This window comes from Arthrobacter sp. AK01 (assembly GCF_021109375.1).
Classification (GTDB): Bacteria; Actinomycetota; Actinomycetes; order Actinomycetales; family Micrococcaceae; genus Arthrobacter.
Genome location: NZ_JAJOHP010000027.1, coordinates 1 through 56,284, shown reverse-complemented (window position 1 = coordinate 56,284; position 56,284 = coordinate 1). Strand labels below are relative to the sequence as shown.

General features: G+C 62.0%; 61 protein-coding genes, 1 tRNA gene and 1 other RNA gene (1 of these 63 cut by a window edge). 33 read left to right on the top strand and 30 right to left on the bottom strand.

Features of this window, described 5'->3' with window-relative positions; genetic code table 11:
• From LN996_RS11535 to LN996_RS11515, 5 genes are all read left to right on the top strand, one after another.
• Positions 1–181 carry the 3' end of a hypothetical protein gene (locus LN996_RS11535; RefSeq protein WP_157731655.1) on the top strand. The gene continues 215 nt to the left of window position 1, outside the view, so the window shows 181 of its 396 coding nt (coding positions 216–396); its start codon lies beyond the left edge, outside the window; the stop codon is at positions 179–181.
• 180 nt (positions 182–361) lie between these two features.
• Positions 362–751: a hypothetical protein gene (locus LN996_RS11530; RefSeq protein WP_231340519.1), complete on the top strand. Its 390-nt coding sequence runs from the start codon at positions 362–364 to the stop codon at positions 749–751.
• A gap of 183 nt (positions 752–934) precedes the next feature.
• On the top strand, positions 935–1,327 hold the full coding sequence (locus LN996_RS11525; protein ID WP_231340518.1) for a hypothetical protein: 393 nt from the start codon (positions 935–937) through the stop codon (positions 1,325–1,327).
• 128 nt (positions 1,328–1,455) lie between these two features.
• Positions 1,456–2,376 carry a hypothetical protein gene (locus tag LN996_RS11520; RefSeq protein WP_231340517.1) on the top strand — a complete coding sequence of 307 codons (921 nt, stop codon included), beginning with the start codon at positions 1,456–1,458 and terminating at the stop codon, positions 2,374–2,376.
• A gap of 224 nt (positions 2,377–2,600) precedes the next feature.
• Positions 2,601–4,016 (top strand): stealth family protein, encoded by a 1,416-nt coding sequence (locus LN996_RS11515; RefSeq protein WP_374202222.1) that lies wholly within the window; start codon positions 2,601–2,603, stop codon positions 4,014–4,016.
• Here the strand turns inward: LN996_RS11515 and LN996_RS11510 are convergent.
• From LN996_RS11510 to LN996_RS11495, 4 genes are all read right to left on the bottom strand, one after another.
• Entirely contained in the window at positions 3,994–4,977 is a 984-nt protein-coding gene (locus tag LN996_RS11510; RefSeq protein ID WP_231340516.1) for a phosphodiesterase, read from the bottom strand. The two genes, LN996_RS11515 and LN996_RS11510, sit on opposite strands and share 23 nt — an antisense overlap.
• 141 nt (positions 4,978–5,118) lie before the next feature.
• On the bottom strand, positions 5,119–5,601 hold the full coding sequence (locus LN996_RS11505) for a glutathione peroxidase (protein WP_231340515.1): 483 nt from the start codon (positions 5,599–5,601) through the stop codon (positions 5,119–5,121).
• A gap of 119 nt (positions 5,602–5,720) precedes the next feature.
• A complete protein-coding gene (locus LN996_RS11500; protein WP_231340514.1) occupies positions 5,721–7,283 on the bottom strand; it encodes a M23 family metallopeptidase in 1,563 nt (520 codons plus the stop codon).
• Positions 7,284–7,686: 403 nt separating this feature from the next.
• On the bottom strand, positions 7,687–8,253 hold the full coding sequence (locus LN996_RS11495) for a recombinase family protein (protein WP_374110838.1): 567 nt from the start codon (positions 8,251–8,253) through the stop codon (positions 7,687–7,689).
• Between the two features lie 71 nt (positions 8,254–8,324).
• Between LN996_RS11495 and LN996_RS11490 the strand changes: the two genes are divergently transcribed.
• Complete coding sequence (locus tag LN996_RS11490; protein WP_231340512.1) at positions 8,325–9,008, top strand: hypothetical protein; 684 nt, start codon at positions 8,325–8,327, stop codon at positions 9,006–9,008.
• Between the two features lie 623 nt (positions 9,009–9,631).
• Here LN996_RS11490 and LN996_RS11485 read toward each other — a convergent pair.
• From LN996_RS11485 to LN996_RS11455, 7 genes are all read right to left on the bottom strand, one after another.
• Positions 9,632–9,979 carry a hypothetical protein gene (locus LN996_RS11485; protein WP_231340511.1) on the bottom strand — a complete coding sequence of 116 codons (348 nt, stop codon included), beginning with the start codon at positions 9,977–9,979 and terminating at the stop codon, positions 9,632–9,634.
• A gap of 132 nt (positions 9,980–10,111) precedes the next feature.
• Entirely contained in the window at positions 10,112–10,534 is a 423-nt protein-coding gene (locus LN996_RS11480) for a hypothetical protein (RefSeq protein ID WP_231340510.1), read from the bottom strand.
• A 118-nt stretch (positions 10,535–10,652) separates the two neighbouring features.
• Positions 10,653–11,285: a hypothetical protein gene (locus tag LN996_RS11475; protein ID WP_231340509.1), complete on the bottom strand. Its 633-nt coding sequence runs from the start codon at positions 11,283–11,285 to the stop codon at positions 10,653–10,655.
• A 90-nt stretch (positions 11,286–11,375) separates the two neighbouring features.
• Positions 11,376–11,603 carry a hypothetical protein gene (locus tag LN996_RS11470; RefSeq protein ID WP_231340508.1) on the bottom strand — a complete coding sequence of 76 codons (228 nt, stop codon included), beginning with the start codon at positions 11,601–11,603 and terminating at the stop codon, positions 11,376–11,378.
• Positions 11,604–11,843 (bottom strand): hypothetical protein, encoded by a 240-nt coding sequence (locus LN996_RS11465; protein ID WP_231340507.1) that lies wholly within the window; start codon positions 11,841–11,843, stop codon positions 11,604–11,606. It lies immediately after the preceding gene.
• A 204-nt stretch (positions 11,844–12,047) separates the two neighbouring features.
• Positions 12,048–12,626, bottom strand: a complete 579-nt coding sequence (locus LN996_RS11460) for a hypothetical protein (RefSeq protein ID WP_231340506.1) — start codon at positions 12,624–12,626, stop codon at positions 12,048–12,050.
• Between the two features lie 76 nt (positions 12,627–12,702).
• Positions 12,703–13,161, bottom strand: a complete 459-nt coding sequence (locus LN996_RS11455) for a DUF4262 domain-containing protein (RefSeq protein WP_231340505.1) — start codon at positions 13,159–13,161, stop codon at positions 12,703–12,705.
• A 148-nt stretch (positions 13,162–13,309) separates the two neighbouring features.
• Between LN996_RS11455 and LN996_RS11450 the strand changes: the two genes are divergently transcribed.
• Entirely contained in the window at positions 13,310–13,702 is a 393-nt protein-coding gene (locus LN996_RS11450) for an ankyrin repeat domain-containing protein (protein WP_231340504.1), read from the top strand.
• Between the two features lie 30 nt (positions 13,703–13,732).
• On the top strand, positions 13,733–14,260 hold the full coding sequence (locus tag LN996_RS11445) for a hypothetical protein (RefSeq protein ID WP_231340503.1): 528 nt from the start codon (positions 13,733–13,735) through the stop codon (positions 14,258–14,260).
• 155 nt (positions 14,261–14,415) lie between these two features.
• Here LN996_RS11445 and LN996_RS11440 read toward each other — a convergent pair whose 3' ends face one another.
• Entirely contained in the window at positions 14,416–14,766 is a 351-nt protein-coding gene (locus LN996_RS11440; RefSeq protein ID WP_256492137.1) for an N-acetyltransferase, read from the bottom strand.
• Here LN996_RS11440 and LN996_RS23875 point away from each other — a divergent pair.
• Both LN996_RS23875 and LN996_RS11435 read left to right on the top strand, forming a co-directional pair.
• Complete coding sequence (locus LN996_RS23875; protein ID WP_374110837.1) at positions 14,692–14,991, top strand: ribonuclease domain-containing protein; 300 nt, start codon at positions 14,692–14,694, stop codon at positions 14,989–14,991. The two genes, LN996_RS11440 and LN996_RS23875, sit on opposite strands and share 75 nt — an antisense overlap.
• 11 nt (positions 14,992–15,002) lie before the next feature.
• Positions 15,003–15,503, top strand: a complete 501-nt coding sequence (locus tag LN996_RS11435) for a barstar family protein (RefSeq protein WP_308102718.1) — start codon at positions 15,003–15,005, stop codon at positions 15,501–15,503.
• A gap of 369 nt (positions 15,504–15,872) precedes the next feature.
• Here LN996_RS11435 and LN996_RS11430 read toward each other — a convergent pair whose 3' ends face one another.
• On the bottom strand, positions 15,873–16,109 hold the full coding sequence (locus LN996_RS11430) for a hypothetical protein (protein ID WP_231340501.1): 237 nt from the start codon (positions 16,107–16,109) through the stop codon (positions 15,873–15,875).
• A gap of 42 nt (positions 16,110–16,151) precedes the next feature.
• On the opposite strand from LN996_RS11430, the gene LN996_RS11425 reads away from it, so the two are divergent.
• On the top strand, positions 16,152–16,490 hold the full coding sequence (locus LN996_RS11425; RefSeq protein ID WP_231340500.1) for a hypothetical protein: 339 nt from the start codon (positions 16,152–16,154) through the stop codon (positions 16,488–16,490).
• 870 nt (positions 16,491–17,360) lie between these two features.
• On the opposite strand, the gene LN996_RS11420 is transcribed toward LN996_RS11425, so the two are convergent.
• Entirely contained in the window at positions 17,361–17,906 is a 546-nt protein-coding gene (locus LN996_RS11420) for a hypothetical protein (RefSeq protein ID WP_231340499.1), read from the bottom strand.
• A 207-nt stretch (positions 17,907–18,113) separates the two neighbouring features.
• Between LN996_RS11420 and LN996_RS11415 the strand changes: the two genes are divergently transcribed.
• Both LN996_RS11415 and LN996_RS11410 read left to right on the top strand, forming a co-directional pair.
• On the top strand, positions 18,114–18,653 hold the full coding sequence (locus LN996_RS11415; RefSeq protein WP_231340498.1) for a hypothetical protein: 540 nt from the start codon (positions 18,114–18,116) through the stop codon (positions 18,651–18,653).
• A gap of 225 nt (positions 18,654–18,878) precedes the next feature.
• Positions 18,879–19,439: a suppressor of fused domain protein gene (locus LN996_RS11410; RefSeq protein WP_159705597.1), complete on the top strand. Its 561-nt coding sequence runs from the start codon at positions 18,879–18,881 to the stop codon at positions 19,437–19,439.
• 55 nt (positions 19,440–19,494) lie between these two features.
• On the opposite strand, the gene LN996_RS11405 is transcribed toward LN996_RS11410, so the two are convergent.
• From LN996_RS11405 to LN996_RS11380, 6 genes are all read right to left on the bottom strand, one after another.
• Positions 19,495–20,010 (bottom strand): DUF4265 domain-containing protein, encoded by a 516-nt coding sequence (locus LN996_RS11405; RefSeq protein WP_231340497.1) that lies wholly within the window; start codon positions 20,008–20,010, stop codon positions 19,495–19,497.
• A 170-nt stretch (positions 20,011–20,180) separates the two neighbouring features.
• Positions 20,181–20,522 (bottom strand): hypothetical protein, encoded by a 342-nt coding sequence (locus LN996_RS11400; protein WP_231340496.1) that lies wholly within the window; start codon positions 20,520–20,522, stop codon positions 20,181–20,183.
• A gap of 199 nt (positions 20,523–20,721) precedes the next feature.
• Positions 20,722–21,285 (bottom strand): hypothetical protein, encoded by a 564-nt coding sequence (locus tag LN996_RS11395; protein WP_231340495.1) that lies wholly within the window; start codon positions 21,283–21,285, stop codon positions 20,722–20,724.
• A 51-nt stretch (positions 21,286–21,336) separates the two neighbouring features.
• Positions 21,337–21,522: a hypothetical protein gene (locus tag LN996_RS11390; RefSeq protein ID WP_231340494.1), complete on the bottom strand. Its 186-nt coding sequence runs from the start codon at positions 21,520–21,522 to the stop codon at positions 21,337–21,339.
• A gap of 559 nt (positions 21,523–22,081) precedes the next feature.
• Positions 22,082–22,546, bottom strand: a complete 465-nt coding sequence (locus tag LN996_RS11385; RefSeq protein ID WP_231340493.1) for an immunity 26/phosphotriesterase HocA family protein — start codon at positions 22,544–22,546, stop codon at positions 22,082–22,084.
• 70 nt (positions 22,547–22,616) lie between these two features.
• On the bottom strand, positions 22,617–23,225 hold the full coding sequence (locus tag LN996_RS11380; RefSeq protein ID WP_231340492.1) for a DUF2185 domain-containing protein: 609 nt from the start codon (positions 23,223–23,225) through the stop codon (positions 22,617–22,619).
• Positions 23,226–23,655: 430 nt separating this feature from the next.
• Between LN996_RS11380 and LN996_RS11375 the strand changes: the two genes are divergently transcribed.
• Positions 23,656–26,376: a carboxypeptidase regulatory-like domain-containing protein gene (locus LN996_RS11375; protein WP_231340491.1), complete on the top strand. Its 2,721-nt coding sequence runs from the start codon at positions 23,656–23,658 to the stop codon at positions 26,374–26,376.
• 101 nt (positions 26,377–26,477) lie between these two features.
• Here LN996_RS11375 and LN996_RS11370 read toward each other — a convergent pair whose 3' ends face one another.
• The gene (locus LN996_RS11370) at positions 26,478–26,855 is read right to left on the bottom strand and encodes a MarR family winged helix-turn-helix transcriptional regulator (protein WP_159705631.1); all 378 of its coding nucleotides are present in this window, start codon (positions 26,853–26,855) and stop codon (positions 26,478–26,480) included.
• Positions 26,856–26,969: 114 nt separating this feature from the next.
• Between LN996_RS11370 and LN996_RS11365 the strand changes: the two genes are divergently transcribed.
• Positions 26,970–28,412 (top strand): MFS transporter, encoded by a 1,443-nt coding sequence (locus LN996_RS11365; RefSeq protein WP_231340490.1) that lies wholly within the window; start codon positions 26,970–26,972, stop codon positions 28,410–28,412.
• Positions 28,413–28,509: 97 nt separating this feature from the next.
• A complete protein-coding gene (locus tag LN996_RS11360) occupies positions 28,510–29,433 on the top strand; it encodes an oxygenase MpaB family protein (protein ID WP_231340489.1) in 924 nt (307 codons plus the stop codon).
• A gap of 114 nt (positions 29,434–29,547) precedes the next feature.
• Here the strand turns inward: LN996_RS11360 and LN996_RS11355 are convergent, their stop codons facing one another.
• A complete protein-coding gene (locus LN996_RS11355) occupies positions 29,548–33,009 on the bottom strand; it encodes a bifunctional proline dehydrogenase/L-glutamate gamma-semialdehyde dehydrogenase (RefSeq protein WP_231340488.1) in 3,462 nt (1,153 codons plus the stop codon).
• Positions 33,010–33,132: 123 nt separating this feature from the next.
• On the opposite strand from LN996_RS11355, the gene LN996_RS11350 reads away from it, so the two are divergent.
• A complete protein-coding gene (locus LN996_RS11350) occupies positions 33,133–34,062 on the top strand; it encodes a LysR family transcriptional regulator (RefSeq protein WP_231340529.1) in 930 nt (309 codons plus the stop codon).
• Positions 34,063–34,126: 64 nt separating this feature from the next.
• Here the strand turns inward: LN996_RS11350 and LN996_RS11345 are convergent.
• Positions 34,127–34,211, bottom strand: a tRNA-Ser gene (locus LN996_RS11345).
• A 464-nt stretch (positions 34,212–34,675) separates the two neighbouring features.
• Here LN996_RS11345 and ffs point away from each other — a divergent pair.
• The 4 genes from ffs (at position 34,676) to LN996_RS11325 (ending at position 39,407) form a co-directional block, all read left to right on the top strand.
• An RNA gene (gene ffs / locus LN996_RS11340) (signal recognition particle sRNA small type) lies at positions 34,676–34,772 on the top strand.
• A gap of 34 nt (positions 34,773–34,806) precedes the next feature.
• Entirely contained in the window at positions 34,807–38,133 is a 3,327-nt protein-coding gene (locus LN996_RS11335) for a DNA polymerase III subunit gamma and tau (RefSeq protein WP_231340487.1), read from the top strand.
• Positions 38,134–38,166: 33 nt separating this feature from the next.
• On the top strand, positions 38,167–38,766 hold the full coding sequence (gene recR / locus LN996_RS11330; RefSeq protein WP_144650148.1) for a recombination mediator RecR: 600 nt from the start codon (positions 38,167–38,169) through the stop codon (positions 38,764–38,766).
• A gap of 35 nt (positions 38,767–38,801) precedes the next feature.
• A complete protein-coding gene (locus tag LN996_RS11325; protein ID WP_231340486.1) occupies positions 38,802–39,407 on the top strand; it encodes a dihydrofolate reductase family protein in 606 nt (201 codons plus the stop codon).
• Here LN996_RS11325 and LN996_RS11320 read toward each other — a convergent pair.
• A complete protein-coding gene (locus tag LN996_RS11320; protein WP_231340485.1) occupies positions 39,388–40,482 on the bottom strand; it encodes a hypothetical protein in 1,095 nt (364 codons plus the stop codon). The two genes, LN996_RS11325 and LN996_RS11320, sit on opposite strands and share 20 nt — an antisense overlap.
• A gap of 115 nt (positions 40,483–40,597) precedes the next feature.
• Here LN996_RS11320 and LN996_RS11315 point away from each other — a divergent pair, with 115 nt between their 5' ends.
• Positions 40,598–41,125, top strand: coding sequence for a DUF427 domain-containing protein (locus tag LN996_RS11315; protein ID WP_231340484.1), 528 nt, complete (start codon positions 40,598–40,600; stop codon positions 41,123–41,125).
• Positions 41,126–41,269: 144 nt separating this feature from the next.
• Positions 41,270–42,616 carry an aspartate kinase gene (locus LN996_RS11310; protein ID WP_159705651.1) on the top strand — a complete coding sequence of 449 codons (1,347 nt, stop codon included), beginning with the start codon at positions 41,270–41,272 and terminating at the stop codon, positions 42,614–42,616.
• A 69-nt stretch (positions 42,617–42,685) separates the two neighbouring features.
• Here LN996_RS11310 and LN996_RS11305 read toward each other — a convergent pair whose 3' ends face one another.
• Positions 42,686–43,282 (bottom strand): TetR/AcrR family transcriptional regulator, encoded by a 597-nt coding sequence (locus tag LN996_RS11305; RefSeq protein ID WP_231340483.1) that lies wholly within the window; start codon positions 43,280–43,282, stop codon positions 42,686–42,688.
• Positions 43,283–43,417: 135 nt separating this feature from the next.
• On the opposite strand from LN996_RS11305, the gene LN996_RS11300 reads away from it, so the two are divergent.
• The 3 genes from LN996_RS11300 (at position 43,418) to LN996_RS11290 (ending at position 47,649) form a co-directional block, all read left to right on the top strand.
• Positions 43,418–44,698 carry an MFS transporter gene (locus tag LN996_RS11300; protein WP_231340482.1) on the top strand — a complete coding sequence of 427 codons (1,281 nt, stop codon included), beginning with the start codon at positions 43,418–43,420 and terminating at the stop codon, positions 44,696–44,698.
• Positions 44,699–47,194: a beta-glucosidase gene (locus LN996_RS11295; RefSeq protein WP_231340481.1), complete on the top strand. Its 2,496-nt coding sequence runs from the start codon at positions 44,699–44,701 to the stop codon at positions 47,192–47,194. It abuts the gene before it with no gap.
• Positions 47,195–47,349: 155 nt separating this feature from the next.
• On the top strand, positions 47,350–47,649 hold the full coding sequence (locus tag LN996_RS11290) for a DUF4193 domain-containing protein (RefSeq protein ID WP_011773410.1): 300 nt from the start codon (positions 47,350–47,352) through the stop codon (positions 47,647–47,649).
• A 109-nt stretch (positions 47,650–47,758) separates the two neighbouring features.
• On the opposite strand, the gene LN996_RS11285 is transcribed toward LN996_RS11290, so the two are convergent.
• From LN996_RS11285 to LN996_RS11275, 3 genes are all read right to left on the bottom strand, one after another.
• Positions 47,759–48,118: a lipopolysaccharide assembly LapA domain-containing protein gene (locus LN996_RS11285; protein WP_231340480.1), complete on the bottom strand. Its 360-nt coding sequence runs from the start codon at positions 48,116–48,118 to the stop codon at positions 47,759–47,761.
• Positions 48,119–48,188: 70 nt separating this feature from the next.
• Positions 48,189–48,425, bottom strand: a complete 237-nt coding sequence (locus LN996_RS11280; RefSeq protein WP_231340479.1) for a hypothetical protein — start codon at positions 48,423–48,425, stop codon at positions 48,189–48,191.
• Between the two features lie 96 nt (positions 48,426–48,521).
• Positions 48,522–48,746, bottom strand: a complete 225-nt coding sequence (locus LN996_RS11275; protein WP_026541816.1) for a hypothetical protein — start codon at positions 48,744–48,746, stop codon at positions 48,522–48,524.
• Between the two features lie 111 nt (positions 48,747–48,857).
• Between LN996_RS11275 and LN996_RS11270 the strand changes: the two genes are divergently transcribed.
• From LN996_RS11270 to LN996_RS11255, 4 genes are all read left to right on the top strand, one after another.
• Positions 48,858–49,325 (top strand): MarR family winged helix-turn-helix transcriptional regulator, encoded by a 468-nt coding sequence (locus LN996_RS11270; protein WP_231340478.1) that lies wholly within the window; start codon positions 48,858–48,860, stop codon positions 49,323–49,325.
• Positions 49,326–49,443: 118 nt separating this feature from the next.
• Positions 49,444–49,953, top strand: coding sequence for an SSI family serine proteinase inhibitor (locus LN996_RS11265; protein ID WP_231340477.1), 510 nt, complete (start codon positions 49,444–49,446; stop codon positions 49,951–49,953).
• A complete protein-coding gene (locus LN996_RS11260) occupies positions 49,940–50,878 on the top strand; it encodes a 3-methyladenine DNA glycosylase (RefSeq protein WP_231340476.1) in 939 nt (312 codons plus the stop codon). Before LN996_RS11265 ends, LN996_RS11260 begins: the two co-directional genes overlap by 14 nt.
• 29 nt (positions 50,879–50,907) lie before the next feature.
• On the top strand, positions 50,908–51,309 hold the full coding sequence (locus LN996_RS11255) for a serine protease inhibitor (protein ID WP_231340475.1): 402 nt from the start codon (positions 50,908–50,910) through the stop codon (positions 51,307–51,309).
• Positions 51,310–51,352: 43 nt separating this feature from the next.
• Here the strand turns inward: LN996_RS11255 and LN996_RS11250 are convergent, their stop codons facing one another.
• Positions 51,353–52,087: a S9 family peptidase gene (locus tag LN996_RS11250; RefSeq protein WP_231340474.1), complete on the bottom strand. Its 735-nt coding sequence runs from the start codon at positions 52,085–52,087 to the stop codon at positions 51,353–51,355.
• A gap of 90 nt (positions 52,088–52,177) precedes the next feature.
• Here LN996_RS11250 and LN996_RS11245 point away from each other — a divergent pair, with 90 nt between their 5' ends.
• Positions 52,178–52,645, top strand: coding sequence for a MarR family winged helix-turn-helix transcriptional regulator (locus LN996_RS11245; RefSeq protein ID WP_231340473.1), 468 nt, complete (start codon positions 52,178–52,180; stop codon positions 52,643–52,645).
• Here the strand turns inward: LN996_RS11245 and LN996_RS11240 are convergent.
• A complete protein-coding gene (locus LN996_RS11240; RefSeq protein ID WP_231340472.1) occupies positions 52,638–53,891 on the bottom strand; it encodes an FAD-dependent monooxygenase in 1,254 nt (417 codons plus the stop codon). The genes LN996_RS11245 and LN996_RS11240 overlap by 8 nt on opposite strands.
• 159 nt (positions 53,892–54,050) lie before the next feature.
• Between LN996_RS11240 and LN996_RS11235 the strand changes: the two genes are divergently transcribed.
• Together LN996_RS11235 and LN996_RS11230 are read left to right on the top strand one after the other, a co-directional pair.
• A complete protein-coding gene (locus LN996_RS11235) occupies positions 54,051–54,848 on the top strand; it encodes an alpha/beta fold hydrolase (protein WP_231340471.1) in 798 nt (265 codons plus the stop codon).
• 14 nt (positions 54,849–54,862) lie between these two features.
• A complete protein-coding gene (locus LN996_RS11230) occupies positions 54,863–56,119 on the top strand; it encodes a nitrate/nitrite transporter (protein ID WP_231340470.1) in 1,257 nt (418 codons plus the stop codon).
• Positions 56,120–56,284: the final 165 nt, after the last annotated feature.

Sequence of the window (56,284 nt, the reverse complement as noted above, 5' to 3'; positions counted from 1 at the left end):
TGTCTTCGTGTCCACGGGGTTCACTGTGAAGCAAGAATCCGATGGCGGCCCGAACTTCGTCAGACACACCGACGTGTTCGGGCCCGACAAATTCGTCATGGGGCTCACCACCGGAAAGTACGAAATAAACCTTGGCGGAAACACCCGCTGCGTTCCCGACCCGGAAGGCAAATTTCGCTAGAAAACGATGACAACCATGCACCGCCCCCTTTACAGACGCGTACTTTCCACCAGTGCCGTCCTGCTGCTGCTCGTGTCCGGATGCGCCGCTGGGTCTTCGGGCAGGAGTGCTGATGGAGGTCTCCCACCCTCTCAAACCGCCGCAAGCAACATGCTTCCCAATGGTGGGAATGGGTTGAATATGACACCGGAAGAGGCCAGAACGGAGTTCTTCGGACTCCTCGATGAGATTCAGGCCTTGTCACCAGGTGACTGGGTGAACGAGGACGTACCGGCAGGTGGATACTGCAACTTCCAGGACACCGGAAGCGGCAAGCAGTTCTCCGGCGGCCGGACCACGGGTCCCCTCAGCTCCGCCGAGCGCGAGACACTCAGGCAGAAAGTCTCAGCATTTTATGAATCACGCGGGTACAAAGTTCAGACCCTCGATAAATCAACCACCACGAATAATTTGCTCATCACTACTGCATTCGGACCCGATGGGTTATCCGTCGCCCTATACACGGGCGACCTCGGCACAATAATCGATGGCAGCAGCCGCTGTGTCCCGGACCCGGAGGTAGCAAAATAGCCTCTCCACGGGCACGGTAATGGTTACAGCGGCCAAAGAGGGAATCAAGAAACGTTGAATCGACTACTGATGGTGTCTAGGTCCAGACACGTCCTTACTGCCGCGGCGGTAATTCTTCTCACCCTTGCAGGATGCGGCTCAGCGCCGAGCACCAACCCGCCTATCAGCACCGCGGAGCAGACCATGGAGCCGGAACAAGCCCGCACGGAATACCTCGGCATCTTCACACAAATTCAAGCTCTCGCCCCGGGCGATTGGACGAAAATTACACCCGATAAACCCGGTATGGCGTGCCCCCTCCCGGACGGGACCGAGGGCACTCGGTTCAATTTCGACAGCATGCACGGCGCGATCTCAGAAGATCAGGCTGAAGCGATACATAAGACGGTAAAGGAAGTCTTTGAAAGCAAAGGGCTAAGAGTTGTACAAACCCAGCCCTCGGGAGCGAACCGAGACCAGACGACCACAGGCTTTGGCGATGGCAAGTTCTCCATGCAGCTTGGAACGAGCAGCTTCGGAACCACACTCGGCGGCAACACCCGATGCGCGCCGGATCCCGAAGGCAAATTCCGGTAGGAAGCAGTGACCAAGCAATGTCCGTCGGTACTGGCGCGTCCTTTCCACGAGTGCCGTCCATATCCTTCGTAGGGCGTCACAGACGTCATAGCTGTGATGGGGACCGCGGGGACTGACAGAATAGGGGCATGACTCAACCGCTCCACGGTACTGACCGGACCGCTGCCCACGCCACGCCTCCTTTGGCGTTGCTGCTGGACGTCGATGGCCCCATCGCCAGCCCTGTGACGCGTGACGTCAAGCCGGACATTATTGCGGACATGGTTGCCCTGGCTTCGGCCGGGATCCCCGTCGTTTTCAACACGGGCCGCTCGGATGCGTTCATCAGCGAGCAGGTCATGGGCCCCATGATCGCCGCCGGGATGCCAGCCAACACCGTCATCCACGCCATCTGCGAGAAGGGCGCTGTGTGGTTCAGCTACACGGCGGAAGGCCCCGGTCCTATCCACGTGGACCACGAACTCGCAGTGCCCAAGGCCTACGGCGACGATATACGCCGATTGGTTGCCGAGGACTATTCCGCGCACATGTTTTTCGACGAGACCAAGCGCGCCATGGTTTCCGTGGAGCAACACCTGGACGTGGCCAGCGCGGACTACCTGGCCGAACAGAAACTCTTCGACGCCGACGCCCTGGACATCATGGGACGGCATGGTCTCAACGCGGCAATCCTGGACCACCACGCGCCGGAGTCCGATGACACGGCGGACTACCGCCTGGACCCCACCATCATCTCCACGGACATCGAATCCGTCCGCCTCGGCAAGGACCTCGGAGCCAGCCGCGCCGTCGAACTGCTCGCGGCGCAGGGCATCACTCCGCTCTCTTGGCGGACCGTGGGTGATTCCCGCACGGACTATGCCATGGCAGACTGGCTTCACCACAACGATCACGACGTAAAGCACGTGGACGTCCGGCCCGCAGACGGCGTACCGGTGAAGCCCTACACCATACTGACGGCCGCTGACCTCCAACTGGCGGACGACGTCATCCACGACGACGCCGGCGGCGCTTTCCTCCGCAGCTGGCGCGAGGCCCTTTCCATCTAACAACCAGCAAGTCCAGTTTCACGCACACCGACGATCCCGGAGACACAGCCATCACACAAGCACAGGTCGATCCGATTTACCACGGCAGCCCGTCCATCGAAGAGGACGCGATTGCCGAGGCGGTCTCGCCTGCCGTCGTTGCGCATCTTAGGCACAGGTCCGACGTCGTCCGTCACCGCGGGCGGTACGCCCTGGTCAACGGCGACCTCACCCCGCAACAGGCCATGGTGTCCGACGTCTTGGCTGTACGGGCCGCCTTGGACGCTGCCGGCGTCGATTTCATCCTTGTGCGCGGCAATGACGAGAGGCCCGTTGTCGCCGTCGATTGGGAGTCGCGCAAGGAGGTGCGGGAGGCGCTGGTGTCGGCGTTCCACAATGAGCCGTTCTACTCCATGACCGTGGACGCAAAAAAGAAGACCTCGGTGCTGGTGGCCGACGGCGAGCTGTCCGCCAACCGAAAATCCCGCATCTTCCGCTTGTACCGCCCCCGCGTCGAAATCGGCGGCGGGCTCTGGTACGGCCCTGCCTTGGGCGTGCAGCTTGAGCTGTGGCGGTTCGAGGGCGACCATCTGGAGCTCCCGGTGGAGAATTCCCTGACCCGCCGCACCATGCTGCGCCAGGACGCAGTACGCGGCACTGTCCAGCGGCATGGCCTGACGTGGCCCACCATCGAGAACATGTTCGCTGACCATGCCAGCGACATCGACTTCGACATCGACATCGTTTTCTCGTGGGTGGATGGCAGCGACCCCGAATACATCGCCAGGAGGCGCGCCCAGCAGGCTGGCGCGGTCCTTGGTGAAGGCGACGACCATGAGGCCCGCTTCCGCCAAATCAATGAACTGAAATACGCGTTGCGATCGGTCCACATGTTTGCGCCCTGGATCCGCCGGATCTTCATCGCTACCGACTCCCCCGCACCGGCCTGGCTGGCCGACCACCCGTCAGTGACCATTGTGCGCAGCGAGGAGTTCTTCGCCGACAAGTCAGTGCTGCCCACCCACAATTCGCAGGCCGTGGAATGCCAGCTTCACCACATTGAGGGGCTCTCAGAGCACTTCCTGTACTCCAACGACGACATGTTCTTTGGCCGACCCGTTGGCCCGGACATGTTCTTCACCCCCGGCGGCATCACCAAGTTCATCGAAGCTGACACCCGGATCGGGCTGGGCGACAACGACGCCGAACGCAGCGGCTTCGAGAACGCGGCACGCGTCAACCGCAAGCTGCTGTGGGAGCGCTTCGGCAGGATCACCACCCGTCACCTCGAACACACGGCTGCTCCGTTGCGCCGTAGCGTGGTGGCCCGGATGGAGAAGGAATTCCCGGCCGAATTCGCCAAGACTGCCGGCAGCCGTTTCCGCGCCGCCGACAACATCTCGGTGACCAACTCCTTCTACCACTATTACGCCTTGCTCACAGGTCGCGCGGTGACGCAGACCAACGCCAAGGTCCGGTATGTGGATTCCACCATGTGGGCCGGGCTGCACTATCTGCCCAAGCTCCTGGCCAAGCGCCACATGGACTTCTTCTGCCTGAATGACGGCAGTTTCCCGGAGGTTGAGGCCAACGAACGTGCCGACCTGGTGACGGACTTCCTGGAGAAGTACTTCCCGGTCAAGGCGCCTTGGGAGAAGTAAAACCGCCCGGAGAAACAAGCGGGATGGAAGAAGTGTGCGTGCCCGGCGAAGTGTGGGCACCCACCCGCGATTCGTGGGGTATGCGGATACCTGCTTCAGCCAGCCGACGCTGAACCTCGGCTGCGTCCACGGGCTCGCCCACGGTGACGCCACCGGACATCGGCACCACCGAATGCACGATCGTGTGCTCGTAGACGTGGATCATGTTGTACGACTGTGCGCCGTCCCGGCCCCGCTGCCCTCCCGCGCGCACGCCCAGGTCCTGGGTGTAACACGTGGCCGAGGCGACAGAGACCGGAATGCCGGCGAAGCCCGCCGTCGTGGAGTAATGCAGGTGGCCACCCAGGATGGTGCGGACGTCCGTATTACGGACGACGGCGGCCAGTGCGGCTTGGCCGCGCAGCTCCACCAACACCGCGAGGTCCTGGACGCACGGGACGGGCGGGTGGTGCAGGGCGAGGATGGTGCCGTCAGGGGCCGGCGTGGACAGTTCAGAGGCCAGCCACTCCAGCTGGGATTCTGACAGTTCACCGTAATGGTGGCCAGGGACGGTGGTGTCCAACGTGATGATGCGGAGTCCGTTGACGAAGTAGCTTCGGTCCACGGGGTCGTGGGGCTTGCTGGCCTCGGAGGCATCCACGAAGGCGGAACGGAAGTTGGCGCGGTTGTCGTGGTTGCCCATGGCCCAGATGGCCTTGGCCCCGAGGGCGTCGCAGACCGGTTCGATCATGTCGCGGAGACGCTTGTAGGCTTCCAGCTCACCCCTGTCCGCGAGGTCTCCGGTGAAAATGATGGCCTCGGGCCTGATCCGGGACGCTATGATCTGGTCGCAGATCTCCTGGAGCCTGGTTGCACTGTCTACGGAGCCATAGAGCGTGCCCGGACCACCCACCAGGTGTAGATCGCTCAGGTGCAAAAGCACATGACCTGGTTTGGGGTACTCTGCCTCGATGAGCTCCATAGCTTGCCTTAGCGTTTGGTGGGAGACGGCGTCTCCCGTATCAATCCAGTAGGGCTAATCCAACCAGACAACTAGCCAACAACTGGCTAACATCCGGCGGAATGTTGGAAAATTACTTTCCTCCCTTCAGAATCGGTGGCTTTATGCCAGCGCCTTTTCCACTGCTTCTACCAAGTCTTCGGAGTCAGGCTCCACTGCGGATGGGAACCTTGCCACGAGCTCACCGTCGCGGTTGATGACGAACTTCTCGAAGTTCCACTTCACCTTGACCGGCTGCCCGTCCTCGTCCTGGGTCAGCTCCGCGAACAGGGGATGCTGCTGCTTGCCCAGGACGTTCGCCTTGGTGGTCAGTGGGAAAGTCACACCGAAGTTCCGCTCGCAGAATTCGGCGATTTCCTGGTCAGCGCCAGGCTCCTGCCCACCGAACTGGTTGCAGGGCACGCCGAGGATCTCCAGGCCCTGCCCGCGGTATTTGCCGTAGAGCTCCTCAAGGCCCGCGTACTGGCGCGTGTAGCCACATTCGGAAGCGACGTTGACCACCAGGACTGCTTTCCCCTCGAACCGGCCGAAGTCTGCTTCGGAGCCATCGTTGAAGGTGAGGGGAATGCTGTACAGGCTGGTCATGGGGTTCGCTTCCTGACGACGTCGGCTGGCGGGGTTACCGCCATCGAGCTTACGGGAGCTGGCTTGGGGCGCGAAACGCAGGGGTGCCTGCGTTTCGCGTTCCTTCAGCGTGTGGACGTTTAGGGCGTCGGGATGATGAGCGTGGACAGCGGCACAATCACGCCGTCAGGTCGCTGAACCAGATCCGGTCCAACCAGGATGTATCCAGGCGGAAGAATCACGGCCGGGAGCGACGACGGGAGCACAGCAGCCGGTGTCGGTGCCGGCACAGGAGCCACCGGGGCCGGGGCGACAACCTGGGTTACCGCCGGCGCGGGGGCTGGAGCCGCCGGAACTACGATCGGTGCAGGGGCCACTACGGCTGGTGCTGGTGCCGGCGCTGCGGGCGCAGGAGCTGCCGGCGCCGGTTCTGCAGGAGGCACGACGGCGGCCGGTGCCGGAGCTGCAGGCGTGGTCACCGTTGGTACGACGGTAGTCGTGGCCGGCGGCTTGGTCGCTGCAGGGACCGTGGTGGTTGGCGTCGGGGTAGGCGTCGGCGTTGCCGTGCCCGTCGGCGTCGGAGTCTGTGTTGGCGTCGGAGTCGGCGTGGCCGTCTGGGTTGGCGTGGGTGTGACCGTCGGGGTCGGCGTCGCGGTCGGCGTCGGCGTGGCCGTCACGGACGGCGAGGGCGTCGGCGTCGTGGGTGTCTGCGTAGCCGGCGGCGTCGTTGTTGGAGTGCCTCCCGAGTTGGCCGGCGGCGTGGTGACCGGCGGAACCACCACAGGCGGGGCCACGGGTTCTTCGTGCTCGCCACCAATGACGGCGCGGTTGGTGCCGTCGGCTACGGGGACGGCCCACTGCGGGGCTGCCGAGGTGCCCGATCCGACACCTGGCTGGTAGTTGACCATGGCAATGGTCTGCAGCGGATCAATCTGCCGCGTGGGCAGGTAGGTCCAGCCGTTGGGGTTGGTGTGCAGGCCGTTCACGATCGTCTCGAAGTGGAGGTGGCAGCCGGTGGACCAGCCAGTGGTGCCAACCTCGGCGATGACTTCGCCTACGCGAACGGATTGGCCCTTGGTGACTCCGATGGCCTGCAAGTGGTTGTAGGTGGTGACCAGGCCGTTGCCGTGCTCGATTTCCACCCTGTTGCCACCGCCCCAGATGTGCCAGCCAACGGCCCGGACCACGCCGGCGTCTGCAGCGTAAACGCGTGTTCCGCAGGCGGCCGCGTAGTCCTGGCCCCAGTGGAATTCGCCGGCAAGACCCGTCAGCGGGCTGTAGCGGTATCCGTAGGGTGAACTCGGGTTGAGGACCTCAAGGGGTGCGTACAAGGCGCCGGTAGGAGGGCGGGACAGACCTGCGGAAGCCACCGTGAGGCCTGTGGATCCGTCTTTGCTGACGGTCCTGACCATGGCGCGGTCGAAGTAAACCATGGGGGTGCCAGCGGTTTGTTCCGGCGGGTCCGGGAGGGGGTCTATCACCAGCGTTTCAGCTTCCGGTGGCACCAACGTGCCCAATGATGTTGGCCCTACGACGCCCTGTGCCAAGGAACCAGTGACCGAACCGGTGGTCATGGCGTTCAGTGGCTGGAAGCCAAACGCGAAGAAGGCCAAAATGGCCAGGCTTCCTGCGACGAAGACGCGGCGGAAACCTTCTGCACGGATCAAATCAAGTACCCGGTCTGAATCATGATGCTTGCCCACAAAACACTCCCCAAAGCCAGCGGCACCAAACCCCAGCCTGGCGTGCAAGCACCATTGTTGCGGGAATTACACCAGAAATAAAGTCTTCCCCGGTCCTTGCCGCGGAAAGGTTCCATCAGTTTTTGCTCAAGACGTCTTGAGCTTTGTTTCAGGCGTTTCTAGCAGAGGGTTGACGATGGGGGAAGTTGCCGCAGAGGAGGGGTGCACCGGTGGATCCACGGATGCAGATCGATACAGATCAAGCCGGTGAAGAGATGCACGAAAACGTTCGTTTCCTGCAGGAGTGGATGCACCGGTGGCCCGTGCAAGCCTGTCAGCCCCTAGTTGTGGAGTTCGGCTATAAATGGCGGTCTTTTTGCGGCGCTATTTGGCGTGTTCCTAGCAGTAGGCTCCGCGTCGGTCTTCACATGGTGCGCCTTTGGAGCTCGCGGTACACCGTGGTCCGGGATACTCGGAACAGCTCCGCCAATTCAGCTTGGGTGTGCTCCCCGGCGTCGTGCAGCGTCAGAAGATGCTTCCGCTGCGCCTTGGACAACTTTGGTTGTTTGCCTTTCAGCCGCCCTTTGGCTTTTGCGACCGCCATGCCCTCGCGGGTGCGCATCCGGATCAGATCCGCCTCAAACTCGGCTACCATTCCCAGGACGTTGAACAGCAGCCTGCCTACCGGATCAGTCGGATCATGGGTGCTGCCGCCGAGACTCAGCACAACGCCCTTAGGCGTCAGTTCATCGGCAATGTCCCTGGCATCAGATAGGGAGCGCGCCAGCCGGTCGAGCTTGGTTACCACGAGGGTATCGCCGGCCCGGCAGGCTGCCATCGCTTCACGGAGCCCAGGGCGCATCCGATTCGCTCCCGTGAGTCCGTGGTCAACGAAGATCAGCTTTTCCTCAACGCCTAGGGCAACTAGGGCATTTCGCTGCGCGGTGAGGTCTTGGTCGTTCGTCGATACCCGGGCATGACCGATCTTCATTCCAGTCATAAGGAACATGGTTGCAGTAATCCCCCCGTCACCGTGCATTTCATCGTGCGGGTCTTACGTGCATGGCCTTGACCAGCAAGCGCGCGGAACGTGACGGCGGGATTCCCGGGCTCGGTGATCGACCGGCTTACGGGCATGCGGCAATGGTCCTAGTTGGGGTCCAGACCCATGTCCGGTTCCGTTTCGGGCCATGGCACTATGGCTTTGTGATTATCGAGTCGATGAACGAGGCCATGAGGCCCCTTCGTCTTTTGGCACAGCCCTTCGTTGAGTCCGGCAGCTTGGATCCCCGGATGCAGGCTGAAGTCGTTGAAGGGCTGACGATTCGGGACGGGTGTCTACTTTTCGTATCGCAGCTGCACAACATCCGGCACTCGAGCGTGACAAGTCTCGGTGGTCCCACCGGATTCGAGGGCTACATTAACAAGCTCCCGCTGGATCAACTGATCGACGGCGCCGATAGGTCGGCTTCTTGGCTGGCCTTCGTGGGCACGAGCGAATGGGCGGCCCGCTGTCTGGCCCAGGGCATGATGCTGGGTCGCGGCATCGCCTCGGCTGCCGCTGATCTAGGAAGCAAGCCGGTCGACGTCTGGATATCCGTGGATTATGGTCCCGACGAGGAGTACCCCTCCGCTGCTTTCCGCTTCGTGACCTACAGGGCAGACGACCTCTGGGCTGGCGACTTGGCGGCCTTCGAACAGCCGGTCTTTCGCATGACTTCCCAGCTGGACCATAGAGATGGATGAAAAATGAACATTGATTCAGAGGCCTTCATGGGCTGGTTGAAGGCAAACGATTCACTCTCAGAGTCAATGCTCCATAATTTGTCTCTCGAAAAATATGGCTATTCCGTCCAGGCCGTTTTCAGACGCGTCATCGATAATGGCGGTGACGTGCTCAGCGTTCATATGATGTCGAGATTCATCTGGAAGCAGTGGACTCCCTGAATCTCGTAGGAGCCCTAATGGATTATTCTGTGGAGCATCCTGAAGAGGTCAACTGGGGTTTCAGCGAAGTCTCCCTCGTCACCTTAGAACCGGAGGATGGCCGCTTCCGCCTCAGGGTCGTCTGGGAGGGCTGGGATCGGAAAATAGAGATCCTTTGTCGTCGGGTGTGGGTATCGATACCTAACCACGCAGTCAATGGTTAGGTGCCCCGCGTGGAGTCTCCCTCGATAGCGCCGGTAAGCCGGTAGCTCTCCAACCGCTCCCAGCACACGGTGAAGGAAGAGAGTTCCTCAGTCAAATCGAATTCGACCTCTTATCGCTGGGGTTCGACCCTGGCGAGGTGATTCATCGTTGAGTCAGCTTCTTCTCCAGGCTCGAGGGCATGCCCGTTGCAGGATCCTCGACCGAACACAGGATGGCTGCTAGGTATGCAGAAGTGTGTCGTGAACCGCCACGTGCTCGCCGACACGCACGATCAATTCGCCGCCGATTCCTTCCCATCGGGACCAAACGTGGAACTCAATGGCGCCGTGCTCGTCTCGGACACTGATCTTCACCGGGGTCTCTCGTTCGATAACAAGGCGCACCTCGTTACCGATGGTCCAGCGGATCCTCGCCGACCCAGCGATCTCGTCCCAAGTAAGCGTTACGGTGCTTCCGTCCTGCGCCCACGCGACCAGAGAGACCACCCAAGGCTGCTCAGACGGTTCGACCATAATCCCGATATCACTCAGGTCTTCAAGCCTAGGAACTTCAAGCTGTGCGCTCATAACCAAATGCTGCCATAACAGCCCGCCACAATGCTTTGGGCCAGATGAACGCTGATGGATCCCCAATCGGACAAAGCGCATTGCCGAAGCGTTCAATGACCTTCGATAGAACGGCATTCAGAGACGAAACACTCAGTGGCTACGGGAGATTCGGTCTCTCAGCCACTCGGTGAACCGATCTCGGTCGTCGTCGGTCGTGAACCAGGTTGTTGGTTCTACCCAAACGATGATTCCGCGCGCGCAAATTTGAGAACCTTCGTACATGCGTAGCTCATCTCCAGGCTGCACGTCACGCCATGCCGGCACGCGGTCGGGGAAGAGAGGCACCAGCACCGCACCTACGGTTTCTCCTGGCTGGATGTCCTTTCTTGAGAACCCCAGCACGGGGGCTGCGGTCTGCTCGCCGTCGGGCCAGCCCGGCAGTCCCCAGTTCGGTCGGTACTTGAAGCGGTTCTCCGCCGCGTAACCACCAAGTAGAGGCGTCCGCCGCCCTCCGTCTGCCGTCGTCGCCAGATGCAGGTCAACGCCAAGCGCAAGAGTGGTGAAGGGCTCCATGGTCGCAGTGTAGTTGGTCCCGCCCATTCCGCTTTGAATCGTCGCCGGCAAAGGATGGCTCAAAGGACGCCGACGTGTCCGGTCGAGGATCCCGCAGCGTGCATGAGCGAGGCGTCCCTCAAAAGTCTTCAAGCAGCACGGTATCCGTTTCTCGGATGAGGTATGCGTCCAGTTCTGGATCGGCGAGGATTCTCCCGGCTGTAGCGATATCACACCCGATGATGAGGCTTCGAGCGTATATATCTTGGCCGATACACCAGTGCAGATCATCCGGCCACCAGTACATGGGAACGCGCCCGCTGTCGGTGATCGGAACGATAGCAGTTCCTTTTTCATCGACCACCTTGCCCGAGTACAAGACCATTCCCCGATGGGCTGGGGAGAAATCGATCACCGATTTGCCGTCCTCCGCGGCATACCCTTCCCACGTTGCAAAGTTGTAGCGACTGGAGTCGAGCTCGAGCACGCGTATCAGGGATTTGGCGAGGCTCGGATGTGGGTTGCCCATGTCGGGTTGCGAATTGTTGGCGGGCATCGCTTCGTAGCTGACCGTCACTTCATCCCATTGCATCCACGGGCTCGCCTCCCGGCCACCACGATTTACGACCTCTGACCACATGACCACCAAGCCGGGTGCAATCTCGATCGGATTAAGAACGCGCACGTACCGCTCGTAGCCAGGCGGAACGAACGCTGTTACTCGTTGGCCGGACGCAGAGAACACATGCTGTTTCCCCTCCTTCGACGTCACACTACCCTTAGCTCCGCCTGCTAACCGGTGAATCGAAGGACGCACCTGTGTCCGCTAGAGGATCCCTTACCGGGCACTGATCGAGCTTGGTCAGATAACAAAAAACAACAGCAAAAAGACCAGACCTGCTCCGAACACCACGGCCGCCGCGACTTTCGATGCCAAGAGCTGAAAGCGATAGGTTTTGAAGTCCGTGCCGTCAGGGAGCCAAGCCCATCCATCTACACCTGATCGTGCCATTTTCTCTCTCAGGAGATAGAGCCCTACTCCGTTGAGCGTGATGAATGCTCCTGCCAAGGCCAGGAATGGTTCATTCACTTAAGAACCTTCCCATGGGGGCCGAAAGATGAACGTGAGCGTGAGGATGGCTAGCCCTGCTAAGAAAAAGACAATGCAGAAGAAGACTCCGGCCCGCTCGAATCCTCTAAGACGCTCTTCCTTAAGTTCCTCATTCTCACCGAACATCTGTGTTGTGGCAGTGTATTGCATCTGCGCGATCCATTTTCGAAGTGCCAGCCAGACCAGGCTAACGGCGATCATGAGAAGGGCGAGTGTCATTCTTTGTCCTTTGTGGGTATGTCACCATCGTAGGACGTTGCCCGCTGTGATGATCGAGCACCGCCTCTTACGGTGCCTGAGGCCCAGCTTTACCCAGGTCACTACACCGGAAGGGCCTTACACCCCGGACTTCTCTAGCCAGTGTCGGACGTACGGGGTCCCCAGGAGACCGCCCGTTGGAGGATCGGCTAACGGGCGCCGTGTCTACTGCTGAGCGAGCTTGAGTACAGAATCGATTGCGGACTCAACCGCCTCGCGGCGTGCGTCGGTTGAGCGATCAAGAAGCGACTGGATCGCTTGCATCAGGGCCTCGAGCTCGGGCGTCCGGAGCGTTGTGAAGCGTCTCATCGAAGTGGCGAGCGATTCAGTGACGAGGACACCTACCTGATCGCCGTAAGCACCCGAGTGAGACCCGTCAGGAGCCACGTAGCTTCCTCCGATAGAGATGTCCCCCAAGAGCGCCAGCAAGGGTACGCGGATCGAGTCTGGGACATCACCAGCGGCAACTGCTGCGATAAAGGGCACTGCATAGGCGGTTGCTTCATAGACCGTGCCCTGGTGGCAGACATTGGAGTAGAGCCCCTCACCGATTGCGAGGGAAGGGTCGTCTCGAAGTGCAGCTAATGATCGGGCTACGTCGCCGGCAATGCTAGGTGAAGCGTTGGAGCCCTCCAGGAAAACGATGCCTTTTCCGTACGCGTGCTGCAGTTGGTTCCAGTCGACGTAGTCGAGTTCGTCCAAGGCATCGAGGCCTGTTGCATTCGGTTGGTACACAGCATCCATACAACTGAGAGTAACCAGACGAACGCAGAAGGATCCTTCACCGGGCGATGTTGCGATCAAGCGAGAACCCAGAAATTTACTTGAAGGAGTCGGGTACTGGACCTAAGAGAGGTTGCGCATCCGCAGGGTTGCGGTAGGACGACTCCCAGGGTAAATGTCCGGTGGAGTCGCTCCAAATTGCTTGTAGGGCGTTTACTTGGCCGTAAACTTCTGCCACCGCTGTCAGTCCCGCGATGTTTTCCACCGCGATGAAAGCGATGGGAGCCGGAGGTTCGGTGAGGTCGGTGGCGATGGTTCCCGGGATGAAGCGTTTACCTGCTTTTACCTCTTCACCCATGAGGTTCAGGAAGGCTTGAGCTACCTCGAACGGCAGGCCCTCCATAACAATCTCCGGATGCTTTAGGGCTGTAAGACCAACGGTGTAGGAAAAAGCAGCCTCATCACCCGCGCCGACATGACGTACCGCCCACCCGTGCTCTTCGATCAACGACAGCAGTTGATTGAAGACGGGGTCATTGCTGTCCTTAAGTTTCACGGACTCAATCTAGCAACGCCGTAAAAGCTCCGTCGCCAATCGTCAGTGCTGCCCATCCCCTGCACGCCCGGATGGGGATCCTTCACCGGACAGCTATTTCGAAGGGCGTCGCTCTCCGCCGCTGGTTCCCGGATGGCAGACTGCACGTATGGACAGAATGAACCGCACAGCGCTCCACTACGCGGCCCTGGAAAATGATGTTGCCACCGTGGAGGCGCTGCTGGCTGACGGCGCTTCGCCCGATGCCCAGGACAAGGCTGGTTTCACGCCACTACATTTTGCTGCACAGGAATATGCCGTCGCCGCAGCTGCTGCTTTGCTTTATGCCGGCGCCACCGTTGACCTGCAAAACGGCTGGGGCAACACTGCGCTCTTTACTGCTGTTGGTAATTCAAACGGCCGTGGCGAACTGATCAAACTCCTGCGTTCGCACGGAGCTGATCCACACAGCGTCAACGGAAGTGGAAAGACCCCCGTTGGGTTTGCACGACTGATCGGCAATTACGACGTCGCACAGTACTTCACGGACGTAGCTGAATGACCCTCTCGGTCCCACCCCTATCCTGATGCCATGGAAAGAGTGCTGCTCGATCAAGTCATCATGACCGACTACGGCCAGTTCGACCTGTATTGGGCCGGCTATGGCTTCGATGGAATCTTTGAACGCTTCTTCGACGACCAAGTCAATGGCCTGGTCGGGTCGACCAATCCGGATGGAATCTATCTCCACTTCGGTCGACGGTCGGGAGGGTCAGCAGTCCGCGTCGTGCTCCTGGATGAGCCACCAGAGCTAAACCCCGATTCCCCGTGGGAGGACATCGTCGAGGTGTCCTTCACTCTTCCCGAGGGACATCACATGCGGTGGACTTCCTGGGGCGACGAGAACAGCGGTGAACTACGCGACGTGACGCCCGGCAGCTACCGTTTGCGGACCAGCGCCAGAGGCCGCGACGAAGGCCATGACGGAGAATTCTCCGAAGAGGTGGTCGATCATTACCTACTGGAGATGTGGCCAGCTTCGCCGCAGCCGGACGCCATCCTATGCTCCAACAGCAAGGACGCTGAGTACTGGCACAAGACGTGGGGAAGCCGCCGCTGAACACAGGAGTATTTTCTTCAAGAGCGCTGTCCACGCGCGAGCTTTGTGGGCCCGCCGATGAGGTGTCCATTGCCCTCTGGCTGCGGCTGACCTAACGCCCAGGCTCTCAGAGGAGAGCACCAGAGCGTTCGCTAGAGGATCCCTGACCGGACAGACTATTTTGCGAGCGGCCTCACCATAACAAGCGAGGGACCGTCCCAATCGATGCGTTCAAACTCTTGTAGAGGTAGAAACCCAGCTCGATGGTAGAAAGCCCTGCTCTTCGCATAGGCCTCGTCCTCGAATGATGGACCCACAGTATGGACTTGAAGCAGTTGGCAGCCCTCGACAACGAGCGACATCGAGACCGCGTTGACCAGAGCCGAGCCGACTCCCTTGCCCCGGTGATTGGCCTGCACGGCGATCAGGCTCAGTTCCGCGGATTCTGGAAAATGACGGTTCACCAGCGCAACACCTATGGGCCGGTGAAGCAGAATGCAATGGAGGTAGCAGAACGCGTTGCGCAGAAGGGCGCGCCCTTCCCGGGTTTCAAAGGCGGGCGACCCTTCGAGAATACTGGACCTATGACTCTACCCACGTCCAGCGCGAACGGCCCGATCAAGTATCGAGAATGGGATGTCAATCCCTTCCAGAAGGGAACTAATCGGGGTGGAGAACGAATTGTCACAGGTTCAGACGGGTCTGCGTATTCGACACTGGACCATTACGATACGTTTGTGAGGTTCAGGTGATTGACCCAGAGATGTTCGCCAGTGTGCCCACTGAAACGTCCTTCTTACTTTGCGCCGCAGAGGCAGCGCTCGTCGATGACGTAGTACGTCGGATGGTTGGGAATACAGGTCTGGTTAGGACACTCCGCGGTAGAAAGATGCGGACTGTGCAAGGCGTCATGGACGAATTCGGGGCTGCTCTCCAGTTTCCTAGGTTCTTCGGCGAGAACTGGCCTGCGTTGGATGAATGCCTTAACGATCTGGACTGGCTCTTGCCTGCAGGAGCGCTCGTCTTGATCATTCAAGACGCTAGCGTGGTTTTGGCAAACGAGGATCAGAAGGAACTGCACACCCTAACCGGGGTGCTCAAAACAGCAGTCTCGACCTTTGCGGAACCGATAGCACTGGGTGAAGCCTGGGACAGGCCAGCAGTCCCCTTTTACGTCGTTCTGCAGGCGGAGCAAACAGACGAACAGATCACCGCCGAAAAGTGGGGTTATGCGGGGGCGAAGACAAAAGCTGTCGCTATTTAGCCTGCTGGGAAGTGAGGTGGCTCGTGCCTTCGGATCACGACAGAGACAGCGTCTGGTGGAGGATCCATCTGCTTTCGTCTGGTTACTCTCAGTTGTATGGATACTCCGTATCAGCCGAAGACGACAGGCTTCGATGCGCTGCTTCCTCATCGGAGGCAGCAGAGAAGTAGTCAAAAAGAACACCCATGATCGACATTCTCCACTACGTGAGCACGCCGGACGCTAGGGCGTCTACTTCCGATTAATAATCCGGTAGGTGACCATGCCGGGCCGGTAACGAAGTCCTAACCAAATGCGCCTTGTGGTGAACTACGGCCAACTTCATAAATCACCGCCCGCAAGCCGATCCTTCAGCGGGCACAAACGAACTCACGATTCCATGCGGGCTATGTCGCCAACCGGAGCGACAGCAGGCCGCACTATGCTGGCGGCATGTACAGCGTTCTTTTGGATCAGGTCGTTCTTACTGACTACGGTCAGTTCGATCTCACATGGGGCGACGAGTTCGCTGATGGTGTTGGTTTCAATGGAATTTTCGAATAGTTCTTCAAGGGGCAAGTCAATGGCCTTGTTGGCGCGTCCGACCCTGAGGGACTGTACGTTCACTTCGGCCGCCGCTCAGGTGGCTCTGCTCTTCGCATCATTCTCATGGAAGAGCGGCCCCTGGACGCCACTGACGACGCGATATGGGAGGACATCGTCGAAGTATCCTTCACTCTTCCCGCTGGAAGACAGTTGAAGTGGAGTTCCTGGGCTGCTGAAACCAGCGGCACTTTGGACGCGATTCTCCCGGGCAAGTATCGGCTCCGGGCCAGCGAGAGGGGACGCGACGAGGGCGCTGAAGGCGAGTTCGCCGAACAGCTTCTCGACTGGTATCTGCTGGAGATCTGGCCGGAACCATCTAGCCCCGACCAAGTACTCCGTTCCATGAGCATCAACGGCCAGTACTGGCACAGCACCATAGGTGAGCAACACTCAAAGTCCTAAAGTCGCGACGGTTAGCGCAGTGCCCGGGTAGAGGGCTGAGAAGTCCAGAAGCGACCCGTGCACGTAAGCCGATCCCTCACCTGGCACTTGCCTGCTCCTGAAAAGGCCGGCGTCTGTGCGGCGTGTAGTCTGAGATCTTCGATTTGGGGGAACATAATGCTTCGGACGTCCATAGCTCAGTCTTTACTTTTTGGAGCAATCCTCGGACTTGTTGGGTGGGTTCTGGCCGTTCCGCTTGGTGGACGCGCCGCTCACCAGGAGTATCGCAATGACGAAGACTTCTACACCCTGCTTACGCTGGCCGGGAGCTTCCTCATACTCCTAGGGTTTAGCCTCTTGCTCCTTGGGCTCGTCCTCATGAGCGTGAGCATTTTCAAGAGAATACGCAAGCAATTTGAGCGAACCCCGAGACCAGAGAAATCCATGGTTGCCCCGAAATGACTCGTCAGCGCGTAGGACGTCTCACACGATGCTCGCTCTTGGGATCTTTCTGTTAGCGTGGGTGGGCTCCATCCTCTGGACCGCCATAGATGAAGGGGCGGTGCCCTCAGACTCGGCTTTCTAGGTTATCCCTCTGCCAAGCGAAGCGGGGAGGATCTCCACGGGGTGTGGATCGGGAGGCTGTTGGCGGGAAATGTCTGTAGATGTCAGACCCCCTCATACGTCACGGTCGCTGGCAGCCGAGATGGGGCTGGCAAAAGAGCGATGCGAGCCCACGAACCTCTGGACATTGCGAAAGACCTGCACCGGGATCTCTAGTGACACTGGGGGCCTCAAGGTCTACGTGCGCTACTCCGGCATACTTTCCAAGTACTAAGAGTGCCGCTCGGACAGCCCACTTGCCCGTAGCGGATCCTTCACCGCGCGTTGTCAGATCCAAGCGTCCACGCCCGGCAGAGGCGCAAATGAGTTGGGCAGTTCGGTTGATCGGTAGAAGCGCTCGATTTCACTTTTCTTGTATTTGCTCACACGAATTGATGCCAGAGACTGACAGTTCTCCAAGACGTTTAGTTTGCCGTCCTCGGGAAGCACACCAAAGAGCTCGAGGTGAGCGAGGTGCGGCAACTCAGTTAGAGGGGCCAGGGAATGCACAATCGTCTTCTTCCCAGATGAGTCCCAACTGGGGAGTGTGCTGAGCCTGATCGTCTTCAGTTTGTGCAGCTCACCGAGAGGGTCTAGATCGGAGACCTTTGGCATGTGCATGACGCTCAGATACTCGAGCTGACTGAGACCGTTCAAAGGAGTCAGGTCAGCGTCTGGATAAGTTGCAATGACAAGCGTTCTAAGGTTGGCAAAAGTTGCGAGGCTTTCCAGCGACCTGTATTTGCAATGCCACACGCGCAGGGCCGTCACTTCGGCTGGAGCAGGGTGCGCCGGCATGGACCGAGCTTCGTCTCTCATGAAATCAGCGATCATTATGTAACCGTAGGGGAAGTTGAGCACATTCGGCGCCGAGGCTAAGGCAGCACTTAGGGTCCCTGGACCAAGAATTGTGACTTGGCGGTCTGCGCACCTCGTTAACCGTCCGGTAGAGGATCCTCTACCGGGCTCTTGAAGCGTCCGTAAAACCACCCCCATTCGAAAGGCACTACCCGCTGGCCGCTCCCACGTAGAGTTCGGTGCATGAAGCTTTCCGACCTCTTCTTACGGCAGATACTAGACCTGCCCGGAAAACCCGAACACAATCCACTGACTACTGACTGGATCTTCGAGGAAGCACAACTCCTCGACGTGCGCATAGACGTGCTCCACTCAGCCGTCGGCGCCCTGTTCGAGATTCGCACGTCTTATCTTCCTGCCGAGATCGACATCGTTTCACTGAACTGCGGGGTCATGATCTTTCGAAAGACGACAGAAGTGACGTGGACGAGCACTCACCAAGTGGACAGGCCAAACCCTCAAGTTTGGTCTGTGGCTGAATGCCACATAGAAACGTCTGCCACCGGCGTGACAGTGAGTCCTCTCGGAGGGATCAATGGCATGGATCTGCAAATCAAAGCGCAGGCCGTCGAATTCTATGCGGGCAGACTACCCGCCCTTCCAGCCGACATACCCAGCTATCCAGACCACATAGATGTGACGGGACTCGTTCCAGCGTGGGAGATGGATTTCTCTCCCACAAACGTCTGGACATCCGGCCCAACACGTACGAACACGCGTTGACGTTCGTGCTGACCAGGTGAGTTTCTCAAAACTCTGCGTGACGCTGCCCGCTAGGGGATCCTTTACCGGGCATAGCGCCGTAAGGCAGCAGGAGCCTATATATGCGCCTTTTAGTGTGCGTACAGTGAATCCAGGTCAACGGTGGGTAACGCGCGGTGAAGTCGCACAGAGGGCATGAATCCTAAGCCAAGCGGCATATGGTGGCCGTATGGAGGTCAACACTTAATGCACGAATCAGTCGGAGCGTATCTGCTCTCTCGCTGGGGTGACCCAGCAGGGCGAATCAGGTTCGAAGTTGAAGGGCTTTCCATCCAGGTGTGGAAATGGGATGCCGCAACTACAGGGGAGGGAGTCGACGTATATGTAACCGTAGGCGCCGCCGGCGGCGCTCCTACCCACAGCCCGGGCACGGTAGATCATCGTGCGGAGTTCCTGTTAGGCCTGCGTCCGGGACAAGACGCAGTGGCCAGTCCATTCGCCGCACTAGGGCTTTACGGACATCGGAACGGAGTCACCATAGCGGACGGACACACCGTCCCGTCGGACGGTCCACTCTGGCCTGGAACAGAAATGATGGCGTTCCTGATCCGTGAACAGGAAGCGATAATTCCGACTGTCCGACTATCGGATGGGTCGCACGTCCACTTCCTCCAAGCTATGCCCCTGCATGAATCTGAACTGCAATACAAGCGCCGTCACGGGATGGATGCCCTGACGGCCCATTGGGAAGAGCGACTCGTGCCTTTCTGGGATTCTGAGCGTGGACCGGACGCCCCGACGTTCTAAGTTCAAGAGCGTCTCGTAAGGGGATCCTTCACCGGAAACCCATTCCATCGGCTGACTACCTCAACTGTTGTGTTCGGCCAGTCTCATAATGAAGGACGCCATCGCGTTCTAATGTGAACAATCTGTCGGCGACTTCCTGTGTCTGGGGCTCGCCGCAAGATATGGCGAAGAACCGCGGAGAGATGAAATCGAGGAGGCAACCTTGCTCGGCAAGTTCAGAGGCCAGGGGCTGCCAGGCGTTAGGGTCATCCGATTTCAGCAGGACTCTGAATGTGAAGTTGAGAGCGTCACGCTCCACTCCGGTGGCAACAAGCGCATTCTCCGCCGATCGCATCACGTTCACGCGGTCGCCAAAGTTGACGTCATAGAGATACGCAGGGACTGCCAGGACAGTCGCTGTGCCGTCCTTCTCCAAGCGACCCCGAAGACCCTCCCACATCTGCTCCGTGTCAGGTTCAGGGGGCACCGCAAACCATAGGATCTCTTCCGCTTCCTGAGCTTCTGGAATCGGCTGGAGTGAGTCATCGCGCCAGTGCGCCACGACGCTGGGATGTTGCCGGTAGTCAGTCACCAGCTGAGACTACCCAATGAACGCACCCATGAGAGCGCTCCGGCGGGCATACATGCCCTATGTCCGATGAGGGATCCTTCACCGGGCGCTGTTGCGGCGGTCAGACTTGTCAGGGTGGCATATAGGAAGCATCGCCAACATGCCTCCAATTGCAGATCCTCTCCCAGCTCTTAAGCTGGCCAAGGTTCCGGGCTGCGCCACCGGGCAAAAAACGTGCTGACGGCCTCGGGAGATGACTGGTCGACGGACAGCCATTCAGTAGCCACTTTGCGTCCGACCTGCTCGCACGCTTCCTCCGTCATCGGGCCCCTTGGGTCGTCCAAGTAGTCGCTGACCTCCATCCAGATGGCGTACGCGGCACCACCATGAGAGCAATCGAAGCACTCAGCAATGAACTGACCGGCGTTATCCATGGTGACGTCGTAGGTACGTCCGCTGTCGGGCTGAAGTACCAGCCGGGCTACCGCGGTCATGGCGTCCAGAAATTGCATCTCAAGTCGGTTGCCTTCCACTTCTCCTCCATTTCGATCGGGTCGGGCCGCCCTTCCCGGGGGTGGTCGACGCACAGGCGCTCACGTGATCCCTCCGTAGCGCAGGATTGCGCAGGGAGCCCGCTGAAGGATCCCTAACCGGACGGCCACTTCGAAAGGACTCTCGTGTTGCCAGATAGCTCGGTCAAACTCTCGGGCTCAGAATGGAGCCCTCGCTCACTCAGACCTGGTCCAATGTGATTTCCAAGGACTTGGGCTGCTCGTTTGTGCCAAGCGCCCATTCCCATCCGGGTAGCAGGGCAGCGTTCCTGAAGAAGTCTTCGAGAGCAAAGTCGAAGGACCACAGGCTGTCACTGCCCATTGCAAGGGTCTCAGGCGTCGGATCCCAGTAGAACGTGCATGACAGCTGCCACGTCGGAGCATCGTCGTCGCCGGCTTCAATGAACTGACGTGTGAGATCCACGTTGAATTCCTGGATGCCCCGCACCCCATAAGTCCCGAACTGGGCAAGAACACCATCGCCATCTTCGTCCACAGGGGCGCAGTCATATGCCGGCATAGCCGCGAAACGCTCGAAGACGTTCATCACGGCACCGGGATTCCGAGCCCCGACGCGTGCGTCGGCCCCTGTCACCGCAAGCATCTGCTCCAATTGGGCCTTGGACTCTCGAATCAGCATGCCCTGATTATCCAGCAGGAAACCGTCATCGCTGGAAACGGTATCGAGCACCACGTCGCCCGACATAGCCGCCACGAATAGCTGAAAGTCACAGTTGCGGCTCACTCCGATCTGGTGTCCGGTGAAGGATCCTTCACCGGGGCTGCGCCACCAGAACTAACTTCGTTGTCGCCGTTCCAGGACAAGTCCGTAGACCGCAACGCCCAGCATTGCCGGAAGAACCCACAGCCACGCCACTAAGGCCTTCAGCGGATCGAAACCAGTGAAAAGCAGCGCCGACACGTAACCGATCGCTAGGCCTACCAGTCCGCCTTTAAACGCCCTGCGGGGCTTCTCCGCCATCTGCTTTTCCCTCGTCACCTGTGTAGAGAGTAAGCCCTGCATCTAGATCTCCGCCCGTGGTGTATCAATACGAAGTTCGGCGCCCTGAGAAGGATCCTCATACGGACCGATCATTAAACGCGGACGAGGTGTGCTTGCATTAGACATGACATCCATGGGAAGCCCCGAGCCCAACTTGAGCCGTCAAGACTTGGCTGACTTTATTGATCAATTCAGGGATTCACTGAGACGAGATCCTGAAAGCTGGGAGAATAACGACCTCGATAGCTTCCTGGAGGCGTTGTCGGCTTGGACGCGCGATATGGATGGTTACTTCACAAACCGCGGCGAGCCAGTCCCCGACGTACCTTCCTGGCGGCTTATCGCTCAGATGCTACTCGCTGCCAGAGTGTATGAATAAGTAACTGCAATTTCGGCGCGGCCTGTCTCATCTTCTCCATTGCTCCGCCTTGCCACACCGCCCGGTTAGGGATCCTTCACCGGTCGCGTGCCAGAGGTCAGCAGCGCCGCGGTATGAAGTGAGGATCGTGCCGTTCGAGGATAAAAAGGTGGCTGGTTCCTACTCGCCCAGGAGCCTTGTGAGCTTGTTTTCGACATAGCCGGCGCCCATGAGTCCGTCGGGTACGCACCCTTCTATTTCTGTAGGGGGAACTTGGACTTCCTCCAGCAGAAGATTCGGGTCGGCATCATCGTAGCGAAGCCGAAACGAGCGGCCCATAATGGGCTCAGTACGAACGAACTCCGGCATTGGCCACAGTTCTTGGCTCCAGCCTGGTATTGGTCCAACGATCGGCCACTTGCCTTGCTTCAAATGCAGGTCACCAAAACGCCCAACGAGGACTGCATCCAGTCCGCTCAGTTGCTCCACCTGGCTGGCTTCAAGCGGCTGCGCCGTTTTGGGGCCGAAGAAATATCCAAACAACACTCCCCGCGGGTTGGCTCTGACCACTAAACCAAGACAGTAGCCACCGCTATTCAGGGGAACCGCAAAAAGCACTCCGGGACCGTACTTCAGTTTTCCCACACTAACCCTCCGTCCGGCTTATGAAGTCCCACGGCTGCCCGCCTTACCTTGGCCCCTTGCAGCTCATGCTTCACGAGTAGTCCTCCGGCATAAGGACTAAGGGAATCCGAAGGGATTCCACGAGCAAGTTAGGCCTCCCACTAAAGAGCAGGGAAAAGACAACCTCATGGCCCTGAACAGAGCGGGAGTGTGCGAGGACAGTCAGCTGCGAACCATCGCGCAGTTCAACAGCCCACAGCTCAGGTTCCATCGCAAGCTCCAGGGCATTGTGAACGACACGGACACTGGGTGATAAGTCTTCAAACTTCACTTCGAGGCTGTTCTCTTGGGAACTTGGCGTCGTCGATTCCTCTTCCCACGCGAAGTTTCGAATGTGCCACTCTCCGCCGACTTCTAAACGGTCAGCCAGCGTTCCAGGAGGCAGCTTCGCCATCTCAGCAAGCGACGGGTCAAGCCGTGTGAGGTGACTGATGTGCGCAGCAACTGCTCCATCAGGGGTGTTCGGGTCATCCACGCCATCAGCAAACCCCCACCCGTTGTCAGGGTCATGAAGGACTTGAAGAACGGGTCGTTGACCAGAAAGAACGGACTTCATGACTACAGCACCTAGACCTTCGGGAAAGCGGTCATCCGGAAACGGCCACGGCATCTCTCGGTGCATCTCAGCATTTTGCGACATGGAGATATTGTCCCCGAACACTAAGGGTCACGGATGACCCGTGTGTCTGCCCGTAAGCCGGTCCCCCACCGGCCGTATCGACCGTGTATCGAAGTCCCCGCCGTTCCAGGGCCACTGGATTCCCGTAAGACCCGCCCGCAAAAATGCCCGGTGAAGGTGCCCTAAACGCTACACATATAACCGTCCCACGTCCTTGGAAACGGAACATCGTCGGCGGAACACTTTCCAATCCGAACGGGCCAATGGAGAGAGCGCGCACTGGTCGCCTGTCAGCGGCAGTGGGCTGCCGCCGTCGTGGGTTTCTTACCCTTGGTGGACGGGGTGGCGGACAGGGCAGAACTACCCATGGCACTGCTGCCGGCCGACGCCTAGGATGGCAGGGGACCGCTCGGTCCCTTCAGTCACTTTTTTGGGGAAAAGGACCTTACCCATGCCGTTGCCGCGACCTGCCGCAGACCATCCGTTTCAAAGTTCACGGCAGGGGGTGTGGGCTATCCTGGCGGCCGTCGTCCTGATAGCCGCAGGCCTCTTCGCCGGGGCTGCACCTGCCTCGGCCGCAACCTACACCTTCAAAGGAGTGGTCAAGGGAAAACCGACGGCCACGGCAACGGCCACCGTGCTGGGCGACGTGTGGGTGGGTGCGTACACCAATGACGACCGGGCCGACTTCGTTGCTGGTGCTTGGTCCGCTCCCGATGGCTCCTACAGTTTCACCGTGCCGGCCGCCGGCAGCTACAAAATGTGGACCACCTGCAGCAGCGGCCCCTGCTCCGCCACCTACGCCGGCGAGTGGAACGTGAACCAGTCCGGCTCCTACGGTTCGACGCCGGTTGCGGTCACCGATGCTGCCCCCACCACCACTTACAACCCGCAGTTGGAAGCCTTCGGCAGCATGAGTGGCCGGGTCACCAATAAGGCAGGCCAGCCGCTGACAGCAGTGTCCGTCTCAGCCTCGCCCAGCGGCGGCGGACAAGTAAGCAGCACGAAGCCCGATGCCAACGGTTACTTCAGCCTCACCAAGATCCCGCCCAACCAGGCGTACATCAGCGTCCGGGACGAATCGGGCCAGCGCCTCTATCTGGAGCAGTACTGGACCGGCACCGGCACCGTAGACACCTACACGGCGGCTACCGTACCGTCGGGAGTCGCCTGGACCAACGTGAACTTCGTCCTCAAGGATGAAACCATCATCGAAGCCACGGTGACAGACACCGCTGGCGCGCCGATCGCCGACGTCGGCTACATCCCGTGGGTCTACAACGACGCAACGGGAGCCTGGGACGGACCCCAGATGGGCCCCCTCACCTCTGATGCGCAGGGCAAGATCTACTGGCGGATGGCGGTGGGCAAGAAGTACAAGCTCTGCGTCTCGGACACTTTCTACGATGGCACGCCCCGCGAAAAGCGTTACAAGTCCGAGTGCTACGACAACACCCCCACCAAGGACACGGCCACTGTCCTGACGGCAACCGCTGCTGGTCAACGCGTGAAGCTGACCATGCAGCTGGACGTAGCGGGTCTGTCGTTGGCGCCCGGCAAGCCCTTCGTGTACGGCTCAGCCCAGGCAGGGCAAACACTTACCGTTGACCCCGGCGTATGGGGTCCCGCTCCGGTAGCCCTGGCCTACCAGTGGCAGCGCTCCACTGACGGTACCGAACTGCAGGACATCGCAGGTGCTACCGCGCCTACCTATGTGCCCACCGCTGCCGACGCCGGGTATGATATCTGGGCAAGAGTATCGGGTTCCAAGGCCGGGTATGCTCCGCACTACGACACGGTGCACGCCGGTAAATCGGGCGCCGAGGCTGTCACGGCCTCCAAGCCCTTCACTATCCTGGGTACGCCCAGCGCCGGAAATACCCTGACCGTGGACCACGGCATTTTGACCCCCGCGCCCGACTTTGGCCCCTATTACGACTGGTTCGTCAACGGCGTCCAGGACTACAGGTCGAACCTGAAAACTTTCGTCCTGCAGGCCTCAGACGCCGGCAAAAAAGTCACGGCCCGGCTCAGCGTCCACGACTGGCCGCTCCAGCCGTACTACGGCCAGGCCTCCGTCACTGTTGCTGCAGGTACTTTGACTGCTCCGGTCCCCACGGTTTCGGGGACGGCGAAGGTTGGTTCGGCGTTGACGGCTGTTCCCGGGACATGGGGTCCGGCTCCGGTGACGCTGGCGTATCAGTGGTTCCGCAGCGGTGTCGCGGTGACCGGTGCTACGTCAGCCTCCTACACCTTGGCTGCTGCTGACCTCGGCAAGACCATGACAGTCCGGGTCACGGGTTCCAAGACCGGATTTACGACGACGGCGAAGACCTCCGCCGCAACTGCCGCCGTCGCGGCGGGCACGCTGACTGCGCCCACTCCCACCATCTCGGGAACCAAAACAGTGGGCAGCACACTCACCGCGACCCCCGGCGCATGGGGACCGGCTCCGGTGACGCTGGCGTATCAGTGGTTCCGGAGCGGTGTCGCGTTGACGGGTGCTACGTCAGCTACCTACACCTTGGCTGCTGCTGACCTCGGCAAGACCATGACAGTCCAGGTGACCGGAACGAAAGCCGGGTTTACGACGGCGGCGAAGACCTCCGCTGCGACTGCTGCGGTGGCAGTGGGAACGTTGACCGCTCCGGTGCCGACGGTTTCGGGGACGGCGAAGGTTGGTTCGGCGTTGACGGCTGTTCCCGGGGCGTGGGGTCCGGCCCCGGTGACGCTGGCCTACCAGTGGTTCCGGAGCGGTGTTGCGGTAACAGGTGCTACTTCTGCTTCCTACACCTTGGCTGCTGCTGACCTCGGCAAGACCATGACGGTCCGGGTGACCGGGTCCAAGACCGGATTTACGACGACGGCAAAAACCTCCGCTGCGACTGCTGCCGTGGCGGCGGGCACCTTGACTGCGCCCACTCCCACCATCTCAGGAACCAAAACAGTAGGCAGCACACTTACCGCGACCCCCGGCGTGTGGGGCCCTGCTCCGGTGACGTTGACCTACCAGTGGTTCCGTGGAAGCACTGCCATTTCAGGCGCCACCGCCCAGACCTACAAACTGGTCGCCGCGGACAAGGGAAGCGCCATCAAAGTACGCGTGACGGGCACCAAAACTGCGTACACCACACTGGCCCGCTACTCTGCGGCCACGGCACTGATCGGCTGATCCGCGACCATCGACTGAGCCGCGAACGCCGGGAGGACCCGCGGAACAACCTTGCCTGGAGAGGCCTCCCCCTGTCTGGAGTTAGTGGGTAGCCTGCACCTCTATCCGAGGTTTTCCTTCAGCAACGCACGGTGCTCGACGGCGGCAGTCGAGTGGAGCGCGCGGCCGGCCTCGGTCAGCTCCAGGAACAACGAACGGCGGTCATCCACGCAGGTTTGGCGCGAGACCAGGCCCGCCTTCTCCAGCCGGTCGACAACCTTGGAAACTGCACTTTGCGTCATGGGGGTGCGCTCTCCCAACGCCTTCATCCGGCATGCAGACTCTTCGCTTTCGGCCACGAGATCCAGGATTTCGAACTCGTTCAGGCCGATGTCGAACTTGGCTTCCAGGGCGCGGTCGATAGCTCCCGCGGTACGGAAGTAGGAGTTTTGGATGCTGCGCCACTGCTCAACCAGCTGACGGTCATGCGTCGTTGCCATGCCCTGATTCTAGTTCATTACGCCATTTGAATCCACGTCATAAGATTCTTCGTCATTGAATGACACATCATCGTAGTCCTTGTCATTGAATGACGCGTCATATAGATTGATCGCATGACATCACCCACCACCCTCAAAACTTCCACCGAGCCACCCTTGGTTTCAGCCGTCCGCTGGACGCGGGCACAGTGGCTGCTGCTGATGGTTGTTTGCACCGTCCTGGCCCTTGATGGGCTGGATGTCTCCATGGTTGGCGTCGCTCTGCCTTCCATCGGACAGGAACTCAACCTCGGAACCGATTCCCTGCAGTGGATCGTCTCCGCCTACGTCCTTGGCTACGGGAGCCTGTTGCTCCTCGGCGGCCGACTCGCGGACCTGTTGGGCCGCCGTCGAATCTTCCTCATTGCGCTGACAGTGTTCGCCGCAGCGTCGCTCCTGGGCGGGTTGGTGGACGATCCCGCCATCCTCATCGCCACAAGGTTCATCAAGGGCCTCGCGGCCGCTTTCACTGCACCCACCGGATTCTCCATCATCACCACCAACTTCGCGGAGGGACGCGAGCGCAACAAGGCGCTGTCCATCTTCACCACGTTCGGTGCCAGCGGTTTCTCGCTGGGCCTGGTGGTGGGCGGGCTGATGACCAGCCTCAGCTGGCGTTGGACGTTCCTGGTCTCGGTGCCCATCGCGGTGGTGGTTGTCCTGTTGGGCATCAAGTTCATTCCCAAGGACAAGCCGTCCGTTGAAGACAGCGGGCACGACATCTGGGGTGCAGTGACCCTGGCGCTGGGCATGCTTGGCCTCGTGTACACCTTGGTGTCAGCACCGGAACAAGGCTGGGGATCTGTGGCAACAATCGCCGGATTCGCAGTCTCCGTTGCCGTACTGGCAGCCTTCGCGGTGATCGAAAACAAGGTCAAGCACCCGCTGATCCGCTTCAGCATCCTTAAGGAAGGTTGGGTGGCCAGGGCCAACCTCAGCGCGGTGGGGCTGTTCGGCTCCTACCTGAGCTTCCAGTTCATCGTCACCATGTTCCTGCAGTCCGTCCTCGGCTGGACACCGCTGGGAATGGCCTTGGCCCTGCTGCCGGCGGGCTTGTTGGTGGCGACCAGTGCACCCTTCGCGGACCGGCTCATCGAGAAGTTCGGTGCGACGCAACTGATCTTGACGGGCCTCACCGCCCTCGGGTTGGGCTACGTCCTGTTCCTGCGCGTCGGCACCACGCCAAACTACGTGTTGGACATCCTGCCGTCGGTGGTCCTCCTGGGCATCGGCTTCGCACTGGCCTTCCCGTCCATCAACGTACAGGCCACGGCCGGAATCAAGGACTCCGAACAGGGTCTCGCCGCCGGCCTGATCCAAACGAGCACCCAGGTGGGAGCGGCGCTGGTCCTGGCAGTCACCACGGCCCTGGTCAGCGGCCACGGTCAAGCCGCCGGGACCGTCAGCGCCCAGGCGATGCTGGAACAGTACCGTCCGGGACTGATCCTGAGTGCCGCCGTCGCCATCGCCGCCTTGCTGGTGGCCGCGGCACCGAAACGACGCCGCGTCCGCAGCTAATACCCGCGTTTTTGTACAGGTAATGCCCTAATGCGTCCGCATTAGGGCATTACCTGTACAGAATCTCCCCTGTACACCTCCGCTAAATGGAGGTCGAATGGGATGCATGAGGAACTACCTCACCGAGTACAGGCACGAACTGCAGCGCACCTTCACGGGAACGTCGGGCACGCCTCCGGAGTGGGTGCCGCGCCTCGCAGACGGGAACGACGCCGGATATCACCTTCCGGGGTCGGCTGTCTGGGCGGTGCATGGCCATGTGGCCACCATCGTGGCCGGGATCCGGGTCTTGTTGATGCAGGCCCTCCATCCAGGTGCGCTGGCCGGGGTGTACGAGCATTCGGGGTTCCAGAAAGACCCCCTGGGCAGGCTCGCCAACACCGTGCGATGGATCTTCACCGTGACCTATGGCTCCACCGAGGCCGCCGAAGCCGCAACCTCCCGTGTCCGGAAGATCCACGAACGCGTCCGCGGGACCTACATGGATGGCAACGGAGTCCAACGACAGTACGCCGCCAATGATCCCGAACTCCTCCGCTGGGTCCATGTCACCTACGCGGAGTCCTTCATCACCGCCAACAGGATCTGGGGCCGGCCGATCCCTGGCGGTCCGGATGCTTATGTCCGCGAGTGGGCAGCAGCGGGACGGCTCATGGGAGTGACCGATCCCCCGCTCACCGAGGCCCAGGTCCACGACGAGCTGGAGCAGTGGTACGCCTCCGGGATCCTGCGGGCCGATGAGCGTCTGGCCGAGACGGTGTCGTTCATTCGCTATCCGCCACTGAGCCCGCTGCTCCAACCCGGTTACCGCATATTGTTCGCGGCCGCCGTCGCGAGTCTTGAACCCAAGTATCGAGACCTGCTCGGTCTTCGTCCCGCCCGGCTTGGTCCCGTGCGCCTGCCCGTCATCTCGGCGGCACGGGGCGTGCTGGGGATGGTGCGTTTTGCCTTGGGCTCCCGTGGTCCGAGCGAGCAAGCGGCCCGCCGAAGGTTGCAAAGGCTGGGCTACGCGGAAGCTTAAAAGCGAAAGCCAACCCCTCGACGCAAGCCCACGTTATATGGGCCCGCCGAGGGGTTGGCTTTCAACCTTTTCGCGCGTGCTTTCAGCCGAGAGCTCACCCCTCGGCGCATGCCCTTAGATCAAGTGATCGGACAAGTGGTTCGGCGTGCCGAAGCGGTGGGCCGTGATGGACACAGCTTGCTCGCGGAGGAACGGCAGCATCTCGATCCGACCGGCCTGCGTTACGTCGCCGTGGTAGACCGCGACGTCCGGACGGCCACCCATGGCTGCGCTCAGCGCGGCGAAGTCGCCACCGATCAGGCGGATCCGGCCGGCGTCGAAGCTGGCCGCACGGGCCAGCCACGCGGCGTCGTCCTCGATCCGGACGCTGACGCCCAGGTTCGCGAACACGGTGACCACAGCGTCGGGAAGTACGACGGCGGAGCTCACCGTCAGCTTCGAGCCCGCCACTGCACCGGCTGCTACGACGCGCAGCAACTCAGCGAGCCGCTCGCCTTCGGAGAGGCGGATGGTGACGGGGAGGGAGCGGTAGCGGAAGACGTTGCGCTCTGCGGACAGGGCGGAGACGTCCTTGCTGGTGCCGAACTCGGATTCCCACGCTGCGGCGTCGCTGAAGAGTGACTGCTGCAGCATCTGAAGCTCGTCAGCCGTCACATCAGCGGACTTTGCAGCAGAGAGCAGCTGCGCGGCCGCACCCTGGAGCACGGTGCCACGCTTGGCCTTCGCTTCGGCGGGAAGCCAGCTGCCGAGGCCGATCAGGTAGTTGGGTCCACCGGCCTTGGTTCCGGCACCAACAGCCGACTTCTTCCATCCACCGAACGGCTGGCGCTGGACGATCGCACCGGTGATGCCACGGTTGACGTACAAGTTGCCCGCCTGGATGGTGTCCAGCCAGACGCCCATTTCGGCCGAGTCCAGGGAGTGCAGGCCAGCGGTGAGGCCGTACTCGATCTCGTTCTGGATGGCGATGGCTTCCTCGAGGGTCTCAGCAGTCATGACGCCCAGGACCGGGCCGAAGAACTCGGTCAGGTGGAAGTAGGAGCCACGCTTGACGCCCGAGCGGATGCCCGGGGACCACAAGCGGCCGGTTTCGTCGAGGCGCTCAGGCTTGACTGCCCAGGTTTCGCCGTCGCCCAGGGTGGTGAGGGCGTTCAGGAGCTTGCCGTTGGCGGCCTCGATGATCGGCCCCATCTGGGTGGTGGCATCTTCCGGGTAGCCGACGGTCAGTGAGCGGGCAGCGTCGATCAGCTGGTTGTGGAAGCGGGCGCTCTTGGCAACCGAACCGACCAGGATCACCAGTGAGGCAGCCGAGCACTTCTGGCCGGCGTGACCGAAGGCCGAGTACACGACGTCCTTGGCAGCGAGGTCCAGGTCGGCACTCGGGGTGACGATGATGGCGTTCTTGCCGGAGGTCTCCGCGAGCAGCGGCAGGTCCTGGCGGAAGGAACGGAACAGCTCAGCGGTTTCGTAGCCACCGGTGAGGATGACCCGGTCAACGCTCGGGTGCGAAACCAGCTGGGTGCCCAGCTCACGTTCTTCAAGCTGCACGAGTGCCAGCACTTCGCGCGGCACACCGGCTTCCCACAGCGCATCCACCATGACCGAACCGGAGCGGCGGGCCTGCTTTGCAGGCTTGATCACGACGGCGGAACCTGAGGCGAGCGCTGCGAGCGTCGAGCCTGCGGGGATCGCCACCGGGAAGTTCCACGGCGGTGTCACCACGGTGAGGTTGGCTGGGACGAACGTGGCGCCGTCGACCGTTTCCAGGTCCTTGGCGCGCTCGGCGTAGTAGTGCGCGAAGTCGATCGCTTCGCTGACCTCGGGGTCGCCTTGGTCGATGGTCTTGCCGGTTTCGGAAGCCATGACCTCCAGAAGCTCGGCACGGCGGGCTTCGAGGACTTCGCCGGCGCGGTGCAGGATGGCTGCACGCTCGGCAGCCGGACGGGCGCCCCAGGCCTTGCCGTGATCGACGGCGGTGGCGATGATCCGGTCCAGCTGGGCGGCGTCGGAGACCTTGGTGGACTCGACGATCTTGTCGCCTGCGGTGGAACCGGGGATTCGGGCGAGGATGTCCCGGCCCCATGCACGGTTGGCGGGGAGGGCCGGGTCAGTGTCGGGGGTGTTGCTGAAGCCCTCGAGCGGCGCGGGCTCGGCCGGGAGGCGGCGATCCTGCTTGCGGTTGGGGCCCGGGACCTCGGCCGTCATGCCGGCCAGGGAATCCAGGAAGCGCTTCTGCTCACGCTGGAACAGGGCTTCATTTTCGCTCAGTTCGAAGACAGCGGACATGAAGTTTTCCTGGCTGGCGCCTTCTTCGAGGCGGCGGATCAGGTATGCGATGGCGACGTCGAACTCGCCCGGGTGGACCACCGGTGTGTAGAGCAGGAGGCTGCCGACGTCCTTGCGGACCGCGGTGGCCTGGCCGGTTGCCATGCCCAGGAGCATTTCGAACTCGATGCCCTTGGTGACGCCACGTTCCTTGGCCAGCAGCCAGGCGAAAGCGACGTCAAAGAGGTTGTGGCCTGCGACGCCGATGCGGACTGCGTCAACGCGCTCCGGGGTGAGGGCGTAGTTGATGACGTTCTTGTAGCTGGTGTCCGAGTCCTGCTTGGTACCCCAGGTGGCCAGCGGCCAGTCATGCAGGGAGGCTTCAACCTGCTCCATGGGAAGGTTGGCGCCCTTGACCACGCGGACCTTGATGGGGGCACCGCCCTGGGCACGGCGGGCAGTCGCCCATTCCTGCAGTTCCTGCATGGCACCGAGCGCGTCCGGGAGGTAGGCCTGGAGGACGATGCCGGCCTCGAGGTTCTTGAACTCGGGCATGTCCAGGATGCGCTTGAACACCGCGATGGTCATGCTGAGGTCCTTGTATTCCTCCATGTCCAGGTTGATGAACTTGGGCTTGGGGAAGGACGCTGCGAGGCGGTAGAGCGGGGTGAGCTTCTCCACTACGTGGTCGACGGCTTCGTCGAAGGCCCACGGGGAGTGCGGTGCAACGGTGGAGGACTCCTTGATGGAGACGTAGTCCACATCTTCGCGGGCAAGGAGCTTCAGGGTGCCTTCCAGGCGGCGCTGCGCTTCGTGCTCACCCAGGACGGCTTCGCCCAGGAGGTTCACGTTCAGGTGCACACCGTCCTGGCGGATCTTGGCGATGGCCGGGCCGAGCTTGGCGTCCGTGGCATCCACGATCAGGTGGCCCACCATTTCGCGGAGCACACGACGGGCGATCGGGATGACAACCTGCGGGACGATCGGGGCCATGACGCCGCCAACGCGGACAGCGCTGCGCATGTACCACGGGAGGAACTTGGGGACCTTCGGAGCCAGTTCGGCGAGTTTACGGCCGGCGACCGACAAGTCCTCGGGGCGGATGACGCCGTCGACGAATCCAACCGTGAAGTCCAAGCCGTTCGGGTCCTTCAGGACGCCGGCGAGGCGCTGGGCGGACACGTCGACCGGGATCTTACTGGCTTCGGTCAGCCAGTGGCGGACCAAGGCAATGGCTTCCTGGGCCAAAGCGTCGAACTGTCCGGAATCCTGGGTGCTCGGGGCGGTGGCATCCGGGATGGTGCTGGTCATGGGGGCTCCTTCTGAGACGGAGAAGTTTGTTTGTTTCCATCAGTATGGATCTACAATCACGTTAGGAAAAGCGATCTTTTCTGACGAATATTGATTACCCTTCCCGATGCTTTGGAGGCCACCGTGCTGGACGTCCGCAGACTGCGTTTGCTGCACGAACTAAAGATCCGCGGAACCCTCGCGGAGGTGGCTGACGCGATGCAGTACAGCCCGTCTTCAGTGTCCCAGCAGTTGACCTTGCTGGAGAAGGAAGCGGGGGTCGAATTGCTCCGGAAAGCAGGGCGCCGCGTGCAACTGACGCCCCAGGCCGAAATCCTGGTGGCACACACTGCCGCACTGCTGGAGACCCTGGAGCGGGCAGAAACCGAACTCGCGGCATCGCTCTCCATGGTCACAGGGACGGTCCGCTTGGCCGTCTTCCAATCCGCCGCCTTGGCACTCCTTCCGGACTTCCTCAGCATCATGCGCCAGGAGTACCCGGAGGTGCGCGTGGAAATGACCCAGCGCGAACCCGAAACAGCCCTCTATGAAACGTGGGCGCGGGACTTCGACCTGGTGGTGGCCGAGCAATACCCGGGCCACGCGGCCCCGCACCACAGCGGCCTGGACCGCGTCATCCTCACCAGCGACGCCATCCGCCTGGCCACTCCCCCAGTGGGACTCGGCGGCGAGACCGTTTCCTCCCTTGCGGACACCGCGTCGATGCCGTGGGTCATGGAGCCCCGGGGTGCCGCTTCCCGGCATTGGGCAGAGCAGGCCTGCCGCTCGGCCGGCTTCGAACCCGACGTGCGTTATGAAACAGCCGACCTTCAAGCCCAGATCCGGCTCATCGAATCCGGGAACGCCGTGGCCCTGATGCCGGACCTCGTCTGGACGGGGCGCACGCGGACGGTTCAGCTGCTGGATCTTCCGGGCCTGCCGAAACGAACCGTCTTCACCTCCACCAGGACCGCCGGCCGCATCCATCCCGCCACAGCGGCGTGCCGCGAAGTGCTGGAACGGGTGGCGGCAGCACAGCAGCTGGATGCCGAGCAACAGGCGGACGCTGACTAGCCCGGCTCCATGCGACGGCGTCCGGGAACGCAAAAGGCCCCAGTCCGAAGACTGGGGCCAACCGCGGAGAATGGGGGATTTGAACCCCCGAGGGCGTTAACCCAACACGCGTTCCAGGCGTGCGCCATAGGCCGCTAGGCGAATTCTCCTTGCTTCCGATTCGAAAGCAGATACTACTGTACCTGAGAATTTCGGCATCGTGTAATCGGGCCGTTTGGGCACCCTTGGACCGGCTTGGCGAAGTGCCGCTTAACGGAAAAATGGACGCCCCCAACGCGCCCATTCTTGCGGTATCACCGTTGAGCCACCGGGTCCGGCCCCTCGCCCCCAGGCCCCGCAGCTCACAATCTTGAGATTGCCCCAATCGGTGTACATACCCATGGTCCGCTGCCGCCTATGGATTTGCAATGGCTGAGACCTGTTTGTAGCCGAAGTTACTGACAAAATGTCCCCATGACGCAGCTTCATGCTTTGGTGGTTTACGTACCGGAGACTCACATTGAAGAGTGAACGGCTGGCGGTGTTTCGCGCAGCCCAGCCACCCGCCGTCGAGCGTTTTCCACACCCCCTTCGGGCCGATTCGAACCCCGAAGTAAGTTCGGGTAAGCTTGTCGACGGCCCCTCATGTGGCGTCATCCTGTTGAACTCCCCCAGGACCGGAAGGTAGCAAGGGTAGATGGGCTCTGGCGGGTGCATGAGGGGTCACTTACTTTAAATGTCAGTCCCTATAGGTAGGTTTCCCCTGTGACTGTTACAACTGCCCTGTACCGCAGGTATCGCCCGGACTCTTTCGCGGACGTTATCGGGCAGGAACACGTCACAGAGCCGCTGATGACGGCCCTCCGGAAGAACCGCGTGAACCACGCCTACCTCTTCTCCGGCCCCCGCGGCTGCGGCAAGACCACCTCTGCGCGCATCCTCGCCCGCTGCCTGAACTGCGCCGAGGGCCCCACTGACACCCCCTGCGGCAAGTGCCCCAGCTGCATCGAACTCGCCCGCGGCGGCTCCGGCTCGCTCGATGTCATCGAGATCGACGCCGCCAGCCACGGTGGCGTCGACGACGCCCGCGACCTCCGTGAACGCGCAACCTTCGCTCCCGTCCGGGACCGCTACAAGATCTTCATCATTGACGAGGCCCACATGGTCACGTCGGCAGGCTTCAACGCGCTCCTGAAGATCGTCGAAGAGCCACCGGAACACATCAAGTTCATCTTTGCCACCACCGAGCCGGACAAGGTCATCGGGACCATCCGCTCCCGCACGCACCACTACCCCTTCCGGTTGGTGCCGCCCGAGCCGCTCATGCAGTACCTCGAGCTCCTCTGCCAGCAGGAAAACGTTCCGGTCGCTCCCGGCGTGCTTTCGCTGGTGATCCGCGCGGGTGGCGGCTCTGTCCGCGACACCCTCTCCGTGTTGGACCAGCTCATGGCGGGCGCCGGACCCAACGGGCTGGACTACGAACTCGCCGTCGCGCTGCTTGGCTACACGCACGCTTCCTTGTTGGACGACATCGTTGATGCCGTCGCCGCCGCCGATGCCGCTACTGTTTTCAGGGCCGTGGACCGTGTCATCCAGACCGGCCACGATCCCCGGCGCTTCGTCGAGGATCTGCTGGAACGCTTCCGCGACCTCATCATCGTCCAGGCGATGCCCGAGAGCGCGCAGGCGATTCTCCGCGGGATGCCCGCCGACCAGATCGCGCGTATGCGCAACCAGGCAACCAACCTGGGCGCAGCCGAACTCTCACGGGCAGCGGACGTCACCAACACGGCGCTCACCGAGATGACCGGCGCCACCTCGCCTCGGCTGCACCTTGAGCTGCTGTGCGCGCGCATCCTCCTGCCCAGCGCTGAACAGACCGAGCGGGGCATTGCGGCCCGCATCGACCGCGTGGAACGTCGCCTGAATTACACGGGCGACGGCGGCGCGCCAGCTGTTGCTGCTGGCCAGGCTGCTGCTGCTGCTGCTGCTGGCCAGTCTGCTGCTGCTGGCCAGGCTGCTGCTGCGCCTGTTGCTCAGTCGACGCCGGTCCCCGCCTCCGCGCCAGTGGCACCCGCTGCCGTTGAGCCGACCCCGGCCGCACCGGTACCCCCTGCAGCGACGCCCGTTCCAGTACCGGCCGATGAGGCTGGGGCGCGTGAGGCCATCACAGCGCCACGGGTGTCCACCAACGACTGGCCTGTTGAGGACCGCCTGGCATCCGGTCGCGCTCCGCAGGCTGCTGAATCCGTGGCGGCTCCAGCCCTTGCGGATCGGGTCCAGGAACCAACCTCGCAGCCCGAGCCTGTACAAGCGCCGACGCCAGCACCATCCCAAGCAGCACCAGCCGTTCAAGCCCCAGCGCAAGCTGCGCCCCAGGCGCCGGCTCCGCAGCCCGCTCAAACGGCAGGACCTGCTGCTTCTGGAGGACCTGCTGCTTCCGGAGGCAGCGGCGATGTTGAGGCCTTGCGCCGCGCATGGCCGGATGTCCTGCAGACGTTGACCAAGATCAAGCGCAGCACGTGGGCGCTCGTGGAACCGAACGCCCAAGTGGCGCAGTTCGACGGGCAGGTGCTGACTCTCGCGTTCACCACGGGCGGCCTTGCCGGCGCGTTTGGACGTGCGGACCACTCCGAGAACCTTCGCCAGGCAATCCACAAGACCCTCGGCATCGACTGCCAGATCGTGGCAGTCGCTGGCGGCAACAGCTCAGCGAGCTCTGAGCCAAACCCAAAAGCGCCTACTAGCCGGGAAACTCCGGCTGCTTCATCGTCAACAGGCGCCCCGGCGTCGGCTGATGATGAATCGCCAGCAGGCAACGCATCGTCAGCAGCGTCGTCGTCAGCAGAATCGCGACCAGCCCCGGTTTCAGCTGTCGACTCCGCTTGGGGTCTTGCCCCCGCCAGCCCTGCGGCTGCAGGGACAACGTCAGCGACCACTCCGTTGCCGACGGAATCCACTCCGCCGGAAATGCCCGCGACGGCGGCAGCACCAACCACTCCTGCAGCAACAGCGACGGCGTCGGTAAATGCACCAACCACTCCGGCAGCACCCGCTCCTTCGCAGTCGACCCCAACGCCTGCCCCGGGCACAGCTGCGCCGGCGGGCACCCCTGCAGCAGCTGGAACCTCGGCACCTTTGAGCACCGAGTCCACCGGCGACTATTCGTACCCTGACGACGATTGGGGTCCCCCACTCGACGAGGATGCCCCGCCGCTGGATGAAGAGCCTCCGGCAGACTGGGAACCCCCATCCGGTTATGGCCAACAACAAAGCCCTGCCCCGGCTGCTGCAGCTGGCAGCCAGCGGCCCGCCGTCAACCAAGCGCCGGTGAACCAATCCCCGGCCAACCAACCACCGGCCAACCAGGCACCGGCGGCATCTTCCACGACCCCGACAGCCGCAGCTTCGGGCGCAGGGGGCAGCGCCGCGGTCGCGGCATCATCCGCCGACCCGTGGTCAAGGGCTGTGGAGCAGGCGCCGGGCACCTGGGTAGTGGGCACGGAATCCAACGTGGGCAAGCAGCCCGCCACGGCATCGGAAGTCGTCGAGCAGGCAACGGAGGCTCCGGATTACGAGCCAGCTGCAGCCCAGGTTCCGGAGAGCACCAACGGAGCGTACGGCCACCCAACCAATGCCGAGCAGAACCCAAGCTCCAGTTGGGACGTCGCACCGGCATCGAGTTGGCCTGCAACCCAATCCATGCCCGCCCCCGCAAGCGGCAGCATCCCGGCAGGCAGCAACCCGGGGGCCGGCAACGCTCCCGCAGTGTGGCCGTCCTTGGCGACGCAACCTGAGGAAGCGCATGGTTCGGTTGCGACGCTCGAGGAGGACGCGCCGTCGGGCAATCCCAACGGCCGTCAGAGCCTGTACCAGCGCCTGACGAACAGTCCTGAAGCCCAAGCCGGTCGTGTCCAAGCACCCGTGCGGACCCAGGCAGCGCCGGCCACCGTGGCTGAGGATATCCCCAGCCCGGAGGACGAAACCATCGAGGAATCGAGGGTCTTTGGTCGGGCTGCGGTGGAGCGTATTCTGGGCGGAAAGCTGATCGAAGAGCGCGCCTTGGACGGTTCTCCTCTGCAACCCCGCTGACTCCAGCATTGATTTCAAACAAATGAGGACATTGTGTACGAAGGTGCAGTTCAAGAGCTGATTGATGAGCTCGGCCGGCTTCCCGGTGTGGGCCCGAAATCGGCGCAGCGCCTGGCATTCCATATCCTTGAGGCCGATCCCGAGGATATGAAGCGCCTCGTCACGGCCATCACCACGGTCAAGGAACGCGTGAAGTTCTGCAGTGTCTGCTTCAACGTGACCGAGCAGGAAACGTGCAATATCTGCCGCGACCCGCGCCGTGATCCGTCGGTGATCTGCGTGGTTGAGGAGTCCAAGGACGTTCTGGCCGTTGAGCGTACGCGGTCCTTCCGCGGGCGCTATCACGTGCTGGGCGGGGCCATCAATCCCATTGCTGGAGTTGGTCCCGAGCAGCTGAGGATCCGGGAACTCCTGACACGCCTCAACGACGGCGCCATCCAGGAAATCATCATCGCCACGGACCCGAACCTTGAGGGCGAGGCCACGGCGACGTACTTGGCGCGCATGCTCAAATCGATCGGGATCACCGTGACACGGCTGGCCTCAGGCCTCCCTGTCGGTGGGGACCTTGAGTACGCCGACGAGGTCACGCTCGGCAGGGCCTTCGAGGGCAGGCGCAACGCACTGTTGTAGTCTCACAATCACAACAACACCGTCTTGGGGGTCCCGTGCGAGAGCTTGTGTACTACGTTGCCGTCAGCCTGGATGGATACATTGCCGGTCCCGGAGGCGAGTTCGACGCATTTCCGGTTGAGGGCGACCATATGGACGCACAAAATGAACGTTTCTCTGATGCCATACCTACGGCGATTGCCGACGCCATGGGCATCGAGCGCAGCGGGACGATGTTCGACACCGTATTGATGGGTTGGAACACCTACGCGGTAGGCCTGCCTTTCGGCATGACCAGCCCGTATCAGCATCTGCGGCAGGTGGTCTTTTCCCGGACCCGGTCCGAGGCTGACATCCCGGGAGACCACCCGAACCTTGCGCTGACCTCCGAAGATCCGGTGGAGGTCGTACGCCGGTTGAAATCCGAGCCAGGACAATCGATCTGGCTGTGTGGTGGCGGCAAGTTGGCCACTGCGCTCTCCGGTGAGATCGACAGGCTTGTGCTCAAACGAAGCCCGCTGCTCTTTGGCGATGGCATACCGCTCTTTGCGCCCGGCGCCTACCAGCCCAGCGCCTTCAAGGAGGTCTCCACGACGGCGTTCGCGTCGGGCGTCGTGATCTCGGAGTACGCGCGCCAAGACGCTAGCCGGAACCCGAACTAGCATTCTGCCGTCGCGCCATCAGCCAGCGACCCGGCGCCACGACCACTGCGGCCGCCAAGGCCTGGAGCGCCAGACCGGTCAGGAATACGGGCACCGAAGGAGCGAGTCCCGCGCTTGATTCCCCGCCGAGGCATGGAACCTCGCGGGAGGGCCCGTCGACAGCCCACTGAAGTCCGGACAATACCCACCCGATCTCATTGTCTGTGGCCACGAAGCCGGCACCAACGCTGCCCAACAGCAAAGCGGGGTTGGACGCTGCCACCCAGGCCACCCGATCCGTGTGCGCCACTTCCACCGGGCGGAGATCGCCCACGCACTGGTAGGAGACGACTCTGCCTGAGTCGTCCCGCTCCACGTTTACAGGCACGGAAGCCTGATCCATGGCGGTGGTTGCAGGAAGCAGCATGAGGGTGACCGCAACGTTTCCAACGCAAAGGAACGCCACCAACACCACAGCCAACGCCATGCCGGGCGCCACGCTTGCGAACAACGCCCGCGAACCAGAACCGATCAGCCCGAACAGGGCTGCTTCCAGGACAATCACGACGACGGCGGCACCGACCAGCGCGATCGGACCGCCGACGCTGATGCCCACCACGAGCAAAGCAACGCACACCGGCACGGCCAGGGCCACACCCCTCATGGCTCCTGCCAGCAGCAATTCCAGAACGCTTCCGCCCGCATGGCGGAAGCCCCAGCCGGTTCCCAATATGGCGGCCATCAACGCCAGGAACGCGGCCATGATCAACAAGACGGCGCCGGCCACCGTACTTTGGAACCACCCGTTGGATTCTCCCCAGCTGACGAAGCCGACGGCCATCCCCCATGAGAGTGCCACCCCGGCCGCGCTGGCAACCCAGAACCACCACGAAGCGAGGGATTGGCGGGCGATCTGCCATGCCTGGGCAACAGCATTTGTGAACACCGCACGGGTACGGGCAGGCGAATCCGGCCCAGTCCGCGGAGCATCGGGAACCCGCCGCTGATCATCGATCATCCCGCCACCGATGACCTCATACTCGGGCTCATTCCATCCCGGACCCGAACTGCCCGGATGGTCAGGGACGCCGGCCATCGCCTCTCGCACTCCTCATGAATTGGATGGTACGCCGGGCATGCCCGGGAGCAATACGTGCCGGCCGCTTCTACGTTCACAGTCGGGACCCAGCGGGAGGTGGCAGCATGGGTGCATGGTCCGTGTTCCCGGCTTTCCCGAGTCCTTCCGTCGTCCCAAGCCCATCAAGCCCAAGCCAGGCCAGGAATCGGTGTGGGATTACCCGCGGCCGCCCAGGGTTGAACCACGCCCGGAACGGATCGTGGTTCGGCTTGGCGGCCAGGTGATTGCGGACTCCACCGATTCCGTGAGGGTTTTGGAAACCAGCCATCCACCGGTCTATTACCTGCCGTTGGATGCCTTTCCCCCGGGTGTCCTCATTCCCCGGGAAGGCACCAGCTTCTGCGAGTTCAAGGGAGAGGCATACTATTTCGATGTCGTTGCCGGCGGAAAGATAGTTTCCCGTGGCGGGTGGACCTACCCGAGGCCAGCCCGGGGTTTCGAGGCCCTCAGCAGCCGGGTGGCCCTCTACCCGGAGCATATGGATTCCTGTGAGGTGAACGGCGAGCAGGTGACCTTCCAGGACGGTAGCTTCTACGGCGGCTGGATCACCCAGCAGATCGTGGGCCCGTTCAAGGGTGGTCCAGGCACGTCCGGGTGGTAGCCAACGCAGGCGGCCGCTATATGGTCACAATTCCTATCAGCCATGCACGCGGCGATAAACTGGGCAAATAAGCTACGCTGGCGTGCTCAAATTTGAAATTGGCATGCCGCGTTCGAACCCTATTGATGCAGTGAGGGTGCGCGCATGACTATGCCCACTACCGAAGTGAAGATCGAAGAGCTCTCCAACGAGGCTGCCATTACCAAGCAGCTGATCGTTCAGAAGTTCGGCGGTTCCTCGGTTGCCGATGCCGATGGCATCAAGCGGGTCGCACAGCGTGTCGTGGATGCGCAGAAGGCCGGCAACGAGGTTGTGGTTGTTGTTTCCGCAATGGGTGACACCACCGACGAACTCCTGGACCTTGCGGGGCAGGTCACTGACTCCGCTCCCGCCCGCGAAATGGACATGTTGTTGTCCGCCGGCGAACGAATTTCCATGGCCCTGCTTGCCATGGCCATCAACAAGTTCGGTGCCTCTGCACAGTCCTTCACGGGTTCCCAGGCAGGCATGATTACCGACGGCATCCACGGCAAGGCGCGGATTATCGACGTCGACCCCCACCGCATCCGCACCGCGCTGGACAAGGGGCACATCGCGATCGTGGCCGGCTTCCAAGGCATGAGCCGGATCACGAACGAAATCACCACCCTTGGCCGCGGCGGCTCGGACACTACGGCCGTTGCCCTCGCCGCAGCACTGGAAGCAGACGTCTGCGAGATCTACACGGACGTGGACGGCATTTACACTGCAGACCCCCGCGTGGTCACGTCCGCCCAGAAGATCGACCGTATCTCCAGCGAAGAAATGCTGGAGTTGGCCGCTTCGGGAGCCAAGATCCTGCACCTGCGTTGCGTGGAGTACGCCCGCCGCTTCGGTGTGCCGCTGCACGTCCGTTCCTCATTCAGCCAGCACGAAGGCACCTGGGTTATCCCCGGCGCCGACGAAAAGTTCAACATTCAAGAGGGAGTTGCCTTGGAGCAGCCAATCATCTCCGGCGTTGCACACGACCGGTCCGAAGCCAAGGTCACCGTAGTAGGCGTCCCGGACATCCCCGGCAAGGCTGCTGCGATTTTCCAGGTGATCGCCGATGCCCACTCGAACATCGACATGATTGTCCAGAACGTCTCCACCCACGGCACGGGCCGCACGGACATCTCGTTCACCCTGCCCATCGTTGAAGGCGCCGACGCCTTGGCAGCCCTGCGCGCCGCTGAGGGCCAGATCGGCTTCGAGAGCATCGAATACAACGAGCATGTCGGGAAGCTTTCCCTGATCGGCGCGGGCATGCGTTCGCACCCGGGTGTTTCGGCCACGTTCTTCAAGGCCCTCTCCGACGCCGGGATCAACATCGACATGATCTCCACCTCGGAAATCCGCATCTCCGTGGTGACCAGCGCTGACAAGCTGGATGACGCCGTCCGCGCCATCCACAACGCGTTCGAGCTCGACGGCGACGCTGAGGCAACCGTCTACGGCGGCACCGGCCGCTAGCCAGCCGCGGGCAACGCCCCCAAGTAAGGCAGATAACGCCGTTCTGAACCTTCAGAACGGCGTTATCTGTTACTCAGTTGGGTGGGGCGGTGCCAGCAGGACGTCAATGAGCTGCCGGAGGCCGTCCGCCATGTCAATGGATTTGTCGTAGAGCCACTGCAGTTGCAAGCCGTCGAAAGCGGCCACTGTCAGACGTGCCAGCATGACGGCGTCGACGTCTGTCCGGACTTCCCCGGATGCCTGACGCCGTTCGATGTCAGCGGCGATGTCCCGGACCACTGTCTCGTAGCGCTCTTTGAAGTAGCTGTGGGAGTCGTGCCCGGGATCATTTGCGGTTGCCGACGCCACTGCGTAAAGAGTGGTCAATCCAGGCTCGCGCTCGTTCCTTTCCGCGATGGGCGGCATCAGGTTCAGCCCCACATCTGCCTGGCCACTCACGGCGATTGAGCGCCGGTCCCGTTCGGCGAGGACGGCGGTGAGGAGTTCCTGCTTGCCCTTGAAGTAGTGAAAGAGGGTGGCTTCCTTGACACCCACGAGTTCGGCGACGCGCTTGAGCGCAGTTCCCTCAAACCCCTCGGTGGCAAAGACGTCCGTTGCTGTCTGGATGATCTGTTCGCGGCGTTCCGCACCCTTGGCGTACTGGCCCCGGGCCCTGGACGTTGACATCCGTTCAGTCTATTTCACAGCGTGAAAATCGAGTATCACTCGAATTTTTTCCTGAAAACCTAGTCACACTAGATTTTTGAAGCTAAAGTCATTGCAGCGGCCCAACGGTGGGCCACCCGTTCATCAGGAGGCAATGTGGCCCTCAATATCGATCAGCAGATGGCAGGCGCAGCAACCGCCGCCCCGGGCACCGGAAGCACCCAGCCCCAAACCGCGTCCCGTGCCTACGTCATCGGCATGCCCATCGCGAGCGCCGGTCTCTGGATGGCCGTTATTGCACCAGCACTGGTGGTCCTCGCCATCAAGGTTTCGGAGATCACCACCCCGGATACGCGCGCCGGAGCACTCAGTCTTGTGGCAGGAGTCGGGGCAGCCGTCGCGTTGCTCGCCAACCCATTCTTCGGACGCCTCAGCGACCGCACCACATCCCGATTCGGCATGCGGAAACCCTGGATCGTTGGAGGCTCACTGATAGGCCTGGCAGCGCTCTTCCTGCTGGGTTCGGCCACGGAGGTCGGAACCGTCCTCCTGGCCTGGGTTGTAGCACAGCTGGGCTTCAATGCGGCTCTCGCGGCCCTGGTCGCAACCCTTCCCGACCAAGCGGGCCCAGCGGAGCGCGGACGCCTCTCAGGCCTTATCGGCATGACACTTCCCATTGGACTTGTGTCCGCGGCCTTCTTCGCCCAGATGTTCGACAACGCCTTGCAGATGGCTGTGGTCCCCGGGATCGTGGGCACGGCAGTTGCCATCGCCTTTGCCTTCACGTTCAAGGACCGCGTCCTCACCGAGAAGCCGGCACCGCTGAACATCAAGGAGATTCTCGGTTCCTTCTACTTCAACCCCAAAGATCACCCCGGCCTGGGGTGGGCTTGGGTCACCAAGTTCTTGGTCTATGTGGGCTACTGCGCGGGCTTGCTCTACCTTCCATACTTCTTTACGGACCACCTCCACGTGGCCGAAACGCAGGTCACCAGCCTGGTGTTCCAGGCAACGCTGGTGAGCTCGGCAGGAACCGTCATCACCAGCCTCGCCGGCGGCTGGATCAGCGACCGCATCGGCAAGCGCAAGAGCATGGTGATCATGTCCGCGCTGATCATGATGGCGGGCCTGGTGGTCATCGCCACCAGCACAGGCACCGGCCAGGTCCTGGTTGGCCAAGGCATCCTCGGGCTGGGCCTCGGCATCTTCAGCGCCGTGGACGTCGCCCTCATCACTGACCTGCTGCCCAAGAACCAGTCGGAGAATGCCAAGACCTTTGGTGTCTTCAACATCGCACAGGCCCTTCCCCAGTCCCTGGTTCCCGCCATTGCCTTCCCGGTGATCGCCTTTGGCGGCTACCCCGCATTGTTCCTCGGTGGTGCAACAGTCGGCATCATCGGAGCCCTCCTCGTCACCCGTATCAAAGGAGTCAAGTAAATGAACCCCACCCTCCCGGCAGCTGTCACGGCGCCCCAGGCAGGAACACAGGATGCGGAGGCGAAGATCAGCGAACTCGCCCGAAGCCTCACGCTTGAGCAGCAGGTTCACCTTCTGACCGGCGCGGACGTCTGGTCCACCCACGCCATCCCGGAGATCGGACTGTCCCGCGTGGTCATGTCGGACGGGCCGGCAGGTGTCCGCGGCGAAGACTTTGATGAGCGCCACGACTCAGTCTCCTTGCCGTCGTCGTCCGCTTTGTCCGCAACCTGGAGCGTTGAGACGGCCCGCCGCTACGGACAGGTGCTGGGCCAGGAGGCGCGCCGCAAGGGCGTCCACGCGGTCCTTGGCCCCACCATCAACCTGCACCGCTCGCCCCTGGGCGGCCGCCACTTCGAGTGCATGAGCGAGGACCCGCATCTCACCGCCACCATGGCCGCCGGTTACGTTGCCGGCGTCCAGTCCATGGGAGTCGGCGCAACGCCCAAGCACTACCTGGCCAACGAGGCCGAAACCGAGCGTTTCACTGCCGACTCCGTGGTGGACGAACGCCCGCTCCGAGAGCTCTACCTGGCCGCGTTCGAGGACGCCATCACCGAGGCCCGCGCCTGGCTGGTCATGAGCTCCTACAACTCCATCAACGGCACCACCGCAAGCGAGAACACACTCCTTGAAACCCCGCTGTCCACCGAATGGGGCTTCGACGGCGTCGTAGTCTCCGACTGGACCGGCGTGCGCTCCATCGACGCCGCCAACGCCCACCAGGACCTCGAAATGCCCGGTCCAGTAGGCCACTGGGGCCCCAAGCTGCTGGCGGCCGTCAACGATGGCCGGGTCAGCCGGGACGCCATCCTGGAAAAGGTCACCCGCATCCTCCGCCTCGCCGCCCGGGTGGGATCCCTCGAAGGTTTCACTCCCGCAGTCACCCAGCTCCCCACGGAACTGGAAGGGGCCGCCGTCGCGCGTGAAGTTGCCGTCCGCGGCGCCGTGCTGGTCCGCAACAAGGGCCTGTTGCCGCTGGACGCCAAGGCGCTCGGCAGCGTTGCCGTGATCGGCCACAACGCGGACGAAGCGCGCACCCAGGGCGGCGGCAGCGCCACCGTGATGCCCAAGTACACCGTGTCGCCGCTGGAGGGGCTGCGGAAAGCGTTGCCCGACGACGTCAAGGTCATCTACGCGCGCGGCGCCAAGGTTGCCGAGGGCATCCAGGCTTTCCCCCGGACCTCACTGCACAACCCTGTCTCCAACGTGCCCGGAATCCGGGTGACGTTCCTGGCCGAAGACGGCACGGAGATCTCCGGCGAAGACCGCCTGGCCTCGCACCTGATCTGGTTCGGAGTAGGAATTCCCGACGGCGCCGCCTCCATCCGCATGGAAGCGGACTGGACAGCCGATACAGCAGGCGTCCACCACCTGGGCGTAGGTACCGTGGGCCGGATCCGCTTTGCCCTGGATGGTACCGAAGTCTTCAACAGCGAGCTTGAGGACGATACGAACGTCCTCGGCGCCGCGCTGTTCGATCCGCCCAAGACCGTCCACGCCCTCGAGACCGCGGCCGGGCAGACTGTCCGGATCGAGGCCGAGTACCAGTTGCCCAAGCAGCAGGCCATCCCGTTCACGGCCATCCTGCTGGGCGAGGAAACGGTGGTCACGGACCCGCAGGCGGAAATCGACGCCGCCGTGGATGCAGCCCGGAACTCCGACGTCGCCGTGGTGGTGGTGGGTACCAACGCGGCTATTGAATCCGAAGGCTTCGACCGCAAGGACCTGGACCTGCCTGGCTACCAGAACCAACTGGTGCAGGCCGTGGCTGCGGCCAACCCGCGCACCGTTGTGGTGGTGAACTCCGGCTCGCCAGTGCTCATGCCTTGGTTGGACGCGGTGGATGCGGTTTTGCTGGGCTGGTTCGGCGGCCAAGAGTTCGGCAGCGCCATCGCAGACATCCTGCTGGGCATCGAAGAGCCCGGCGGACGCTTGCCCACCACGTGGCCCGCCACGCTGGAAGACGTCCCGGTGTTGAACACCACGCCCGTTGACGGCAAGGTGGTCTACTCCGAGGGCATCCACATCGGCTACCGCGCTTGGCTCAAGCAGGAAGCCGCGGGGGGCGCAGCTCCTGCCCTGCCGTTCGGCTACGGACTCGGCTACACCACCTTCGAACTGGGCACAGCCCACGCCCCGCAGGTAGCGCAGGCCGGGAAGGATATTGTGGTGCACGTTCCCGTCAAGAACACCGGCACCCGCACGGGACGCGAAGTGGTCCAGGTGTATCTGGAACGCGCAGATTCCGCCGTGGACAGGCCGGTCCGCTGGCTCGCAGGCTACTCAGGAACGCACCTCGCTCCGGCTGGTACAGAGAGCGTTGAGATCCGCATTCCGGCCAAGGCATTTGCACATTACGACGGCGGCTGGCAGTTTGAACGGGGCACGTTCGGCCTGCTGGTGGGTCGCCACGCCGACGACGAATTTCAATCATTGGACATCGAACTCCGGTAATACAGGCGCGAAATCACCGTGCCTGGCAGCTTTTTTGGGCTGCCAGACACGTGGTTTTCGCCACAAGCGTCAGAACTGGGGTATGGTATGGAATTTTCGTGGCATGCTGTACGTTGCATACCCGGTAACCCCCTAACACGAAGAGGCATTAAAAAGTGGCAGCCGATTACGACGAACTCCGTACCGATGTAAAAGAGAACCAGGAGCAATCCCTCCAGGCTCTCCAATCCGCCAGCGCCCCCACGGCCAAGAGCGTCGTGCTGGAACTGGACGAAACCGATGGCCTTGACGCCAACGGCCCCGGCGGCGAAATCGTCGCTGAAGAACTGGTCATCCAGGTCATCCCGCAGGCTAACGACGAGTTCACTTGTCACTCCTGCTTCCTGGTCCGCCACCGCTCGCAGATCGCACGCGAGAAAGATGGCGTCGCCTACTGCACTGACTGCGAAGGCTAAGACGACCCACCACCCCGGCGGGCTAAACATCGTCAGGGAGTGCCGCCGTCGGGATTAAATTGCGGAAGGACCGGAGCAAGCGCTCCGGTCCTTCCGCAGTTAACAGCTTCTAGGGTCCCGCCCCTGGGCCGCCCACAGCCTTCTTGCGGCGATGGTTGACCATTCTGAGCTGGAGGATCCTGGCACCGCCTGCCAGGGCCACCAGCACGCCGCCGCCTACAGCTGCGATGAAGAGCGTGGTGCCGAGGGCCAGCGTCCCTTGGAGTCCGAAGAAGCGGACCGTGATCATGTCCTGGTTTTGGACAAAGAACACAATCAGCATCACCAGGACCACCAAGCCAACGGCCACAGCCACCCACAGGGCCGCGGTGCGGGTTGGCCTGGACGTGGGCGCCACCGAAGGCGGGGCGGTCCGATCCTGACGGGGAGCCTCGCTTGGAACCCCTGCAACATCATCCTGAAAACTCATCGACGACCCCCTTTTGTCACGGCATCACCCGCTTTCTACATCATAAGCATGCTGATGAGTTGCGCGATAGTCAGTGACGTACCGAGTAGTCAGTTGAGGTCGGGCCGGGATCGTTGTTCCGGACAGCGTAGTGATGGCCTTCGGAATCGGTCTCGACGTCGAAGTTCTTCAGATCCGCCTCGGAGGCGGTCTCAAAATCGTCATGCTTGTGCACTACAGGGGTATCCGTGTCACCGTGGGTTGCCGGTCCAAAGACGGACTGCAGCCGTTCAGTGACATGCTGGAATCCCTCCAACTTGCGTCCCATGTTCTTCCACCTCCTTTCTACGGGAGAGAAAGAGCGGCAGGGTCAGTGCATGCCGTTCAGTGAGGCAATTTTACGCCCAAATCCGTGAAAGAACGCCTACCGCAGCGACTTGTCATCCGGATTGCGGGGCACCACGTAGGTGCTGCCATCGGGGCGGCGGAGCGTTTCCCATTGCTGCGTCTCGGCCTGGCGCTGGGCGAGGAGCTTCCGGTTCGCTTCGGTCATTTCATGGTCGAGCGAACTGCTGTGCGCGGGGCCGAAAACAACCCTGAACTTCCCAGTGGCGCGCATGAACTTCCGGGTGAGAGATTCCTTGGCCACGCGGATCGACTCCTCTTTTTTAGACGGTTCAATGAGTCCATAGTACGCTAATTGTTAGTACACTAACCAATTGATCGGCGCGAGCTGACGCAGCAAGCCCAGGAGGCAGCCATGACGGCCATCGACGAGCCCGCCCAGGAGACTGACGACCTCCTCCTGGAGCGCCAACTTTGCTTTGCCCTGACCGTCGCGTCCCGCAGCGTGGTGGGCGTCTACAAGCCCGTGCTGGAACGGCTTGGACTAACCCATCCCCAGTACTTGGTGATGCTTGCCCTGTGGGAACGGAGCCCCCGGACGCTGAAGGACATCAGCGACAGCCTCCTCCATGATCCAGCCACCGTCTCCCCCCTGCTGAAGCGCCTCGAGGAAGCCGAGCTCATCACCCGCGAACGCGTGCCCGGCAACGAACGCGCCCTGGCCATCAAGCTGACAGAGAAGGGCGCCGCCCTCCGCAAGCAGGCGACTGCCGTCCCCGGCGAAATCCGCGAACGCCTGCAGCTCAGCCGCGAAGAGGTAGCCGAGCTCCACCAAGCCATGACCGGCCTGATCGCGGCAACCCAACGCAGCAGCTCAACCTGATACCAAACCGACAGCCAGTTTCCCTAGCCAAGCGCACAGCGGCAGTGGTCTGCTGGAAGCGGACACAGAGGCGGGCACCAAAAGTGCCACGTAAAATGGACGCAACCTAGGAGATTCCATGCGCACGCGATTTGTTCGGTACTTGTTGGCAGTCCTGGCCGTCGCTGGCCTCGCCGCATGCTCAGGCACCCCATCGCCAGGTTCGACGGGCAGCGCAACGCAGGCACCGTCGTCGTCGGCCCCCTCAAGCAGCAGCGCAACTCCCAGCGCGTCAGCAGCCACTGGCGCAGGCGATGCCGAGCTCTCCATCACGCTGATTGAAACGCCCGAAGCCGCACCGCAGACCTTCACCCTCGTCTGCACGGCCGGCGCGCCGGCCGCCGAAAGCAACCACCCGTCTGCTGCCGAAGCGTGCACATCCATCAAGAACAGCCCCTCCATCCTTAGCCCTGCCCCCACCAAGACCGACCAGGCCTGCACCATGCAATACGGCGGCCCGGCAACGGCCAAGGTGACCGGTGCCGTGGACGGCAAGGACGTCACGGCGGCGTTCAGCCGGACGGACGGCTGCCAGATCGCGCTATGGGACGCCGCCAAGAGCGTCCTCGGATCAGATGGCGGCCTCTAGGCCGCAGCACCTCCCCCAAGAGCAATGGCTCGGGCTGGAGGCAGCCCATCAAGCACGCGTCGCGCGCTACGCAGACCCGTACCTGGCTCGACGCTCGGCCGGTAGGAAGCACCCTGTAGAGGACTTCCTCTTCACGTACTACACCCAAAAACCGGGCCAACTGCTGCGCTGGCACCCTGGGGACGGCACAGTCCTCAGCGGTCCGCGCGCCCTTGAGCGTGCCACGTGGAAGTTCTACAGAACGCTCGACGACGGCGAACTCGCCTCACTCGGGCTTCCCGCGGGCACGCCAGCGGTCACCTTTGATCGCAGCAGCTTCGTGGCCGACCGCACCGAAGCCGTCCGCTTCGCGGGCATCATCCTCGCAGGCACAGCCAAGCGTCCGGCCCAGTTCGGGTGCTTCGGCCTGCACGAGTGGGCCATGGTGTACCGCCAGGAGAAGTTCGAGCTGCGGCACGAATACCTGCAATTGAGGCTCGGCGGTGAAGGAACGGACACGGTGGTGGAAGAGAACCGCATCCGCTGCTCCCACTTCGATGCGTTCCGTTTCTACACCCCTGATGCCATTCCCCTGAACGAGCTCGAACCCACCCGCGAAAACCAGCGGGCCATGGAGCAGCCGGGCTGCCTGCACGCCAACATGGACCTCTACAAGTGGGCGTACAAGCTGACCCCGGCACTGCCAAGCGAGCTGGTGATGGACTGCTTCGAGCTCTCGTGGCGGATCCGTGCCATGGACATGAAGGCCTCCCCGTACGATCTCGAAGAATGGGGCTACCCACCCATCAGGATCGAGACACCGCAGGGCAAGGCCGAGTACGTTGAATACCAGCGGGCTTTCGCAGCAGAATCCCAGGAGCTGCGGGCCCGCGTGCTCCAGGCAGTAGATCCGCTCCTCCATGAGCTGGGTGGATTGGCCGCCTGAGCACCCGCCGCCACCAGCGAAAGGTCACTATGGTTTCCCCCACGAGCGAGTCACCCAACAGCGAGTACGACGTCGACCTCACAGTCACGCTGACCGAGGCACCTGGCGCTGAGAGCCACGAATTCCACCTCCGGTCCGTCGCCGGCCTCCTCTCCCCTGACTCCGACTCACTGGACTCGAACTTGCCGGACGCACCTGCGGCGCTGGCCGCCGTCGAGCAGTTTGGCGAGGAGATCTTCTTCCCGGAACCCCGGCCGGACCGGATCTGCACGCAACAGTACGGCGGCCCCCAAGTAGCCGTGGTCACTGGTTGGTTCCGTGGACGCAAGGTCCACAGCCGTTTCAGCAGGACCGACGGCTGCGAGATTTCGCGCTGGAAAACCCTGGCGTCCCTGCTGGGAAACACCGGAGGCTCAACCGGCGCCGCATAGGCGGCGACCCCGCCCGCTCAACTTTCCCGGGGAGAGACCCGTCCTAAGCCGACTGATCGGCCTGCCGGGCGTGCATCCATTCGACCACTTGCGGCCAATGGATGCCGTCAGGGTTGATGGCTTGCAGATGGTCCAAATGGGGCAGCTGCCAGAAGTCGACCGCGTCGCCAAGGCTCGTGGCTTTAGCGCAGTATGCCTTGGAGTGGGCAACCGGGACCCTTTGGTCGTCTGAACCATGGACAACGAGCAGGGGCTTCCCTAGAGGCAACTGATGCACAGGAGAGTACCTCTCCAGCCGGGCGGGGAGGTCCCCTGCGTCGTCACCAATGAACCCCTTTACTGCACTCTCCCCCAGGTCTTCCCTGTAGGCCCGGGGTAAATCGGTGACGGGCGCCAGAGCTACAAAAGCGTCCAGAAGGCCACCATTGAGCATCCCAAGCTGGGCACCTACCGAGTGCCCAATTCCGACCACCTTCCTCGGGTTCCCTGATTCGGCACACCAGTCGAGCGCGCACTGCACAGCCCTCGAAACATCATTGACCATTGCGGATGGTGCCGGCGCTTGGCCGACCCGCCGGTACTCCACATTGGCAACCGCCCAGCCGCGCATGACCAGGTCTGCCGCAAGCGGCACCATGAGCTCAGCAGTGAAGGCCTCACGCCAGTACCCTCCATGCACCAGCACCGCCGTGCCATGGATCGCACCACCATCACCGGGTTGATGGAAACTGACCACTTGTTGGTCAGATGAGCCGTACTTATGAAGTGAGGATTGCATTTTTCCGTCTGCCTCTCATGGATTTGTTGGAGGAAGGGCACGCGACTAGTCTGGATTTCAGGAATCACTTCTCACAGGAACCCTCACATTATGAGCAGCCACGACGTCCCTCCCGAACTGCTTGATGACTGGATCCGCGCCTGCAACGACGTGTATCGGGTGCTGCGTCGGGGACGCAGCCGGGTAGGCGTGCTGGGCGAAGGCGAGACCCTGACAGAGTCCCAGGTGGCCGTGCTGGATTCAGTCGCCCAGCGTGGCGCCCTTCCCGTCGGCGAGATTGCCCGCCAAGCCGGAATCGCGCAGCCTACTGTGACCCGAATGCTGAATTCCCTTGAAGAACGCGGCATAGTTTCCCGTAGGCCCTCCGAGCATGATGACCGGGTGACGCTGGTGGAGCTCACCTCCCGGGGGGCTGAACTTTGGGAAGGGAAGAGACGTATCCTTCGGGACTTCCAGAAAGATTCGCTGCTTCAATTTCCGCCGGAAACACGCCGCCAGGTTGTTGCCGTCCTGCAGGACTTCGTCCAGATCGTTGACGCCCAGATCTCTGCTAAATAGCGGGGCTTGGATCGGCGAGCCTGTCCCACCCTTTGAACCGTTCGCCGACTTCCACCGGCACCTTCATTCCCGTGGGAACCGTTGATGCCGCGCGGGCCCGGGAACGGCCTATCCGCGGCAAGGTGGCGGCAACTTTGAGGATCTCCCGACGCGCATCGTCGGGGACGTTGTTCAGTTCACTCACGCGAACCGAGAACCTCTGGGTGTGTTCGATGACCGGTCGCTCCGTGGATTCCCACAGCGCAAGGGCTCCTTCGAGGGAACGTCCGGATTCGGAGACTGCATGCGCCAGGCCAAGTGCCGACATCATGGCGCAGCCGCCCCCTTGCCCCAGATAGGGTGGCTGGGCGTGTGCCGCATCTCCGATGACGGCAACCCGGCCGGCGGACCACTTTGACAGCTCCACCCACTCGAAGTCATCCCAACGGGGAACTGGACCCAATCTCCGGATGAGGGACTCCAGTGCAGGGAATGACCGCACCCATTCATCCTTCGGCAGATGGCCGCCCATTGCCCCCAGGTCCGAGGCCGGGCAAACGAGCGCCACATAGAGATCCCCTGAGCTGCTGGGCGTATAGAGCAGAAACCGTTGGCCTGACATGTACTCGATGTAGTTGTCTTCGATCTCACGGGGAACATCACCGGCGGCACGGGGCAGGAGGAGTCGTGCACATCTCTGGCCCAAGGCCTGCCGGCGACGCAACAGGCCGAGGCTTTCACGTACCTGCGATCCAACACCATCGGCCGCAATGACCAGATCGGCCGCCCTCGAGCTGCCATCGGCGAACCTGAGAACCCCTTCCACCTCAGCCCCCACCGCCACCGAACCTGTGACAATCTCAACGCCCGACTCAACGGCGGCGTAATGCAGGGCTGCAATCAACTTCTCGCGCAGCACGGTAAGCACCCGAACGGATCCCGCGGTGTTGGTGGGCGTCTCCCCGATCAAGGCTCCTTGGCTGTCGCGGCTCTGGATGCTGGGCCCGTAATGGGCGCCCTCCGTGGCCATACCTTCGACGCCCAGCGCGCGGAGCACTGCCAGCCCGTTGTCCCACAGGTATATCCCCGCGCCCAAAGCACGGATTGATTGATTGGCTTCGTGGAGACGGACTGTCCAGCCGCGCCGCGCCAAGGCAGCCGCCGCGGTCAACCCCCCGATGCCGCCACCGGCAATTTCAACATGGCCCTGCGAAACGCTCATTTGGAACTCCTCGATCGGTGCTTGGGTGGATGTGAGCTCGCTCACGCCGAGAAGTATTACATACCTAGCTATGTAATTGGAACCCTCAAAATATTTACATAGCAGGCTATTGACTTGGCGAAGCAGCGGCCCATAAGCTTCCGGTGACGCTCGTCACATTGAATCAATATCCCCTTCTTTCCGACACTCTCGAGTGAGGTCATCGTGCAGCTCAAAACCACGTCCATCAACAACACATCCCTCGAATACGTCGAATCGGGCGACCCCTCGGCTCCCCCGCTCATCCTGATCCACGGGTGGGCCCAGGACCACCGGCTCTTTCGACTCCTGGAACCCCATCTGCGGGACCACTTCCGTGTGCTGCGGCTGAATTTCCGTGGTCACGACGGCAGTGCAGGGACGCCGGCCGATTTCACTGCCGAGGACCTCATCCAGGACACCGTGGAGTTCATCGAACAACTCGATCTCGAGGATGTCAGGATCGCCTCAACTTCCCACGGCTGCTGGGTCAACATCGGCGTTCAGGAGCGGCTTGGCGCCAAGCGTTTCGGCCAAGCCGTGGTGATCGACTGGCTCTTGAAGCCATTTGAAGGATTTCACCAGCAGATCGAACAAGGAGCCTCCCCCACTACCGTCGCCGCGGCACGGCAGAGCATGTTCGACGAATGGACCGAAGGCACGGATTCCGTTGATGTCATCGACCACGTCCAGCGGGAGATGACCTGGTTCGGTGAAAGCATGTGGATGCGGGCCTGCCGGGAGATCCAGAAGAGCTATGCACAATGGGAAAACCCACTTGAACGGATGAAAGCCGTCCCGGGCAACCTCGAGGTGGCTCACATCTACTCTCAGCCACTGGACCCCGAATACCGGAAGTTCCAGGAGGAATTCGCGGCCGGGAACCCTTGGTTCACGCCCATCCACATCCCTGGGAAGACGCACTTCCCAACGCTGGAGAATCCCGAATCAGTGGCCGCCGCCATCAAGACGTTCTTCAGCTAAGCGCCGGTTTCGACATGAATAGTCAACTCCAGCAGAACGCTTCCGCACGATGGGTCATGCTGAGCGTCATCGCCGTGGGCTTCGTTGCGATGACCTTCAACTGGTTCGTCATGCCGTCCACGTTCGCCGGCATTTCAGCGGACTACGACGCGGACCTGCCCCAGCTTGCCCTGCTGATTTCCGGCTTCGTCGTCGGCTACGGAATCATGCACATCCCCGCCGGCTTCATCGCCGCGAAATGCGGCATCCGCGCCGCCCTTGTCGGAGGCTTGCTCCTTGAAGGCCTCTTCACCGCGCTGGCCGGGATCGTTGATGGATACACAATGCTGCTGACCTTGCGCGTACTGGCCGGGCTTGCCGCATCTGTGTATGCAGGCATAGGCATTGCGGCCGTCAGCGTCTGGTTCCGCGGGCGTGAACATGCTGCGGCCTTGGGTGTTGTCTCCGCCGCGTTCAGTGCAGGCGTAGCCGTCGGCCTGTACGCCTGGGGACCGGTCGAACGGTCAATGGGCTGGAGGGGAGCCCTCATCCTGGCAGGGCTCATCGCCGTGGCATGTGCGCTTCTGGTTCTGGTGGTGTACCGGATTCCGCAGGGAGTTCCGGCCCTGCTGGGCACGAGACTCAGCGGCCGGAACATCGCGGCCATACTCCGCAATCGAAGGCTATGGCGTCACAGCATGGCGTTTTTCGGTGGCTACGGGGCGTACTTCGTCGCTTCCCAACTGATAGGTGTTTATGCGGCAGAAGAACGCGGGTTCTCCGTGGAGGTGGTGGCATTGGCGGGATTGCTGGTCGGCCTCGCGGGCATCCCGGGCAGCATCATTGCCGGCCTCCTCGCTGATCGACTGTTGAGCGCAAAGATCACGTTCCTCCTTTTCCTGGCGATTCAGGGAATCGGGATCCTCATGTTGCCCGCTGCGGGATCCGATGTGCTGTGGCTGTCCGCAGCGCTCATCGGCTTTGGCTTCAACGGCTGCTTTGCGGTGTGGCAAACCGCTCCCGGAGAAGATCCGGACGTGCCACCGGAACTCATTGGAACAGCGGTGGGCCTTCTCCTGACCGTGACGGCTGTCAGCGGGTTTATTCTGCCTTGGATCTTCGGTGGGATGGCGGCTTCGGCGGGTTACACCCCAGCGTGGTTGATGATCGGCATCGCAACTCTCGCCTTCGGCTTGTTCGCGCTGGGGCCAGGCAAGCCCAAACCACCTGTGCCACCCAAAGCCGACGATCTGCCGAGTTCCGAACCAACCAGCGCTGTTCCTTCCTCGTAACTGATGGGAAGCCGGTAAATGATGGAAAGATACGGCAGTGGGGGGGGGGGGGGGGGCCCCCCCCCCGCGCGGGGGGCCCGAGCGAAAGAGGGGGGGAGGGCGGAGGGGGGGGGGGGGGGGGTGGGGGGGGGGGGGGGGGGGGGGGGGGGGGGGGGGGGGGGGGGG

Bases quoted from the DNA above. Each gene is read 5' to 3' on its own strand.
- LN996_RS11315 (WP_231340484.1), top strand. From the start codon at position 40,598: ATGGTCCGTGTTCCCGGCTTTCCCGAGTCCTTCCGTCGTCCCAAGCCC.
- LN996_RS11310 (WP_159705651.1), top strand. From the start codon at position 41,270: ATGACTATGCCCACTACCGAAGTGAAGATCGAAGAGCTCTCCAACGAG.
- LN996_RS11285 (WP_231340480.1), bottom strand. From the start codon at position 48,118: ATGAGTTTTCAGGATGATGTTGCAGGGGTTCCAAGCGAGGCTCCCCGT.
- LN996_RS11245 (WP_231340473.1), top strand. From the start codon at position 52,178: ATGAGCAGCCACGACGTCCCTCCCGAACTGCTTGATGACTGGATCCGC.
- LN996_RS11460 (WP_231340506.1), bottom strand. From the start codon at position 12,626: ATGGATGCTGTGTACCAACCGAATGCAACAGGCCTCGATGCCTTGGAC.
- LN996_RS11495 (WP_374110838.1), bottom strand. From the start codon at position 8,253: ATGAAGATCGGTCATGCCCGGGTATCGACGAACGACCAAGACCTCACC.
- LN996_RS11530 (WP_231340519.1), top strand. From the start codon at position 362: ATGACACCGGAAGAGGCCAGAACGGAGTTCTTCGGACTCCTCGATGAG.
- LN996_RS11490 (WP_231340512.1), top strand. From the start codon at position 8,325: ATGGCCTTGACCAGCAAGCGCGCGGAACGTGACGGCGGGATTCCCGGG.
- LN996_RS11420 (WP_231340499.1), bottom strand. From the start codon at position 17,906: ATGATCGCTGATTTCATGAGAGACGAAGCTCGGTCCATGCCGGCGCAC.
- LN996_RS11435 (WP_308102718.1), top strand. From the start codon at position 15,003: ATGTTCGCCAGTGTGCCCACTGAAACGTCCTTCTTACTTTGCGCCGCA.
- LN996_RS11525 (WP_231340518.1), top strand. From the start codon at position 935: ATGGAGCCGGAACAAGCCCGCACGGAATACCTCGGCATCTTCACACAA.
- LN996_RS11515 (WP_374202222.1), top strand. From the start codon at position 2,601: ATGGTGTCCGACGTCTTGGCTGTACGGGCCGCCTTGGACGCTGCCGGC.
- LN996_RS11505 (WP_231340515.1), bottom strand. From the start codon at position 5,601: ATGACCAGCCTGTACAGCATTCCCCTCACCTTCAACGATGGCTCCGAA.
- LN996_RS11510 (WP_231340516.1), bottom strand. From the start codon at position 4,977: ATGGAGCTCATCGAGGCAGAGTACCCCAAACCAGGTCATGTGCTTTTG.
- LN996_RS11250 (WP_231340474.1), bottom strand. From the start codon at position 52,087: ATGCAATCCTCACTTCATAAGTACGGCTCATCTGACCAACAAGTGGTC.
- LN996_RS11260 (WP_231340476.1), top strand. From the start codon at position 49,940: ATGGCGGCCTCTAGGCCGCAGCACCTCCCCCAAGAGCAATGGCTCGGG.
- LN996_RS11450 (WP_231340504.1), top strand. From the start codon at position 13,310: ATGGACAGAATGAACCGCACAGCGCTCCACTACGCGGCCCTGGAAAAT.
- LN996_RS11485 (WP_231340511.1), bottom strand. From the start codon at position 9,979: ATGAGCGCACAGCTTGAAGTTCCTAGGCTTGAAGACCTGAGTGATATC.
- LN996_RS11465 (WP_231340507.1), bottom strand. From the start codon at position 11,843: ATGACACTCGCCCTTCTCATGATCGCCGTTAGCCTGGTCTGGCTGGCA.
- LN996_RS11360 (WP_231340489.1), top strand. From the start codon at position 28,510: ATGGGATGCATGAGGAACTACCTCACCGAGTACAGGCACGAACTGCAG.
- LN996_RS11410 (WP_159705597.1), top strand. From the start codon at position 18,879: ATGCACGAATCAGTCGGAGCGTATCTGCTCTCTCGCTGGGGTGACCCA.
- LN996_RS11445 (WP_231340503.1), top strand. From the start codon at position 13,733: ATGGAAAGAGTGCTGCTCGATCAAGTCATCATGACCGACTACGGCCAG.
- LN996_RS11415 (WP_231340498.1), top strand. From the start codon at position 18,114: ATGAAGCTTTCCGACCTCTTCTTACGGCAGATACTAGACCTGCCCGGA.
- LN996_RS11305 (WP_231340483.1), bottom strand. From the start codon at position 43,282: ATGTCAACGTCCAGGGCCCGGGGCCAGTACGCCAAGGGTGCGGAACGC.
- LN996_RS11270 (WP_231340478.1), top strand. From the start codon at position 48,858: ATGACGGCCATCGACGAGCCCGCCCAGGAGACTGACGACCTCCTCCTG.
- LN996_RS11320 (WP_231340485.1), bottom strand. From the start codon at position 40,482: ATGGCCGGCGTCCCTGACCATCCGGGCAGTTCGGGTCCGGGATGGAAT.
- LN996_RS11425 (WP_231340500.1), top strand. From the start codon at position 16,152: ATGGAAGAGCGGCCCCTGGACGCCACTGACGACGCGATATGGGAGGAC.
- LN996_RS11265 (WP_231340477.1), top strand. From the start codon at position 49,444: ATGCGCACGCGATTTGTTCGGTACTTGTTGGCAGTCCTGGCCGTCGCT.
- LN996_RS23875 (WP_374110837.1), top strand. From the start codon at position 14,692: ATGACGGTTCACCAGCGCAACACCTATGGGCCGGTGAAGCAGAATGCA.
- LN996_RS11280 (WP_231340479.1), bottom strand. From the start codon at position 48,425: ATGGGACGCAAGTTGGAGGGATTCCAGCATGTCACTGAACGGCTGCAG.
- LN996_RS11370 (WP_159705631.1), bottom strand. From the start codon at position 26,855: ATGGCAACGACGCATGACCGTCAGCTGGTTGAGCAGTGGCGCAGCATC.
- LN996_RS11295 (WP_231340481.1), top strand. From the start codon at position 44,699: ATGAACCCCACCCTCCCGGCAGCTGTCACGGCGCCCCAGGCAGGAACA.
- LN996_RS11480 (WP_231340510.1), bottom strand. From the start codon at position 10,534: ATGGAGCCCTTCACCACTCTTGCGCTTGGCGTTGACCTGCATCTGGCG.
- LN996_RS11380 (WP_231340492.1), bottom strand. From the start codon at position 23,225: ATGTCGCAAAATGCTGAGATGCACCGAGAGATGCCGTGGCCGTTTCCG.
- LN996_RS11375 (WP_231340491.1), top strand. From the start codon at position 23,656: ATGCCGTTGCCGCGACCTGCCGCAGACCATCCGTTTCAAAGTTCACGG.
- LN996_RS11365 (WP_231340490.1), top strand. From the start codon at position 26,970: ATGACATCACCCACCACCCTCAAAACTTCCACCGAGCCACCCTTGGTT.
- LN996_RS11255 (WP_231340475.1), top strand. From the start codon at position 50,908: ATGGTTTCCCCCACGAGCGAGTCACCCAACAGCGAGTACGACGTCGAC.
- LN996_RS11520 (WP_231340517.1), top strand. From the start codon at position 1,456: ATGACTCAACCGCTCCACGGTACTGACCGGACCGCTGCCCACGCCACG.
- LN996_RS11230 (WP_231340470.1), top strand. From the start codon at position 54,863: ATGAATAGTCAACTCCAGCAGAACGCTTCCGCACGATGGGTCATGCTG.
- LN996_RS11355 (WP_231340488.1), bottom strand. From the start codon at position 33,009: ATGACCAGCACCATCCCGGATGCCACCGCCCCGAGCACCCAGGATTCC.
- LN996_RS11390 (WP_231340494.1), bottom strand. From the start codon at position 21,522: ATGGCGGAGAAGCCCCGCAGGGCGTTTAAAGGCGGACTGGTAGGCCTA.